This is a genomic window from Achromobacter insuavis (assembly GCF_902859645.1).
GTDB lineage: Bacteria > Pseudomonadota > Gammaproteobacteria > Burkholderiales > Burkholderiaceae_B > Achromobacter > Achromobacter insuavis.
Genome location: NZ_CADIJR010000053.1, coordinates 1 through 45,162, shown reverse-complemented (window position 1 = coordinate 45,162; position 45,162 = coordinate 1). Strand labels below are relative to the sequence as shown.

Annotated in this window: 42 protein-coding genes and 1 pseudogene; 29 read left to right on the top strand and 14 right to left on the bottom strand. The window is 66.7% G+C overall.

Annotation, left to right across the window (positions count from 1 at the left end; genetic code table 11):
• Positions 1–963, top strand: a 963-nt coding sequence (locus tag H0523_RS22605) for an extracellular catalytic domain type 1 short-chain-length polyhydroxyalkanoate depolymerase (RefSeq protein ID WP_180180148.1), incomplete at its 5' end; no start/stop codon positions are given.
• 195 nt (positions 964–1,158) lie between these two features.
• Entirely contained in the window at positions 1,159–1,671 is a 513-nt protein-coding gene (locus H0523_RS22600) for a DUF1993 domain-containing protein (RefSeq protein WP_054431779.1), read from the top strand.
• Between the two features lie 81 nt (positions 1,672–1,752).
• On the opposite strand, the gene H0523_RS22595 is transcribed toward H0523_RS22600, so the two are convergent.
• Positions 1,753–2,256 carry a VOC family protein gene (locus H0523_RS22595; RefSeq protein ID WP_054431778.1) on the bottom strand — a complete coding sequence of 168 codons (504 nt, stop codon included), beginning with the start codon at positions 2,254–2,256 and terminating at the stop codon, positions 1,753–1,755.
• Positions 2,257–2,391: 135 nt separating this feature from the next.
• Complete coding sequence (locus H0523_RS22590) at positions 2,392–2,760, bottom strand: DUF1428 domain-containing protein (RefSeq protein WP_054431777.1); 369 nt, start codon at positions 2,758–2,760, stop codon at positions 2,392–2,394.
• 169 nt (positions 2,761–2,929) lie between these two features.
• Here H0523_RS22590 and H0523_RS22585 point away from each other — a divergent pair, with 169 nt between their 5' ends.
• Positions 2,930–3,904 carry a GlxA family transcriptional regulator gene (locus tag H0523_RS22585; RefSeq protein ID WP_054460529.1) on the top strand — a complete coding sequence of 325 codons (975 nt, stop codon included), beginning with the start codon at positions 2,930–2,932 and terminating at the stop codon, positions 3,902–3,904.
• Between the two features lie 10 nt (positions 3,905–3,914).
• On the opposite strand, the gene H0523_RS22580 is transcribed toward H0523_RS22585, so the two are convergent.
• Complete coding sequence (locus tag H0523_RS22580; protein ID WP_054460531.1) at positions 3,915–4,952, bottom strand: transporter; 1,038 nt, start codon at positions 4,950–4,952, stop codon at positions 3,915–3,917.
• Positions 4,953–5,284: 332 nt separating this feature from the next.
• Between H0523_RS22580 and hydA the strand changes: the two genes are divergently transcribed.
• Together hydA and H0523_RS22570 are read left to right on the top strand one after the other, a co-directional pair.
• Positions 5,285–6,754, top strand: a complete 1,470-nt coding sequence (gene hydA, locus H0523_RS22575) for a dihydropyrimidinase (protein ID WP_054431774.1) — start codon at positions 5,285–5,287, stop codon at positions 6,752–6,754.
• A gap of 75 nt (positions 6,755–6,829) precedes the next feature.
• The gene (locus H0523_RS22570) at positions 6,830–7,762 is read left to right on the top strand and encodes an N-carbamoyl-D-amino-acid hydrolase (protein ID WP_156333501.1); all 933 of its coding nucleotides are present in this window, start codon (positions 6,830–6,832) and stop codon (positions 7,760–7,762) included.
• On the opposite strand, the gene H0523_RS22565 is transcribed toward H0523_RS22570, so the two are convergent.
• A complete protein-coding gene (locus H0523_RS22565; RefSeq protein WP_054431772.1) occupies positions 7,759–8,721 on the bottom strand; it encodes a LysR family transcriptional regulator in 963 nt (320 codons plus the stop codon). The genes H0523_RS22570 and H0523_RS22565 overlap by 4 nt on opposite strands.
• A gap of 78 nt (positions 8,722–8,799) precedes the next feature.
• Here H0523_RS22565 and H0523_RS22560 point away from each other — a divergent pair, with 78 nt between their 5' ends.
• A complete protein-coding gene (locus tag H0523_RS22560) occupies positions 8,800–9,459 on the top strand; it encodes an aspartate/glutamate racemase family protein (RefSeq protein ID WP_054431771.1) in 660 nt (219 codons plus the stop codon).
• Between the two features lie 46 nt (positions 9,460–9,505).
• On the opposite strand, the gene H0523_RS22555 is transcribed toward H0523_RS22560, so the two are convergent.
• From H0523_RS22555 to H0523_RS22535, 5 genes are all read right to left on the bottom strand, one after another.
• Positions 9,506–11,266, bottom strand: a complete 1,761-nt coding sequence (locus H0523_RS22555) for an ABC transporter ATP-binding protein (RefSeq protein ID WP_054431770.1) — start codon at positions 11,264–11,266, stop codon at positions 9,506–9,508.
• 12 nt (positions 11,267–11,278) lie between these two features.
• A complete protein-coding gene (locus tag H0523_RS22550; RefSeq protein WP_054460532.1) occupies positions 11,279–12,733 on the bottom strand; it encodes an amidohydrolase family protein in 1,455 nt (484 codons plus the stop codon).
• A gap of 68 nt (positions 12,734–12,801) precedes the next feature.
• Positions 12,802–14,379, bottom strand: coding sequence for an ABC transporter substrate-binding protein (locus H0523_RS22545; RefSeq protein ID WP_054431768.1), 1,578 nt, complete (start codon positions 14,377–14,379; stop codon positions 12,802–12,804).
• A gap of 50 nt (positions 14,380–14,429) precedes the next feature.
• The gene (locus H0523_RS22540; protein ID WP_054431767.1) at positions 14,430–15,335 is read right to left on the bottom strand and encodes an ABC transporter permease; all 906 of its coding nucleotides are present in this window, start codon (positions 15,333–15,335) and stop codon (positions 14,430–14,432) included.
• Positions 15,332–16,270, bottom strand: coding sequence for an ABC transporter permease (locus tag H0523_RS22535; protein WP_054431766.1), 939 nt, complete (start codon positions 16,268–16,270; stop codon positions 15,332–15,334). Before H0523_RS22535 ends, H0523_RS22540 begins: the two co-directional genes overlap by 4 nt.
• A gap of 420 nt (positions 16,271–16,690) precedes the next feature.
• On the opposite strand from H0523_RS22535, the pseudogene H0523_RS22530 reads away from it, so the two are divergent.
• A pseudogene (locus tag H0523_RS22530) lies at positions 16,691–17,779 on the top strand (Bug family tripartite tricarboxylate transporter substrate binding protein).
• 27 nt (positions 17,780–17,806) lie between these two features.
• Positions 17,807–18,541 carry an alpha/beta fold hydrolase gene (locus H0523_RS22525; RefSeq protein WP_054431765.1) on the top strand — a complete coding sequence of 245 codons (735 nt, stop codon included), beginning with the start codon at positions 17,807–17,809 and terminating at the stop codon, positions 18,539–18,541.
• Positions 18,542–18,589: 48 nt separating this feature from the next.
• On the opposite strand, the gene H0523_RS22520 is transcribed toward H0523_RS22525, so the two are convergent.
• Complete coding sequence (locus H0523_RS22520) at positions 18,590–19,978, bottom strand: MFS transporter (protein ID WP_231689789.1); 1,389 nt, start codon at positions 19,976–19,978, stop codon at positions 18,590–18,592.
• 148 nt (positions 19,979–20,126) lie between these two features.
• Here H0523_RS22520 and H0523_RS22515 point away from each other — a divergent pair, with 148 nt between their 5' ends.
• Positions 20,127–21,029 (top strand): LysR family transcriptional regulator, encoded by a 903-nt coding sequence (locus tag H0523_RS22515; RefSeq protein WP_231689790.1) that lies wholly within the window; start codon positions 20,127–20,129, stop codon positions 21,027–21,029.
• Positions 21,030–21,065: 36 nt separating this feature from the next.
• On the opposite strand, the gene H0523_RS22510 is transcribed toward H0523_RS22515, so the two are convergent.
• Entirely contained in the window at positions 21,066–21,362 is a 297-nt protein-coding gene (locus H0523_RS22510; protein ID WP_054431762.1) for a hypothetical protein, read from the bottom strand.
• A gap of 230 nt (positions 21,363–21,592) precedes the next feature.
• On the opposite strand from H0523_RS22510, the gene H0523_RS22505 reads away from it, so the two are divergent.
• Positions 21,593–22,366, top strand: coding sequence for an AAA family ATPase (locus H0523_RS22505; RefSeq protein WP_180180147.1), 774 nt, complete (start codon positions 21,593–21,595; stop codon positions 22,364–22,366).
• On the top strand, positions 22,363–23,151 hold the full coding sequence (locus H0523_RS22500) for an SIR2 family NAD-dependent protein deacylase (RefSeq protein ID WP_231689791.1): 789 nt from the start codon (positions 22,363–22,365) through the stop codon (positions 23,149–23,151). Before H0523_RS22505 ends, H0523_RS22500 begins: the two co-directional genes overlap by 4 nt.
• Positions 23,152–23,166: 15 nt before the next feature.
• Here the strand turns inward: H0523_RS22500 and H0523_RS22495 are convergent, their stop codons facing one another.
• The gene (locus H0523_RS22495; RefSeq protein ID WP_054431760.1) at positions 23,167–24,213 is read right to left on the bottom strand and encodes a helix-turn-helix transcriptional regulator; all 1,047 of its coding nucleotides are present in this window, start codon (positions 24,211–24,213) and stop codon (positions 23,167–23,169) included.
• A gap of 399 nt (positions 24,214–24,612) precedes the next feature.
• Between H0523_RS22495 and H0523_RS22490 the strand changes: the two genes are divergently transcribed.
• From H0523_RS22490 to H0523_RS22405, 17 genes are all read left to right on the top strand, one after another.
• Positions 24,613–25,215, top strand: coding sequence for a hypothetical protein (locus H0523_RS22490; RefSeq protein ID WP_156333497.1), 603 nt, complete (start codon positions 24,613–24,615; stop codon positions 25,213–25,215).
• 101 nt (positions 25,216–25,316) lie between these two features.
• Positions 25,317–26,282: a dynamin family protein gene (locus H0523_RS22485; RefSeq protein WP_054431759.1), complete on the top strand. Its 966-nt coding sequence runs from the start codon at positions 25,317–25,319 to the stop codon at positions 26,280–26,282.
• On the top strand, positions 26,279–28,534 hold the full coding sequence (locus H0523_RS32140; protein WP_054431758.1) for a dynamin family protein: 2,256 nt from the start codon (positions 26,279–26,281) through the stop codon (positions 28,532–28,534). The genes H0523_RS22485 and H0523_RS32140 overlap by 4 nt, the downstream gene beginning before the upstream one ends.
• Before the next feature lie 16 nt (positions 28,535–28,550).
• Positions 28,551–29,048, top strand: a complete 498-nt coding sequence (locus H0523_RS22470) for a hypothetical protein (RefSeq protein WP_156333499.1) — start codon at positions 28,551–28,553, stop codon at positions 29,046–29,048.
• 3 nt (positions 29,049–29,051) lie between these two features.
• Positions 29,052–32,330, top strand: coding sequence for an ATP-binding protein (locus H0523_RS22465; protein WP_054431756.1), 3,279 nt, complete (start codon positions 29,052–29,054; stop codon positions 32,328–32,330).
• Positions 32,327–32,929 (top strand): HNH/ENDO VII family nuclease, encoded by a 603-nt coding sequence (locus H0523_RS22460; protein WP_054460537.1) that lies wholly within the window; start codon positions 32,327–32,329, stop codon positions 32,927–32,929. The genes H0523_RS22465 and H0523_RS22460 overlap by 4 nt, the downstream gene beginning before the upstream one ends.
• Positions 32,926–33,333 carry an SMI1/KNR4 family protein gene (locus tag H0523_RS22455; RefSeq protein ID WP_054431754.1) on the top strand — a complete coding sequence of 136 codons (408 nt, stop codon included), beginning with the start codon at positions 32,926–32,928 and terminating at the stop codon, positions 33,331–33,333. The genes H0523_RS22460 and H0523_RS22455 overlap by 4 nt, the downstream gene beginning before the upstream one ends.
• A gap of 131 nt (positions 33,334–33,464) precedes the next feature.
• Positions 33,465–34,052, top strand: a complete 588-nt coding sequence (locus tag H0523_RS22450) for a TetR/AcrR family transcriptional regulator (protein ID WP_054431753.1) — start codon at positions 33,465–33,467, stop codon at positions 34,050–34,052.
• Between the two features lie 166 nt (positions 34,053–34,218).
• Positions 34,219–34,722, top strand: coding sequence for a hypothetical protein (locus H0523_RS22445; protein ID WP_054431752.1), 504 nt, complete (start codon positions 34,219–34,221; stop codon positions 34,720–34,722).
• Positions 34,723–34,766: 44 nt separating this feature from the next.
• Positions 34,767–35,438, top strand: coding sequence for a hypothetical protein (locus H0523_RS22440; RefSeq protein WP_054431751.1), 672 nt, complete (start codon positions 34,767–34,769; stop codon positions 35,436–35,438).
• A gap of 269 nt (positions 35,439–35,707) precedes the next feature.
• On the top strand, positions 35,708–36,493 hold the full coding sequence (locus tag H0523_RS22435; protein WP_054431750.1) for an IclR family transcriptional regulator: 786 nt from the start codon (positions 35,708–35,710) through the stop codon (positions 36,491–36,493).
• Positions 36,490–38,100, top strand: coding sequence for an OPT/YSL family transporter (locus tag H0523_RS22430; RefSeq protein WP_082385753.1), 1,611 nt, complete (start codon positions 36,490–36,492; stop codon positions 38,098–38,100). The genes H0523_RS22435 and H0523_RS22430 overlap by 4 nt, the downstream gene beginning before the upstream one ends.
• A gap of 40 nt (positions 38,101–38,140) precedes the next feature.
• Entirely contained in the window at positions 38,141–39,082 is a 942-nt protein-coding gene (locus H0523_RS22425) for a DUF1177 domain-containing protein (protein WP_054431749.1), read from the top strand.
• An 18-nt stretch (positions 39,083–39,100) separates the two neighbouring features.
• Positions 39,101–39,796: an AroM family protein gene (locus H0523_RS22420; RefSeq protein ID WP_054431748.1), complete on the top strand. Its 696-nt coding sequence runs from the start codon at positions 39,101–39,103 to the stop codon at positions 39,794–39,796.
• Between the two features lie 67 nt (positions 39,797–39,863).
• Positions 39,864–40,673, top strand: a complete 810-nt coding sequence (locus H0523_RS22415; protein ID WP_054431747.1) for a DinB family protein — start codon at positions 39,864–39,866, stop codon at positions 40,671–40,673.
• Positions 40,670–41,419, top strand: a complete 750-nt coding sequence (locus H0523_RS22410; protein ID WP_054460539.1) for an alpha/beta fold hydrolase — start codon at positions 40,670–40,672, stop codon at positions 41,417–41,419. The genes H0523_RS22415 and H0523_RS22410 overlap by 4 nt, the downstream gene beginning before the upstream one ends.
• Before the next feature lie 70 nt (positions 41,420–41,489).
• On the top strand, positions 41,490–42,437 hold the full coding sequence (locus tag H0523_RS22405; protein ID WP_054431746.1) for a Dyp-type peroxidase: 948 nt from the start codon (positions 41,490–41,492) through the stop codon (positions 42,435–42,437).
• A gap of 6 nt (positions 42,438–42,443) precedes the next feature.
• Here H0523_RS22405 and H0523_RS22400 read toward each other — a convergent pair whose 3' ends face one another.
• Positions 42,444–42,890, bottom strand: coding sequence for an SRPBCC family protein (locus tag H0523_RS22400; protein WP_054431745.1), 447 nt, complete (start codon positions 42,888–42,890; stop codon positions 42,444–42,446).
• An 88-nt stretch (positions 42,891–42,978) separates the two neighbouring features.
• Positions 42,979–44,706 carry an NAD(P)H dependent flavin oxidoreductase family protein gene (locus H0523_RS22395; protein ID WP_054431744.1) on the bottom strand — a complete coding sequence of 576 codons (1,728 nt, stop codon included), beginning with the start codon at positions 44,704–44,706 and terminating at the stop codon, positions 42,979–42,981.
• A 96-nt stretch (positions 44,707–44,802) separates the two neighbouring features.
• Here H0523_RS22395 and H0523_RS22390 point away from each other — a divergent pair.
• Positions 44,803–45,162, top strand: a 360-nt coding sequence (locus tag H0523_RS22390) for a GntR family transcriptional regulator (RefSeq protein WP_180180146.1), incomplete at its 3' end; no start/stop codon positions are given.

Here is a 45,162-nt window from a genome sequence, read left to right as displayed (position 1 = left end):
CCGGCGCGGCCGGCCCCCAGCGCCCGCCCGGCCACGCACAGCGCCACCGGCGCCGCGGCCCCCAGCCTGGGCAGCGGCCGCTGGGAAGCCTCGCGGCAATTCACCGACGCCCATGGCCGCAGCCTGTCTTTCGCCCGTTACACGCCGCTGGCCGCGCCGCGCCAGGGCATGCCGCTGGTGGTGATGCTGCATGGTTGCCGCCAGACCGCGCTGTCTTTCGCTCGCGGTTCGCGCATGAACCAGTGGGCCGACGCCGGCGGATTCATGGTGCTGTATCCGCAGCAATCGATGACGCGGCAGGTGCAGCGCTGCTGGCGCTGGTTCCAGCCCGACGCGCAGCACGGCGGCGCCGAGGCCGACCTGATCGCCGCCCTGATCCAGGCCGAGGTGGCGCGCCACGGGCTGGACCCCGAGCGCGTCTACATCGCCGGCCTGTCGGCCGGCGCCAGCATGGCCGCGCTGGTGGCGCTGCGCCATCCCGCCCTGATCGCCGCGCTGGCGATGCATTCCGGGCCGGTGCTGGGCGACGCCCATAACGCCGCGGCCGGCCTGAACACGATGCGCCGCGGCTCGGTCAAGCCGCTGCTGCCGCTGTTGCAGGGCGTCGCGGATCCGGCCGCGTTCACGCTCGGCATGCCGGCAATGATCCTGCAGGGGCAGATGGATCCGGCGGTGGCGCCGCGCAACGCCAGGCAGTTGTTCGAGCAGTTCCGCGCCCTGAACGGGCTCGCCGCGGACGAGCCGCCGGTCGAGCGGGTGCTGGGCCTGGGCACCGAGAAGGCCTATCGCCGCGTCGATCTGTTGCGCGGCCGCAAGACGGTGCTGCGCCTGTGCGAGATCACGCGGGTCGAGCACGGCTGGAGCGGCGGCGATGCGTCGGTGCGCTATCACGCGCGCAGCGGCCCCGACGCCTCGGCGCTGATCTGGCGGTTCTTCCAGGGCCAGCGGCGCGTGGCCGCCTAGGGCGACGCGGCCTCCCGGCAGCGCGCGGGGATGGCCGGATGCGGGCCGGCGCGTTATTGTTCAGAAAACGGAAACAGACATGTCGTCTCCGGCGCCGGCCGGCCGTCGCGGCGCGGCGCTAACATCGCGCCACGCCCGCGGATCGGGCGCCGTTCCCGGCGCCCGGCCGGGCAAGCCTATTCGGAACTCATCATCATGTCCCTGTCCATGTACCAGGCCTCGGTGCCTGTCTTCATCCGCGGTTTGAGCGTGCTGGCCACGCTGCTGGAAAAGGGCGCCGCCCACGCGGCCGCCAACGGCATCGATCCGGCCGAGCTGGTCAACGCCCGCCTGGCCCCCGACATGTATCCGCTGTCGGGCCAGGTGCAGCGCGCCAGCGACGCCTCCAAGTTCGCCGCGCAGCGCCTGTCGCAGGTCGAATCGCCCAAGTTTCCCGACGAGGAAACCACGTTCGAGCAGCTGCAGAAGCGCGTCGCCGACACCATCGCCTACCTGCGTTCGGTGCCGGCCGAGGCGCTGGAAGGCGCCGAGGGCCGCAAGGTCACGCTCAGCTTCGGCGAGTTCAAGCCCGAATTCCAGGGCGACGCCTACCTGCTGACGTTCGCGCTGCCGAATTTCTACTTCCACGTCACCACCGCCTACGACATCCTGCGCCACGCCGGCGTGCCGATCGGCAAGCTGGACTTCCTGGGGCCGTACACGGCCTGACGCGGCTCCGGGCGGCGCGTCCGCCCGCGCGCGTCCGGACGCATGTCCGACGCGCGCCGGACGGGCGCTTGCCGCGGCGCCTCAGCCCGGCTTCTTCGAGGGGTCGCCGCAGCCTTCCATCTCGCCCATCTGCGCCATGTTGCGCTGGATTTCCTCGGGCGTCAGGTCTTCCTTGTGGGTGGCGATCGACCAGCGGTGGCCGAACGGATCCACCACCTGGCCGTAGCGGTCGCCCCAGAACATGTCGGCCGCCGGCATGGTGACCTGCGCGCCCGCCGCCACGGCCTGCTTGATGGCGGCATCCACATCCTGCACGTACAGGTGCAGCGTCACCGGCGAGCCCTTGAGCGCCTTGGGCCCCAAGCTGCCCCATTCGGGGAAGTCATCCATCAGCATCACCACCGAATCGCCGATGCGGAGGGCGGCATGCATCACCTTGCCGCCGGGGGCCGGCAGGCGCGTCAGTTCCTTGGCGTCGAACGCCTTGCGGTAGAAGGCAATCGCATCCGAGGCGCCTTCGCACACGATGTGCGGGGTCAGGGTGTGCATGCCGTCGGGAATCGCTTGCTTTGCGGGGGTGCCCATGATGTGTCTCCGAAAACCGGGATTGAGGTTGGGGTACTTGGGGACGGGTCGGGGGGACGCCTGCGCGTTCCGGCCCGTCCTGTTGCCACGACGAATGGGCGGCGCCGGGATCGACAGGCCGCCTCGATTTTTTTTTCAAGCGCGAGCCGACTTGCTCACCAGGGTGCTGAAGCCGCCCCAGCACATGCGCTTGAAATCGAACACGCCCTCGCAGGACATGCCCGTCAGGCGCGGGTCGGCCATGACCTTGGCGTTGATGCGGTCGCGTTCGGCCTTGCTGGCGAACGCGATCCACGAAAACACCACCGTCTCGCCCTCGCGCGCGCTGGCGGCGGCGCTGAACGAGCCGAAGCCCTCGCCGTCGATGTCGTCCGCCACGCACTCGCGGAATTCCAGCGCGCCGTATTCCAGCCAGATCGAACCGGCCTGCTCGGCCAGCTTGCGATAGGCCTCGATGTTGGCCTTGGGCACGCTCAGCAGGTAACCGTCTATGTACTGTTCCATCAGATGCTCCTTGACTCCGTGTTGTTGTACGCGCCGCCCGCAAGCCCGCATCGTCGCGGCGGCCGCGCCGGCAGCGATGCCGGTAGTTGTCACTGTATCGGGATCGGCGGCGCTTTCAGATAGGCGATTGCGACATTCTTGAGGGTGGATTGCGACAGGTCTCCGGCGTATGCTGGTGGGCATGAAAAACATCGCCTTCCTGCTGCCGGCCGGCGCCAATATCGCGTCGCTGGAAACGGCCCGGCACGGCTTCCTGGTGGCCAATGAGTACCTGGCCGCGCAGGGGCGCGCGCCGCAATTCCAGGTGCGCACGCTGGCCGCCACGCGCCAGGTCAGCCTGGACGACGGCCGCATCACGGTGCAGGCCGACCTGGTGCTGGACGAGGCCCGCGATATCGACATCTGCATCGCGCCGCCGCTGCTGGGCGCGGTGTCGGACGTGGTGCTGTCCAACCGTGAACTGGTCGAATGGATCGCCCGCCACTACCGCGGCGGCGGCGAGGTCGCCAGCCTGTGCCTGGGCGCGGCGCTGCTGGCCGCCGGCGGCCTGCTCGACGGCCAGCAGGCGGTGGTGCACTGGGCGGCGCGCAACCTGTACGCCAGCCTGTTCCCGGCGGTGGATTGGAGCATCGACCGCGTGGTCCATTCCGGCAACGGCATCTACACCAGCGGCGGCGCGTTCTCGGCCGCGCACCTGGTGCTGCACCTGATCGAGAAATACACCGACCGCGACACCGCCATCTGGTGCGCCAAGTACTTCCAGCTCGACTGGAGCCGCCAGAGCCAGCTGCCGTTCTCGGTGTTCATGGGGCAGAAGGCGCACGCCGACCAGGTGGTGCGCGCGGTGCAGGACTTCATCGAAAGCCGCTACACCGAGAAGATCACCGTCGAGGACCTGGCCGACCGCCACGCGCTCGGCCGCCGCACGCTGGAACGGCGCTTTCGCCAGGCCACCGGCAACAGCATCGTCGAGTACGTGCAGCGCGTGCGCGTCGAGGCCGCCAAGCGGCGCCTGGAAAGCTCGCGCAAGAGCGTGTCGGAAGTGATGTACGAGGTCGGCTACAACGACACCAAGGCGTTCCGCGACATCTTCAACAAGTACTGCGGCATGTCGCCCGTGGGTTACCGCGAGCGCTACCAGTAGCCGGCCCGCGTCAGCCCGCGCGCCGGCGGCGGAACGCCAGCCACGCCACGAATCCCGTGAAGGCCGCGACCAGCACGCAGATGATCCAGAAGCCGTGGTGGTCGTCCGACAGCGGAATGCCGCCCACGTTCATGCCGAACAGGCCCGCCATGATGTTGATCGGCAGCGCCAGCACCGTCACCAGCGTCAGCGTGAACAGGGTGCGGTTGTTCTGCTCGTCCAGCCGCGCCGTCATTTCTTCCTGCAGCAGCTTGATGCGTTCGACCAGGCCGGCCATGTCGCCCAGCACCACCGAGAATTCCTCGGTCGATTCGCGCAGTTCCTGCACGTCGCGCGGCCGCAGCCAGGCCGGCGGGCGCGCGAGAAGGCGGAACACCGAGCCGGGCTCCGGCGCCAGCGTGCGCTGCAGCCGCACCAGCACCCGGCGGGTGGCGGCCAAGTCCAGGCGTCCGGGGCCGCCGCGCGCGGCCAGGAAATGATCCTCGATGCCGTCGACGTCGACGCTGGCCTTGCGCACGATCTCCATCATCAGGTCGGCCTGGTCGCGCATCAGGTGCGCCAGCAGTTCGGCCGGCGAGCCGAACGGTTCGCCGCGCCGCACGTGTTCGCGCAGGCGGTCGAGCGAGCGCAGCGGCTTGCGCCGCAAGGTCACCAGCAGCTTGCGATGGGCGCAGACCCACAGCGTCGAGACCTGCGCCGGGGTGCGGTCGAAATCGAAGATGACGTCATTGAACACCGCCACCAGCGCGCCTTCCTGCTGCTCGATGCGGGTCGAATGGGCTTCCCCGCCCAGCATCGCGATGAAGGTGTCGGGCAGGTCCAGGTGGGCCTGCAGCCAGCGCACGCAGCCGGCCTGCGACAGATTCAGGTGCAGCCACAGGAAGTGGCCGTCGTCGGGCGCCGCGCCGTCGGCCGCGAGGCGCGCCAGCAGGTCGGCGACCGCCGGCGAGGCGATTTCGGCCGCGGGGCCGCCGCCCGCGAACCGGAACGCGCAGATCAGGCCGGAAATGTCGGTTTGGTAGTCGGCCGCTGCCGCTGGGGTCGTCATGATGCGCGATGGTGACGCCGCAATGTGACAGTCCCGCGACAGCGGGCCGCGCGGCCGCGATCCCCGGCGCGCCGCGCGGCCGCGCCACGGGGAAACCCGATATAAAACTTTGCACAGCCTCCATGATCCAGCGTTATGCGTGGTGGCCGGCCGTTCGCTGTGCTGTAAGGAAATAGTCCATGGAATCAGGGCGTTAGCGTTTCGGTTCGGCGCCCGTCCGCGGCCTGGCGCGGCGGCTTCCCGTCATTTCCGAATCGCACGGACCCATGCATGATGGTGCCTCCTGCCAGGCCCGCCACGGCGCGCCGGGCTATGCGTTGGGACTATTCTTGATGACAGACTTCGATCTGACCTTGCACAACGGCCGCATCGTCACGGCCGACGCCGACTTCGTCGGCGACATCGGCATCGTGGACGGCGCCATCGCCGCGATCGCGTCCTCGCTGCCGGCAGGCCGCCGCGCCATCGACGCGGCCGGCCGGCTGGTCATGCCCGGCGGCATCGACAGCCACTGCCACGTGGAGCAGCTGTCCAGCATGGGCGTGCTGTGCGCCGACGACTGGCACACCGCCTCGATCTCGGCGGCCCACGGCGGCAACACCACCATCGTGCCGTTCGCCGCCCAGCATCGCGGCCAGTCGTTGCGCCAGGTCGCCGACGCCTACGCCGCCTCGGCCGCCGAGAAGTCGGTGATCGACTACAGCTACCACCTGATCATCTCGGACCCCACGCCCGAGACCCTGAACCGCGACCTGCCCGAGCTGATCCGCGCCGGCATCACCTCGTTCAAGGTCTTCATGACCTACGACAAGCTCAAGCTGGACGACCGCCAGCTGCTGGACGTGTTCGCCATCGCCGCGCGCGAGGGCGCGCTGCCGATGGTGCACGCCGAGAACAACGACGTCATCAGCTGGATCGCGCGCCACCTGCTGGCGGCCGGCCACACCGCGCCCAAGTACCACGCCGTCAGCCACGACCCGATCGCGGAAAACGAGGCCACGCAACGCGCCATCAGCCTGGCCGCGGTGCTGGAAGTGCCGGTGCTGATCGTGCACGTCTCGACCCAGGGCGGCGCGCAGGCGATCCACGCCGCGCAGACGCTGGGCGCGCCGGTGTACGGCGAGACCTGCCCGCACTACCTGCTGCTGACCGCCGAGGACATCGACATCCCCGGCGTCGAGGGCGCCAAGTTCTGCTGCAGCCCGCCGCCGCGCGACCCGGTGTCGCAACAGGCGCTGTGGCAAAGCCTGGACAGCGGCACGCTGGCGCTGCTGTCGTCCGACCACGCGCCGTACCGTTACGACGAATCCGGCAAGCTGCCGGCCGGCGACGCGACCACCTTCAAGCAGATCGCCAACGGCCTGCCCGGCCTGGAAGTGCGCATGCCGCTGCTGTTTTCCGAAGGCGTGCGCAGCGGCCGCCTGACGCTGCAGCAGTTTGTGGCGCTGACCTCGACCAACCACGCCCGCATGTACGGCCTGTACCCGAAGAAGGGCACGCTGGCGGTGGGCGCGGACGCCGACATCGCGATCTGGGATCCGGAAAAGAGCGTGACCCTGCGCGCCGCCGACCTGCACGACGCGGTCGGCTACACGCCCTATGAAGGCCGCCAGGTCACCGGCTGGCCCACCACGGTGATCAGCCGCGGCGAAGTGATCGTGGACGACGGCGTGCTGCGCGCCGAGCGCGGCCGCGGCCAGTTCATCGCCCGCGGCCTGCCCGCCCCGCTGCAGAAGGCGCGCGAGATCAGCCCGCGCGCCGCCTTGCTGCGCAAGATTTTCCCGGCCGTGATCGAGTCCTGAGCGACACGGCCCTCAACGCATAGCGATAGAACCCCGGAGACTGACATCGTGAGCAACGCAACCCATGCGCGCAAAATGGACCTCGCGGTCGCCCAGATGGGCGCCGTCAACCTGGCCGACACCCGCGCGGTGGTGGTCCGCCGCCTCGTCGAGATGATGCGCGAGGCCGCGGCCCGCAAGGCCGAGTTCGTGGTCTTTCCCGAATTGGCGCTGACCACTTTCTTCCCGCGCTACTGGATGGAAGACGCCGAGGCGGTCGATCGCTTCTTCGAAAAGAGCATGCCCAACGCCGACGTGCAGCCGCTGTTCGACACCGCGCGCGAGCTCGGCATCGGCTTTTACCTGGGCTATGCCGAACTGACCCCGGAAGGCCGCCAGTTCAACACCGCCATCCTGGTCGACCGCCAGGCCAAGATCATCGGCAAGTACCGCAAGATCCACCTGCCGGGCCATTCCGACCACAAGCCGGAGGCGCCGTTCCAGCATCTGGAGAAGAAGTTCTTCGAGGTCGGCGACCTGGGCTTCGGCGTCTGGGAGACCAACGACGTCAAGATCGGCATGTGCCTGTGCAACGACCGCCGCTGGCCCGAGACCTACCGCGTGATGTCGCTGCAAAGCGCCGAGCTGATCGTGCTGGGCTACAACACGCCGTCGCTGAACATCCACTGGAACGAGCCGGCGCACCTGCGCACCACCACCCATGAGATCGTGCTGCAGGCCAGCGCCTACCAGAACGCGGTGTGGGTCGCCGCCGCGGCCAAGTGCGGCCACGAGGATGGCCACCACATGATCGGCAGCTCCATGATCGTGGCGCCGTCGGGCGAGATCGTGGCCCGCTCCAGCGGCGAGGAAGACGAAGTCATCACCGCCCGCATCGACCTGGGCATGGGCCAGACCTTCCGCGACCACGTCTTCAACTTCGCCAAGCACCGCAGCCCGCAGCACTACAAGCTGATCATCGAGCGCACCGGCGCCGGCGAACCGCTGCCGGTGGCGGAAATCGACTAGGCCCGCTTGAGGATTGCCTGCGTCATCGCGGGCAATTCCTTTTTGACGATCTGGGAAAACTGCGTCAGGAAGGCCTTGGCGATGGACGGGGGCGGTTCGATCCGGGAATGAGACACGTACACGAACAGCGGGATCGCCGGCTCGACGCGGCGCACCACCAGCCCGTGCATCAGGGCATCGGTCAGGCCATACGAGTCCACCAGCGCCACGCCGACGCCCTGGCGCACGAACGAGCACGCGGTCTGCGACGAGCGCACCTCGATCGCCGGGGCCAGGGTGTTGTGGCCCTGCGGGTCCAGATGCGCGTACAGCGTCTCGCCCAGCGGCGTGTCGCGGCTGTAGCCCACCAGCATCTCGCCGGCCAGCATGCCCGGCTGGATCACGCTTTCGCGCGCCAGGCGGTGGCCCGCCGGCAGCACGCAGACGATTTCGCCCTGCGCCAGCTCGGTGGTGATCAGGTTGGGATGTTCCGGCTTGAAGATGGAGATGGCGATGTCGGCGTAGCCCAGCAGCAGCTGCGGCAGCAGCGCGTCCATGCCCAGCGGCCGGTAGCGGATGCGCACGCCGGGGTTGCGGGCGCAGAACTTCGCGGTCGCCGCCGGGATCAGCCATTCGCCGAAGCTGGGGCTGGACACCACGCTGACCAGGCCGCCGCCGTGGCCGGCCAGGCCCGCGGCCATGTCGTTCAGGCGGTTGACGCCGGCCTGGATCGATTCCACTTCCTGGAACAGCTTGCGCGCTTCCTTGGTGGGATGCAGGCGGCCCTTGAAACGCTCGAACAGCGCATAGCCCAGGCGCAGTTCGATCGATGCCAGCACCCGGCTGATGGCCGGCTGGGTCACGTGCAGCAGCCGCCCGGCCGCGCTCAACGAGCCCGTGATCATGATGGCGTGGAATACCTCGATCTGGCGCAGATTCAACGGCGCGGAAGACCGGACCTTTCCGGGTAATTCAGACATGCTGCGTGCTTTCCTCTTGACCTGGGCGGTGCGCCGGCGCTTGCCGGCCCGCCTCTATTGCAAGGATTCTACTCAATCGTGCCCAACGCCCGCATTCTCCTCGTAAACCCGAATTCCCTGGACAAGGTGACCGAGGCCATCGGCCGCGCGGTCGAGCCGTTCCGCCACCTGCCGCTGGATTTCCGCTGCCTGACGTCCACCGGCGGGCCGGCCGGCATCCAGAACCAGGCCGAGGCCGACGCCAGCATCGCGCCCATGGCCGAGCTGGTGCGGCGCGAAGCGGCCGCGGCCGACGCCGTCATCGTGGCCTGCTTCAGCGATCCGGGGCTGCATGGCCTGCGCGACCTGGTGCCGGCGCCGGTGCTGGGCATCGGCGAATGCTCGGTGCTGACGGCCATGAGCATCGGCGCCCGCGTCGGCGTCATCGCCATCGCCGGCGCCGCCATCCCGCGCCACCTGCGCTACTTCCGCGCCATGGGCGTGGCCGACCGCATCTGCGGCGAACTGGCGCTGGACCTGCGCGTGAGCGACCTGGCCGACGCCGAACTGGCGTTCCAGCGCATGGTGACGGTGGGCAAGACCCTGCGCGACGCCCATGGCGCCGACGTGCTGATCATGGGATGCGCCGGCATGGCGGACCTGCGCGCGCGGCTGGAAGCGGCCTGCGGCCTGCCGGTGGTGGAACCGACCCAGGCCGCCGTGGCCATGGCGGTCGGCCGGATCTTCGGCCGCGCGTAGGCGGCCCGGCGGCGCCCGTCGCTGACGGGGCCGCCGCGCGGCGGCGTCAGGCCGCCTGTTGCACGTAGTGGCCGGCGGCCACCTGCACCAGTTGCGTCACCACCGGATCGTCGCCGATCTTGCGGATCGGGCTGGGGATCTCGCGCGCCGCGCGCACGCTGCGCTGGTGGCGCCGCGCCGGATCGGGCACCGGCACCGCCGACAGCAGGCGTTGCGTATAGGGATGGCGCGGCCGGTGCAGCACTTCCTGGGTCGGGCCGATCTCGACGATCTGGCCCATGTACATCACCGCCACGCGGTGGCTGACCTTTTCCACCACCGCGATGTCGTGCGAGATGAACAGGTACGACAGGCCCATCTCGGCCTGCAGCTCCTTCATCAGCTCGATCACGCGTGCCTGCACCGACACGTCCAGCGCCGACACCGGCTCGTCGGCCACGATGATCTTGGGATTCACGCTCAGCGCGCGGGCGATGCAAAGGCGCTGGCGCTGGCCGCCCGAGAACTGGTGGGCGTAGCGGTCCAGGAATTCGCGCGGCAGGCTGACCCGTTCCAGCAACTGGGCGGCGCGCTCGCGGCGCTGCTCGCGGCTGTGGCCGCCATGCACCTTGAGCGGCTCGCTGACCAGGTCCCAGGCGTGCAGGCGCGGGTTGAGCGATGCGTACGGATCCTGGAAGATCATCTGGATGTGGCGCCGCATCGCGCGCATCTGCTCGGGCGTCATGTGGGTGACGTCCTGGCCGGCCAGGCGGATCGAGCCGGCGCTCGGCTGCACCAGCTTCATCAGCAGGCGCCCGGTGGTCGACTTGCCCGAGCCGGACTCGCCCACCAGCGCCAGCGTCTCGCCGGCGCGCAAATCGAACGACACGCCCTCGACCGCGTGCACGTTGGCCACCACCTTGCCGAAGGCGCCGGCCTTGACCGGAAAGCGCTTGGCCAGGCCCGCCACTTCCAGCACGGCCGGGCGCTCCCGCACCGCGGCCTCGTCGGGGGAGCCATCGCCCAGCCGCGGCACCGCGGCCAGCAGGTCGCGCGTGTAGGGTTGGGCGGGCGCCTCGAACAGCGTCGCCGTGGCGCTTTCCTCGATCTTGTCGCCGTGCCGCATCACCACCACGCGGTCGGCGATCTCGGCCACCACGCCCATGTCGTGCGTGATGAACAGCACGGCCATGCCGACCTCGCGCTGCAGGTCGCGGATCAGGTCGATGATCTCGGCCTGCACCGTGACGTCGAGCGCGGTGGTCGGTTCGTCGGCGATCAGGAGCTGCGGCCGGCAGGCCAGCGCCATCGCGATCATCACGCGCTGGCGCATGCCGCCGGACAGGTCGCCCGGATACTGCGTCATGCGGCGCTCGGGCTCGGACATCTTCACCGCCGCCAGCATCTCCTGGGCGCGCCGCCAGGCTTGCTGGCGCGAGATGTCCTGGTGCAGCAGATAGACCTCGGCCAGCTGGTCGCCGACCGTCATCACCGGGTTGAGCGAGGTCATCGGCTCCTGGAAGATCATCGAGATCTCGTTGCCGCGGATGCGCCGCAGGGCCGATTCCTCCAGCCCGAACAGGTCTACCTCGCCGCCGTCGCGCGGCACGAAGCGGGCGCTGCCGCCGGCGATGCGGCCGCCGGCGCGTTCGATCAGGCGCAGGATCGACAGCGCGGTCACCGATTTGCCGGAGCCGGACTCGCCCACCAGCGCCACCGTTTCGCCGCGGCCGATGGTGAAGTCCAGCGACTTCACCGCCCGGTAGGGCTGGGCGCGGGCGCCGAATTCCACGCGCAGGCCCTGCACCGCCAGTAAGGTCTCGGTCATGGGGAGTCTCCGTCAGGCGCGGCTGGGAAAGACGCGCGGCGACATGGCGTCGATGTCGCGGCCGGCGTAGTCGCGCTGCGCCACGGTCGCGATGGTCTGCGCCTGGGCGCGTTCCACTTCCTGCATGGCGCGCTCGATGTCGATGGTCAGCAGCTTGCCGTCCTTGACCACCTGGGCGCCGTCCACATAGACGTCGCGGATGGCGCGGTCGCCGGCCGAATAGATCAGGCTGCGCAGCGGCTCGCGGCCGGGCCGCATGTACGGATGCGACAGGTCGACCAGCGAGAAGTCGGCCTTGCCGCCGACCGCGATGCGGCCGATGTCGTCGCGGCCCAGCATGCGGGCGCCGTTGATCGTGGCGGCGTTGAACACTTCCTCGGTGGAGGCGGCGCGGAAGTGGCCGGCCTGCAGGCGGGCCACGTAGCAGGCCAGCCGCATCTCATCGAGCATGTTGTGCGGGAAGGTGTCGGTGCCGATGCCGACGTTGATGCCGGCGCGCAGGTAGCGGCCCAGGAAGCTCAGCGCGATGCCGCGCCGCACGAACACCGTCGGACAGTGCGCCACGTGCGCGCCCGAGCGTTGCAGCAGGCCGAAGTCGTCGGCATGCGGCCAGTACAGCGCGCGGTGGTCGTTCAGGAAGATGCCGTGGCCGATGATGAGGTCGCCATCCAGCAGGCCCTGGTCGTCGAGCCATTCGATCGGCGTGCGGCCGTGGCGGCGCGTCATCTCCGAGAACTCGACCACGCTCTGCGCGGCGTGGATCTGCATCGGGATGCCCAGGCGGCGCGCGGCGGCCTGCGCCGCCTTGAGCAGTTCGGGCGAGCAGGTGTCGACCTGCGAGGGGCACAGCATGGCGCCCAGGCGGCCGCTGGGGTGGTTGATGGCGCTGTCGGCCACCGCCAGGGCGGCCTCGAACGACTTCTGCGCCGCCGCCTCGTCCCAGGTGTATTCGACTGAATGGCCGTCGTTGGTGCGCCAGGCGGCCGAGCGGAACATCGGGCCCAGCACCCCGCGGATGCCGGCCGCCGCCACCACGTCGGCCCAGCCGGGGCGCGGCAGCGACATGTCCACGAAGGTGGTCACGCCGCTCAGCAGCATCTCGGCCATCGCCACCTGGTTGGAATACTGCGCCGTCTCGATGCCGGTGCGGAACACCGGCATGTATTCGTACAGCGAGCTCTGGCCCAGCTTGTCGCTGCCCAGTTCCTCCAGCAGGCCGCGGTTGCCCGGCTCGGAAGAGGGGTGGCTGTGGACGTTCACCAGGCCCGGCATCGCCATCAGGCCGTTGCCGGCCACGACCCGGTCGGCCGGGCCGGCATAGTCCTTGCCGGCATGGATGACGGTGTTGCCGCGCATCACCAGGTCGGCGTTCTCGATATAGACGTGCGAGCCCAGGGCCTCGTCCCAGGCCACCAGGGTGGCGAGCTGCTTGAAATGGGTGATGCTGGCTTGATTGGTGTCGCTCACGGGAGACTCTCTGTGCTGCGGAATCAGGGGAAGGGCGGCGCGGCGGGGGCCGCGCCGCCCGATGCGGCTTACTTCAACTCGATGTCCAGGCCCTTGTAGGCGGCGGCGCCGAAGATGCCGTGCGCGCGCATCGGCTTCAGGCGCGGCCCGCCCACCAGGTAGAGCGAGTCGTGGTACAGCGGAATCCACGCCGCGCCGTCGGAGATCTTGGTCAGCGCCTTGGACAGGATGGCGTCGCCGCTCTTGGCGTCCAGCGCCTCGCTGCCCTCGGCCAGCCAGCGGTCGGTGTCGGCGTCCTTCCAGTTCATGCGGTTCGGGGTCGGGATGCTGTTGGACAGGAAGTAGCTGTTGAGCGCCTCGCCGGTGCTCATGTAGCCGAAGCTCATGCTGAACTCGTCGAACTCCTGCGTGGCCAGCTTGCCCCAGGCCGAGGTCGAGTCGAACAGCTGCACGCGCAGGTCGGCGCCGACCTTCTTCATGTCGCCCTGCACCGCTTCCATGATGTCCTTCCAGTAGCCGGTGATGCCGTAGTGCAGCAGCGACAGCTTCTGGCCGTCCTTGTAGCGGTAGCCGTCCTTGCCCATCTTCCAGCCGGCCTCGTCCAGCAGCTTGTTGGCGGCGGCGGGGTCGTAGCGGTAGGCGTCGTTGGAACCGGCCGGGGTGCTGGTGGCCAGCATGCTGGTGGCGGGCACCGCCTCGCCGAAGGTGATGGCCTCGGTCAGCGCCTTGCGGTTGATCGCCAGGTTGAGGGCGCGACGCACGTTCACGTCCGTCAGCATCGGCTTGTCGATCTTGAAGCCCAGGAAGAAGGTCCAGTAGAACGGGTCGGCCTTGCTGACGAACAGGCGCTTGTCGGCCTTCAGGTCCTTGATCGACCATTGCGGCAGGTAGCGCGACAGATCGGCCTGGCCGCTTTGCAGCGCGGTCAGGCGGGTGCTTTCCTCGGGCACGATCTTCCAGACGATCTTGTCGACCTTGGGCGTCGGGTCCTTGTAGATCGCCGGGCCCCACTTGTAGCCGGCGTGGCGGGTCAGCACCACTTCGTTGCGCGGCGACCAGCTCTGGAAGCAGTACGGGCCGGTGCCGTCGAAGGCCTTGACGCCGTAGTCCTGGCCCAGCGCCTTGACCTGGTCGATGTTGATGACCGAGTGCATGTAGTGCGCCATCTGCTGCAGCAGCTCGTTGTAGGGCTTCTTCAGCTTGTAGACCACGGTGACGTCGTCCGGCGCGGTGATGCTGTCGACCGGACCGGCGCGCCAGCGCTCCAGGCCCTTGGTTTCCGGGTCCAGCCAGCGGGTGTAGCTGGCGACCACATCCTTGGCCGTCATCTTGCGGCCGCTGCAGAACGTCACGTCGTCGCGCAGGTTGAAGGTGTAGGTCAGGCCGTCGGGCGAGATGGTCCAGCTCTTGGCCAACGCCGGCACCGGCGTCTTCATGTCGTAGTCCAGGCCCACCATGGTGTCGGCGGCCATGAACAGCACCTCGGCCGCGCCGCGCGCGGTGGTGCGGTGCGGGTCGTACTTGTCGGTGTCCAGCTCGCGCAGGATCAGGACGGTCTTTTCGGCCTGCGCCAGCGCCGGCGCGGGCGCGGCCAGCAGGCAGGTCAAGGCCAGCGGCGCGAGGGCCAGTCCCTGGATGATCTTCATGTTGCGGTTCCCCTGTGTGGTTTGTGGTGTGTGGCCGGGCGGGCCGCGGTTCAGAACCGCAGCTTGGGATCGAGCGCGTCGCGCAGGCTGTCGCCCAGCAGGTTGAAGGCGAGCACGATGAAGAAGATGGTCATCGTGGGAATGGTCGAGATGTGCGGGAAGATCTGCAGGAACTTGCGGCCGTCGGCGGCCATGCTGCCCAGCTCCGCGAATGGCGGTTGCGGCCCCAGCCCCAGGAACGACAGCACCGAGCCCAGCAGGATGGTGTGGCCCAGTTGCAGGGTGGCGTAGATCATCAGCATCGACGAGCAGTTCGGCAGCAGATAGCGCGTGATCAGGTAGAAGTTGCCGAAGCCCATGGCGTGGCCGGCTTCCATGTATTCCTGCTTCATCACCACCATGGCCGAGCCGCGCGCGATGCGCGCCATGCCGGGAATCGCCGAGATCCCCAGCGCCAGCACCATGCTGGTGGTGCCCGGGCCCATCAGCGCCGACAGGCTCAGGCCGAACAGGATCGCCGGGAACGACAGCAGCACGTCGACCACGCGCATGATGACGCCTTCCAGCGGACGGTAGTAGGCGGCCAGGATGCCGAGCAGGGCGCCCAGGCCCGAGCCGCCGATCACCGCCAGCACGCTCAGCATCAGCGTGGCGCGGATGCCGTAGATCACGCGCGACAGGATGTCGCGGCCCTGCACGTCGGTGCCCAGCAGATAGCGGATGCCGTCGGCCGAGGTCCAGCCCGGCGCCTTGCGGGCGATGGCCATGTTGGTCGAATACGGATCGTGCGGCGCCAGCCAGGGCGCCAGCAGCGCCACCAGCACGATGGCGATCACCGCCAGCAGCGACAGCAGCAGGATCGGGTCGCGGCGCAGGCGCGACGCGATGCGCGCCAGCGGCGTGGCCATGGCCTGGGGCGGCAGCCCGCCCAATGAGGAAGTGGTGCCTGCGCTCATGATTTGTTGCCTCGCGGATCCAGGTAGCCGTAGAGCAGATCCACGATCAGGTTGATGAGGATGAAGCCCAGCGCCGTCACCAGGATCGCGCCCTGGGCCAGCGGGAAATCGCCGGCGAAGATGGCGCCGACGGCCATGCGGCCCACGCCCGGCCAGGAATAGATCTGCTCGGTGACCACCGCGCCGCCCAGCAGGTTGCCCACCTGCAGGCCCACCAGCGTCACGATCGGCAGCAGCGCGTTGCGCAGGGCGTGGCGCAGCAGCACGCGGCGTTCGCCGGCGCCCTTGGCGCGCGCGGTGCGCACGTAGTCACCGCTGAGCGTCTCGATCACCGCGGTGCGGGTGATGCGCGCCACCGGTCCGATCAGCACCGATCCCAGCGTCAGCGCGGGCAGCGCCAGCGATTGCAGGCCGGCCAGGGTCCAGATCGGGCCGTTGCGGCCGATGTACGGCAGGATGCCGGCACCGCCGATGTGCTGCACCAGCAGCAGGCCGACCCAGAACACCGGCAGCGACACGCCCACCACCGACAGCGTCATGACGAAGCGGTCGGTCAGCTTGCCGCGGCGGTAGGCGGCCAGCGTGCCCAGCAGGATCGCCAGCGGGATCGACCAGACCACGCTGGCCAGCATCAGCTCGGCGGTCGCGCCGATGGTGGCGCCGATCTCGTCGATGACGGGCACGTTGGAGATCATCGAGCGGCCCAGGTCCAGGTGCAGCAGGCGCCACACGTACAGGGACAGCTGCTGGACGATCGACTTGTCCAGGCCCAGTTCCTGGCGCACCTGCGCCAGTTCCTCGGCGGTGGCGGTGGGGCCGGCGATCACGGCGGCCGGATCGGCCGGCGCGACCTGCAGGAGCACGAAGCACACCACCACCACGCCCAGCAGGACGGGCAGCGAGATCGTGAAGCGGTTGAGGATCTGGCGGATCATGCGAGGCCCGCGCAAGTCATACGGGTTGGCTTGGGGGTGGGCTCGATGCGCGGCCCGCCTGCGGTGGGCCGTGGGGGGGAAAGGTGAACTGGTCTCGGCATGACACGACCTCGTCTCTGTGTGCGTCCAGGTGCTGCGGTGGCCAAAGAATGCCAGCGCGCCCAGGCGCCGGGGACCCAGGGAAATCCACTATGGGAAGGCTGCGGCGGGTTTTCGCATTCCGTTCTCAAGCAATTGAAATGAAAGGGTTTTTTTCGGGTTTTCGGCGGACGGCGCGACGCCTGCGATAACGCGGTGTTATGAAGCCTGCCTAAAGATTGATAGACAGCGGATCGATAGGCGGCGGGATCGGGACGCCCGGGCGGCGGATGGGGCGGCGACGCCCGCATATCCATAGTTGGAATCCTTCGTTGGCGCCGAATGGCGCGCCTCTTAGCCTGTTTGCTGTGTAAAGCGGGCGTTCGACACCGAAGGGGTGGCCGAGGCCGGCGCCGCGCGGCGCCGGACGCCCGCGGGCTTTGTGGAGCGTGCGGTGTGAAGTTCTCTCGTTTCTGGACCCGGGTGCAAGGCCTGGCGGTGGCATTCCTGTTGGGCGCGATGGTTCCGGCCAGCGCCGCCTATCCCGACAAACCCGTGCGCCTGGTGCTGCCGCTGGCCCCCGGCGGCGCCATGGACGTGCTCGGGCGTGGCCTGGCCGAGCGGCTCGGGGCGCTGTGGAAGGTGCCTGTCATCGTCGAGAACCGCGCCGGCGCCGGCGGCAACATCGCCGCCGACCAGGTGGCGCGCGCCGCGCCCGACGGCTACACCCTGCTGCTGACCGGCGACATGCTGGTGGCCAACCAGACCCTGTTCCAGGGCACCATCAACTATGACCCGGTCAAGAGCTTCGCGCCCATCAGCATCGTGGCGGCCACGCCGCCGGTGATCGTGGTGCGCGCCGATTCGCCGGTCCGCGACATCGCCGGCCTGCGCGACGCGGCCAGCCGGCATGTCGTCAATATCGGCACCCCGGGCTACGGCAACAGCAACCATCGCGCGCTCACCCGCCTGCAGCAGCAAGTGCAGGGCACCGTGCAGCACGTGCCGTACAAGGGGGCGGGGCCGGCGGTGGTGGCGCTGCTGGGCGGCGAGATCGACGCCGCCATCGTGGCGCTGCCCGCCGTCTCCAGCCTGATCGCCAACGGCTAGGTGCGCGCGCTCGCCGTGCTGCAGGACAACCGCAGCGACACCGTGCCGCAGGTGCCGACGGCGGCGCAGGTCGGGCTGAAGATGGAGGGCGACACCGGCTGGTTCGGCCTGCTGGCGCCGGCCGGCACCGCGCCGGAAGTCGTCGACGACGTCTGGCGCGCGGTGCGCCAGGCCGTCACCGAACCGGACTTCCGCGCGCGCCTGCTGGCCATCGGTTTCGAGCCGATCGCCGACCAGCCGCGGGCCTTCGCCGACCGCATCGTCAGCGACGCCCTCAAATTCCCGGCGCTGCTGCGTGACAGCGGCGTGGCGCTGCAATAACGCTTCACCGACGCCCAAGAGGCCGCCATGCCCATCCTGAACATCGGCAACGCCGAACTGCATTTCGACATCCAGGGCCAGGGCGACGCCGTGCTGGCGCTGGCCCCCGGCGGCATGCTGTCGCACCGCGAACTGTGGCGCGTGACGCGCGACGGCCGGCCGCGCGAGTATCCGGATCCGGTGGCCGCGCTCGCCAGCCGTTACCGCGTGATCGCCCCGGACCAGCGCAACGCCGGCCGCTCGCGCGCGCCGGTGCTGGCCAGCGACGGCTGGACCACCTATGCGCTGGATCACCTGGGCCTGCTGGACGCGCTGGGCGTGCAGCGCTTCCACGTGATCGGCTCCTGCATCGGCTCGTCGTTCGCGCTCAAGCTGTGCGAACTGGCGCCGGAACGCGTGGCGTCGGCGATCCTGCAACAGCCCATCGGCATCGCCGGGCCGGAGGGCAAGCGCGGCGAGTCCTTCGACCAATGGGCCGACACCGTGCGCCAGCGCGACCCCGCCATCGACGAACGGGCCCTGGAAGGCCTGCGGCACAACCTGTTCGGCGGCGATTTCGTCTTCAGCGTCAGCCGCGACTTCGTGCGGCGCAACCCGATTCCGCTGCTGATCCTGGGCGGCAACGACCCGCTGCATCCGCGCGCCGTCTCGCTGGAACTGGCGCAACTGGCGCCCGCGGCCACCCTGGTCGAAGCGTGGAAGACGCAGCCGCGGCGCTACCTTGACGCCATCCAGGACTTCCTGGCGCGGCACCCGGCCTGAGCGCTGCGGGACGGTACGCGACGCCGGGCGGTGAGCGCCGCCGGGCCGCTACGAGGCCGCCAGCGCCTGCCGCGAGCGCCGCGCAAGGCGTTCGAGCAGGGCGCTGGCCAGGCTTCCCGCCAGCGCGAACCCGACCGCCACCCACAAGGCCCAGGTGGCGCCGGCGCGGGCGTTGAACACAAAGCACGCCGCCACGAAGGCCGCGCCCATCGTCTGGCCCAGCAGCCGCGCCAGGCCGGACAGGCCGCTGGCCACGCTGGCGCGGTGCGCCGGCACGCTGAACATGATGAAGCGCTGGTTGGGCGACAGGAACAGCCCGAACCCCGTGCCGCACAACGCCATCGGCAGCATCACCGCCCACATCGGCGCGCCGGCCGGCAGCGCGCTCACCGCCAGCAGGCCGGCGGCCAGCAGCGCCAGACCGACCATGCCCAGCAGGCTGGCGGACATCCGGTCCGACCACTTGCCCGAGAACGGCGCCAGGCAGGCCCCCATCACCGGCCAGGGCGCGATCAGCATCCCGACCTCGGCGATGTCGCGCCCCAGCGTCTGGTTCAGCAGGAAAGGCAGCGCCACCATGGCCGCGCCCTGCGCCGCGAAAGCCAGCACGCACACCAGCACGGCCAGCGAGAAGGGCGCCAGGCGCAGCAGGTCCAGCGGCACGATGGCGTGCGCGCTCAGGCGTTCGCGGCGCAGCAGCAGCGCCCAGCTCAGCGCGCCGCAGCCCCAGATCAGGGCGGTGGCCCAGTCCGGCTGCGCCGCGCGCTCCAGGCCCAGCACCGCCAGCCCGAACGCCAGCGCGCACAGCAGCGCCGCGCCGGCATCGAGCGCCTTGCCGTCGCCCGGCAACCTGGGCAGGTGCCGGCCGGCCAGCGCCAGCGCCACCAGACAGAAGGGCACGTTCACATAGAACAGCCAGTGCCAGCTCAGCACCGTCAGCATCGCCGACGCCAGCACCGGCCCGCCCGCCAGCGAGGCGGCCGCGATCATGGCGTTCAGGCCCATGCCCCGGCCCAGTTCCTCCTTGCGGTAGATGGCGCTCACCAGCGCCATGTTGCAGCCCATCAGCGCCGCGGCGGCCAGGCCCTGCGCGGCCCGGGCCGCCTCCAGCGACCACAGCGACTGCGCCGCGCCGCACCAGACGGAGGCGGCCAGGAACAGCCACAGCGCCGGCAGGAACACCCGCCGGTGGCCGATCTTTCCGGCCAGCGCGGCCAGCGGCAGCATCGTCGCCACCATGACCAGCTGATAGATCGTGACCACGCCGATCACGTCGGCGGCGCCGACGCCGAGCTGCGCGGCCATCGACGGCAGCGCCGTGTTGGTCATGGAGGTATCGAGCGTCGCCATCGAGATCGACAGGGACACGGCCAGCATCGCGTAACGGCGCGCGGCGGGTGTCAGGGGCGTGGGGGAAAAAGCGGCGGGTGAAGACATTGCGGCATACGGGTGTCGGGAAAACGGGCCCCAGTATGGAAGTGGCGATCCTTGCAGTGAATAGCAAAATCCGTAAAGCAGCCTTGCAGATATGAAATACTGGAGCCGCATGACATCCCGGCGGCAAGGGCCGCAAAGCGAGGGCAGGGTGAACCGATCGGAAGGCATGGCGCTGCTGGTGGCGGCGGTGGACCAGGGCAGTCTCAGCGGCGCGTCGCGCGTCAGCGGGGTGTCACTGGCCTCGGTCAGCCGCCACATCAGCGCGCTGGAGGAACGTCTCGGCACCCGGCTGCTGGTGCGCTCGACCCGGGCGCTGCGCCTGACCGAGGCGGGCCAGCGCTATTACGCCGAGGCCAAGCGGCTCCTGGCCGACATGGACGAACTGGAAAGCAGCATGCGGATCGACGCCGCCGATCCCTCCGGCCGGCTGCGCGTCACGGCGCCGACGCTGTACGGGCGCGTGCATTTGCAGCCGCTGCTGGCGAAGTTCCTGGTGCTGCATCCGAAGGTCACGCTCGACCTGCATCTGCTGGACCGCCCCGTCAACCTGCTGGAAGAGGGCATCGACCTCGCGGTGCTGGTGGGCGAGCAGCCCAGCTCCAGCCTCGTCGCGCGGCGCCTGGGGTCCATCCGCTGGGTGCTGAGCGCCTCGCCCGATTACCTGGCGCGGCGCGGCACGCCCCGCAGCCTGCAGGACCTGGCGCAACACGACGGCCTGGTGTACAGCCACCTGGCGACCGAGGACATGTGGACGCTGATGGACAAGGGCAAGCCCACCGTCGTGCGGGTGCCGACCCGCATGCGCTCGAACACCGTGGATGGCGTGGTCACCGCCGCCGCGGCCGGCGCCGGCATCGTCTACGCGCCGGCCTGGGCCATCGCCGACCACGTCGCGGCGGGCCGCCTGCGGCCCTTGATGGTGGCTTCGGAAACGCCGCCCCGGCCGGTGTTCGCCCTGATGACGCACCAGCGGCTGATGGCCGGCAAGGTCCGCTCGCTGGTGGAGTTCCTGGTGGAAAAACTGCGGGAAAAATCGCTCAACGAGCTATGACCCGCCAGCGCGTGGCGCGTGCTCGCGAGCCGGCGTTCAGAGGCCGTCCAGCAGCGCCTTGCCGGTCTCGTTCGCCGACTTGCCCTGGTTGACGGCATCGGTCAGCGTCGTCACGAACCACGGCAGCACCAGCTTGGTGTCGGGGTCGGACAGGCCGACGCGCAGGCGTTCCTGGGGGGCGGCGGGGGCCGTCTGGGATTGGTGTTCGCCTTGAGTTGCGGCAGGAAGCCGTGGAGCGGTGGGGGGAGGGGCCGATTCGGCCAAGGCTGTGGCGATTGCCAAACTGAATAGCAGTGTGGTGGTGAGAAAGCGGATGCGATGGCGGACCTGCATGGGATTTCACTCCAGTAGCCAAGGGCGGATCCAAGGCGTTCCACAGCCTTTGTGGATACCTTAGGAAACGATGGCTTCCATTGTCTTGTGGGGTCAGGCAAAGGGATATTGGGGAATTGTGATCGTCTGTGAAGAACTGTCCGCGCGGAAAAGCTCGAATGCCGATTCAGCCATGTTTTGTCCGAATGACGTCACAGAATTAGCTCCTGTTGAAATCCTCGGAGCAATTTGTGAACTCACCGGAATTCTTGACACCGGAAGCGGTATTTCAGGACCCAGTACTGGAACAGCATCAGATCGAGCTGCTCAATACCAGCATTCCTTCCACGGAAGCCAGGCATGCGCTGGCCCGGTTGAACTGTACGCGGGTCGCCTTGCATGGCCCATCAGGCACGGGAAAGACAGCATTGGCTCGCTGGTTGGCGGCCCAGCTTGGGCGGCCATTGTCGGTTGTGCGCACAGCGGATCTGCTGCCGACCTCCTGCGCAGGCTCTTCGCGGGTTGAGGCCATGACGTCCCAGGCGCGCCATCGAGGCGCGATTCTGTTGTTGGAGGACGCAGACTTTCTGTTGCACCGTGGGCGTGCGGGCAGAGAGGCCTGGGAGGTGGCGCTCGCGCATGAGGTCGAGTCTGCGCTGGGCAAGCATGACGGCATCGTCATCGCATCGAGCAGCCTTTGCGAAGTGCCGGATCCGGGCTCATTGCGGCAGTTCGAGATGAACGTCCGCGTCGATTACCTGAGGGAGGAGGATGCCTGGACCCTGTTCATGGAAGCCGCCGCCAGCTTGAATATTGAAGACCTGCTGACGGTAGCGCCGCGCGAGCTTGCCCGGCTGTATCAGCTTGCACCCGCGGATTTCGTTACGGTTGTGCGGCAGGCGAGATTTCGACCTGTGAAAAGCCTGCGCGAACTCTATGTCCGCTTGTATGCGGAATTCAGCCTGAAGCTCCTGCCTCGGGGGCGGCAAGGGGCCTTGCCTTTGCAAAAGCAGGCCATCGCATGAAATATCGCAAGTTTCATCTGTCGTTTGGGTTGCTGAATACTCTGCGCGAAGCCCGAGAGGTCGTTGTCATCACGGGGTCGGGATTGGGGGTCGCCAGTGGCCTGCCCGCCAGCCGCGACGGCATTGATGGCCTTTGGAGCCAGCATGACCCGGGGGATCTGGCCACGGCCGAGGGGTTCAGGCGTGATCCCGCGTCGGTATGGGCATGGAATTCGGTCCGTCGGGTGCGTGCCAGCAGGGCGATGCCAAATGCGGCGCATTGGGCGATAGGGGAATTGGCGAAAGTCATCCCGTTGATGACGGTCATCACCCAGAACGGCGACAATTTGCACGAGCGTGCGGGAACACCGCGCGCGATATATCTACATGGCAGATTGGATGATGCCTGGTGTCCTGCCTGCGGTGTTCCCCACGTTTCTCAACCCTACGGCGGCAACTTTGCCACTCGACCGCTTGAGCACACCCATTCGGCGCCTCCCGCATGCCGGCTCTGCGGGGCATTTGTGCGCCCTGGCCGGCTCTGGCACGGAGAAAGGCCGCAGGCAGCATTGTGGAGGACCTGCCACATCCTGGCTACGTCCGCCAACCTTGTGCTGACGGTCGGCACGTCTTGCCAATCCCCGGCTGCGGCTGAGCTTTGTTATGCGGCGCTGGCGGCGGGAGCGAAATTGGTGCAGATCAATCCAAATTCGACCTCAATGGACCGGTTGGCCTCGCATAATTTGCGCGGCAAGGCCGAAATTCTCCTGCCTTTGCTTCTCGCGTACGCGTGGCCCCGCACCTGACTGCATCTTCAAAGGTCAGGTATAGCGTTCGGCCAGTCGTCGCGCATTGTCGGCAAAGCTCGTCCGGATGGAGTCGGGTTGCAGGATCTCGATGGAGCAGCCGTAACCATGCAGCAGTTGCCATAACATGGTCGAGGGCTTCACTGTTGCCCGCAATTCAAACCCGCCCTCGCATTCCTGCATCCGCTGATCCTGCGCCAGCCAGAATTCGCGCAGCGGATGGCGACGAGGGCGGCCGTCTTCCATCAGGGGCTCATCGACTTTGAGTACGATTTCAATGTCCTCGCTGCTGTGAAAATTGAGGGCATCCTCGCGCCGTACGTAGTCCTCCAGGTCGAAAGAGGGATCCACATCAGCAGCTTCATCAAGTACTTGTACGTGGGACAAGCGGTCCATCCGGAAGAGAAATCGCCGCCCTGGGCGTTGCGTGCCCCAGGCCACCATATACAAGACACCGGCCCGGTCGACCATGGCCAGCGGCGTCATGATGTAGATTCGTTCAGCGGGCGTTTTCTCGCCGAATTGGGTGTTGCGAAACGATAGCTTTCGTCCGTAATACAGGGCTTCCGTGACGGGTCGATATACGTCCGCGCTGAAACGGGGCAGCACGACCGGGTGCGTGCCGTCGATGCGCAAGGTCTTGCGCGCCCAATTGTGTGCTCGGCCAGCGCCCGGATGCCCTTGATGGGCGGCAAGAAAGCGCGTGGCATCCGCGAAAGTGTCCGCCAGATCCTCCAGTACGACCGTTGGCAGATGACGGTCTGCCACTTGCTTTAGCGCACACATGGCCATCGCCATGTTGACATTCATGTTCTGGATATTGAATTCGCTGCGCCGAATCGTGCGGTACCAGCGGGTTGCCCGGGTTGCGCCGCGGAAACCCACGCTGTCGAGCTTGAGCAGAGTGCGGCGGATCTGGCGGGAATCCGGAACCGGCTGATGCATGCTGGCTAGTCGTTCGCGAATTTCCGACATCGAGATGCCGCCGTCTTCGGATTCTTCGTCTTCGATATAGGGAAGAATTCTCAATAGGCTGGCCAATAGAAGTTGTTGTCTATCCATTTAAAGCGGTCATGAAGCGGGAGGCTGCGCGATTCTATTCCTGAAGCGGCCGAATATCCGTTGGCCGCGCGATCGAAAAAATTACCGAGGTGTTCGAGCTGTTTTCCCTGCGACACAACTTGTCGCAGCGGTTTTCCTTGAGGAACGGATGGGTTGCCATGGTTGATCACGCCTTGAAGTTAAAGGCATGGTCATGATGATGAACAGAGGGGCGTATCTCGCTGGGGAAGTCATGAATAATGCAGGTATCATTATCTGACGCATTAAGTTACCTCCAGAAAACACTATGCCTGAGTTACAGATTGGCTTCGTGGCACAACTTCCTGGTTCTGTCGGACATACGGTGCTGCCGTATTCCGTCCGATGACCACGCGCCCCCGGAATCTGGCCACGTTGCGCATGGCCCTGGATTTGATTCAGCGCATTCCCCAACACCGAAAAATTACCGCGGTCGAGTTGCATCGGCAATTGCTGGCCGCGGGCCATATCCGAGATCTGCGCACGGTTCAACGGCAGCTGGAAATGTTGAGTGTGCATTTCGACGTCGAACGGGACGATCGAAATAAGCCGTTTGGATATCGCCGAAGATCTCCATATCCAAACGCAATGGAGGTGGATACCGGACCGTCGTCGTCATTGACGCACGCGGCGACCAATCCTCGCAGAAAAAACGTGTTGCATGCTGTCAGCGACGCCCTTGGTGCCGGGCGATGGCTGGAATTGAGTTACGGCGATCTCGGTGACCCCACTTTACCTGACAAGGTGGGGCCGCTAGGGCTGACGCAGCAAGGTGATGATGTTTTGCTGGTGTACAGCGTGCTGGCTCCTGCGCGCGTGGGTTGCCTGGCGCTGGATCGCGTTGTCGCGGCACGTGTCACGAACATTCCCTTTGAGCGCCCGGAGGGGTTCAGGCTGCAACGCTTGGATGCGGAGGCAGTTGCCGATGTGGACGGTATGGAAACGATTAACGAGTGGACTCAACCGGGTGTTTGTCATCAATGAGTAGCAGGGGAGCAAGAAGCGGCGCTCGCGCCGCGAAAAGAGGAGCAGGGGCCGCCGGCAGTCCGCGCGCAAGGAAAAAGACGGCGCTTCAGGTTGCTCCGTTGAAGGAGAAGAAAGCGACGCCCCTTTTTAATGTACTGGTGCTTGCGACGGTCAGCGCGGGCAAGAGCTCGCTGATCAATGCCCTGATCGGTCGTGAGTTACTGCATTCGGCGAACGAGGCGACCACGGCGTGTGTGGCTTCCATTGAGCATCGGCCTCATCAGGTCAGGTTTCATGGGAGGTGCCTGTCGAGTACGGGACGCGAGCTGATTCGTCATGATGATGTTTCCGCTGATCAGATCCGCAGTTGGAATAGCGACGCTCAAGTACGGCAGATTGATCTGAGCGGCCCTTTCCGCAGTTCCCAAAGCCTGGCCAACCGGTTGGTCTTGCACGACACTCCAGGCCCAAACAACAGTATGGATGCTGACCACGAAAAACGCGTGTTCGACGCTTGGCGCAAGATCCCGGCCCAGTTCGTGCTCTACGTGTTGGATATCGGTCAGCTCACGACTGCGGACAACAAGGAGTTGCTGGTCAAACTGCATCGGCGGATCAAGGCCCGTTCCGGCCTGCGTATCGCGTTCGTTCTCAATAAGGTTGACCTGCTTGATCGGGAGCGTGGCGAAGACCTGGAAGCCTATGTGGCCCAGGCTCGCGCTTTTCTGGAAGAGGCAGGTTTTATTGACCCGATGATCGTTCCCACCATGGCCGCCGCCGCCCTTTACGCCACCATGGCCCGGCATGAGGAGCCGCTGACCCGGGGGCAGCGCGCCAGGCTGCGGCAGGCGCTGCAGGCGATGGAAGACCACGAGCAGAGACTGGTATCAGCCGCGATCGTCCCGGCAGCGGTGCGGCGGCGCGTATTCAAGGATCTGTCCGATCTCGAGCCGATCAGCCCGGCCCCGCCTGGCGACGATCTGGCTCTTGCCACCGAAGACTGGCATAGGTTGGTTTGCATGAGCGGCATCAGAACCGTCGAACACCTGATCAAACATCAACGCAGTGCATACGAAAATTTATGAACTACATCGACATTACCCATAACCCCTTTACCGTCGAGACAACCTTCCTGATCAATGGCGAAGTGCCGGCCGAAGGTTGCAAACTGTCAAGTTATCGCGAAAGCCGTCTTCAGACCTGGATAGAGCGGCTGTTTGACGAGTTGAGCCAACTCTTCAATGGCGATGACCGGTTCAAGGTCAGCTTCAAGGGTGTGGAATCGGATTATCTGGACGTCGCGGAGGCTGCACAGGCAGCCAGGAACCGGGGAATGCTGGTGGAGCTGGATTGGGTTCGCACTGAGCATACCGAAGTGCGGTTGGACAAGATCCGCGAGCTCGTGGATGAAGCGCGATCGCACCCGAAGCTGCGAACCTACTTCAACGACAACGCCGAAGCCAAAACGGCACTCGACGAAGCGCTCGGCAATGACTTCGATGTTTGTGTCGTAGCCACGATGTCTGCGGGGAAATCGACGTTGATCAACGCGATGCTGGGCCGCGATTTGCTGCCCGCCGCCAACGAGGCGACGACGGCCACAATTGCCAGGATCGTTCATAACGGCGAACTCAGGGACCGCTTCAATGCCGCCCGCATTACCCGTGATGGAGAACGGGCTGAGACTGTCCAGGATGCTGAGCTTGAGTTGATTCAGCAATGGAACCGAATGGAGGATACGGCCACGATCGAGCTCGAGGGGGCGATTTCGGCAGTTCGGGATCGCGACAATGTGCGTCTGGTGCTGACCGATACTCCCGGGCCGAACAACAGCCAGGATGAGAATCATGAGCGCGTCACCATGGGTTTCATTCAGGACTCGCTGCGCAATCCGTTGATCCTGTATGTCTTGAACGCCAGCCAGCTGAGCATTGACGATGACCGCAATCTGCTTGAATTGGTCGGCCAGGCAATGCGCAAGGGCGGCAAACAAAGCAAGGATCGTTTCATCTTCGTGGTCAACAAGATGGACGTGTTTGATCCGGAGAAGGGCGAGGATCCGAAAGAAATCCTGGAACGCGTGAAGAAGTACCTGATGAGCAACGGTATCCAGAATCCCTTGGTTTACCCGGTATCCGCGAATCTGACGCGCCTGATTCGCAAGCCTGGCGATCTGCATTCACGCAAGGAACGAGGCGATTACAGCACCATGGCGGAGCTGTTTGAACAGGAGCCGTGCATGAATATGCTCCAGTACATGCCATTGACTTCCCGGGTCAGCATGGCGTTGGCCGACAAACAGTATTCGCGTCTGCTGCTCAGCAGCGGTCTGCCGGCGGTGGAGACAATGATCGACGAATACATCGACAAATACAGCTTGCCTCATCGAGCCAAACGCGCCAGCGAGGCGCTGAGTCGGGTCATTGAAATGGGTCTGAACGAGGCGGACCTGACCGACCAGTTGAATACGGACGAGCGTGCGCTGAAAAAGCTCAATAGGGAGCTGGAAGGATTGCAGCAGCGGCGCACGCGTGGATTCGATGTGGACGCATATGTCGAGGAATTGCGGTCGAACGAGAAGAGTCTGCCGTCGCGCACGATCGACACCCTCGTCGAATTGGAAACCGAGATGAATGCGTCGATCCGCAAGGTGTCGAATGGCTTCTCCGGAAAGAGTGAATTGTCCAAGGCGAAAGCCAGGGTGGAACAGGCGTCCTCGCAGCTTCGTTTCGAGTACAACAGGCTCGCCAATCTGTACCAGAGCGCATTCGAGGCCAGTCAGAAATACGTGGCCAAAGACCTGCAGAAAACGTACCAGGAATACGTTCTCGAGATTTTCGAAGACTATGAGGAGCTTGAGTTTCCAGCCATGGAGAACATTCGGAAAAGCGTTGCCGGTATCTCCTTGAATCTGGACATTCGCAAGGTCGAGGTCGAGCGAGAGCAAGTGGTTGTCGGGCACCGGAAAGTCAGCACGAGCCGGTGGTACAACCCGTTTTCATGGGGCGACGAAAAGTCCGTGCCTGTCTTCGGTGAAGAAGAATTCGTCGATCTCGCGAAGGTGTGGAAGAGCAGAAAAACCCAGGTGGACGCGGAGTTCACCAACCTGAGCCGGGCCGAGGTCGCGCGGATAAAAGAGGGTAGGGACCAGTTGGTCGACCAGTTCCTGGCATTCATGGCGGAAGAGTTCGACCAACGGTTCAACGAATTGGTTGAATCCGTGAGAGACAAGGCGCGTGACCGCGATGCTCGCGAGCGGGCCGTGGAAGAAGGCAGGGCGTTGCGCGAGTGGATTGCCACATTCAAAAACAGGCTCGAAGCCACCCTGGCGGTCTGAAACGGAGCATATGAGCATGACGACGAATTTCATTCCATCTGACAATCTCAAGCACTACGTCGATGCTGGCGAATTGAGCACGGCGCGTTCGGCGCTGTTCATGGAACTCGATGACTCCGAACTTGACGCAGCCGACCTGCGCGCCGCGCAATCCTGGGCGGCCAGCCGTGTGGCCGGTCTGTACGAGGGATACGCCGAATCCGCCTTCGCGCGGGCTGTTGACCGTGAAGAAGCGCATTGGAATGTCGAATACTTTGATACGCAGATGGTGTATTTGAAGATGAACTTTTGCGAGGCGCGCTTTTTGCATCTGATCGCTGTTCGCCAGAAGTTGCGGGATGCCAGCACTGGACGATTTCATGCCAAGGCCACGCCCGCTGGCGTTACGCGCGGCAGCCATCACCCTGCGGCGTCACCCCCGAAATCGGCATTGCCTCCGGCGGTGCGCGCGCTCTTGATTGTCGGCGGCGCTGCCGCTGCTCTGGCGTTGTTCCTGACCGTGCTGGGGAAATAGGCCGTGAACGCAGTCATTCCGAATGCCGCCGCATTGCAACGCGTCCGTGAGAATGCGGCCCAGACGCTGGATGCCGCGCGCGTGTTGATCAACCGCAGCTATCTGTCCGAACTTCAGCATTACGGCGTTCGGCCGTATTCAAGTGCGACGCCTGCGTTCAAGGCCGCTACCGACCTGCGGATATTCCGCATCGATCGTATCGTTCAGAATAATAAGCAGTCCGTCCTGGAAAGCACTACCGCCGCCTATACTGCGTTAGGCGCGGCGGGCCATGCCGTGTTCCTGCTGTTGCGGTCGGACGGCGTCGAGACCGAGGTCTATATCGGTAGCCGAGGGAAACCCGGCAAGATGCTGGGGCACAACGCTGGCGAGTTGCTGCGCGAAACGTTCAGAGGGCATTTCAGCGGCAGCGCGCTGCAAGCGCTGAACCAACCGGCGGTGGACGGCCTGCTTGACGGCGTTGCGTCGAGCAAGGACGACCCTTCTTCCAGCATTACCGCAGTCACGGGGGTCCCCGCCTTGTCCAGCGCGGATCGGGAGCAGTTTGCCCAGGGGTTGGAGCGGTTTATCGATGCAGCCGAGCAACGGGTGTATCACGCGATCATTCTGGCGGAACCCATTGCCTCGCAGGATCTGGACCTGATCCGGACCGGCTACGAGCAGGTCGCCACGCAGCTGTCGCCGTTGCTTACGCAACAACTCGCTTTTGGTGTCCAGGAAAGCGACAGCATCGGCTTCAGCATCAGCCAGGGGTTGAGCGAATCGCTCGGTCACAGTCTTGGCTTGACCAGCACGACAGGTCAATCGCAGACGCGCGGTACGTCGACCACGGAGACCACGGGAAGCTCCAGGACTTCCAGTTCACACACCGCAGCCTCGAAGGCCGGCAGCATCGTTGGTGCCTCGGCAGGCGTGCTGGCCGGTTCATTCTTCGGTCCGATGGGGGCGATGGTTGGCGGTCAGGTGGGCGCGGCAATCGGGACTGCCTTCAGCGAGCAGGTGTCGACAGGTACGAGTCAATCCCATGCGGAAGGCCGCAGCGAGAGTCACACCGATTCCTGGGGGGAGTCGAGGGCGAAGACGGAATCCGTCACCCACTCGACCAACCGTACGGATTCGCGTTCGGCGAACCGCACGAGCGGCGCCAATCGTCAGGTTTCGATCGACTTGATCGACAAGAGTATCGAGCAGTTGCTGGGGCGGATAGACCATCATTTGATGCGTATCGACGAGGCCAAGACATACGGCGGTTGGAACTCGGCCGCCTATTTCATTGGCGACAGCACCGCCTCTTCCGAGGCGTTGGCCAGCCTGTTCCTGGGGCTGGTCCGTGGCAGTAAATCCAGTCACGAGGACTTTGCCCTGACCACCTGGAATTCGGCGCGAAAGTCGGCGGCACTGGATTGGTTGGCCGCGCTCAGCCATCCGCAGCTCGATCATCATTTCTCGAAGCGTATTCCGATCCCATACGTTACCCCGGCGACCCTGGTTTCGGGACGGGAATTGGCGATTCAACTGAGTCTGCCACGCCGATCCACGTCTACCGTGGCGGTAGTGGAAACACAGGCTTTCGGCCGCAAGGTCCAGTATGTGGATGGCCGGCGAGCCGCTCCTGCTGGCAAGGGCACGCGCACGTTGAAGCTGGGGCAAATGCGCCACCTATGGGAGAATCTTCCGCAGAGCATCACCCTTGCGTTGGACCAGTTGACGAGCCACGTCTTTGTCAGCGGATCAACGGGCGCAGGCAAGAGCAACACGATGTACCAGATCCTCAGCCAGATCGAGGCCAACGGAATTCCGTTCCTGGTCATCGAGCCGGCCAAGGGCGAGTACAAACATGTATTCGGCCACCATCCCCGCGTCAGGGTGTATGGCACGAATCCGGCGCACGCTGAACTGTTGCGCATCAATCCCTTCCGCTTTCCTGAAGCCATTCATGTGCTCGAGCACGTGGACCGCCTGATCGAGATTTTCAGTGTCTGCTGGCCTATGTACGCAGCAATGCCGGCGGTATTGAAAGAGGCTTTGCTACTTGCTTACGAGCAGTGTGGCTGGGATCTGGACCTGTCCGTCAATCGGAGACACGCGGATCTATATCCGAGTTTCGGTGATCTTCTGGCCACGTTGCGCAGCGTGATCGATGCGTCGGTCTATTCACAGGAAGTGAAGGGAAACTATATCGGCTCGTTGACAACCCGGGTTCAGTCTCTGACCAATGGCCTGAATGGCCGGATCTTTGCCGCCAACGAGATTGATGCCGACGATCTGTTCGAACGTTCCGCCATTGTCGATCTGAGCCGTGTCGGTTCCGCGGAGACCAAGGCTTTGATCATGGGCATTCTGGTCATGCGCTTGAACGAACACCGGATGGCGAAGGGAGGCATGAACCAACCTCTGCGTCACGTCACGGTGCTTGAGGAGGCGCATCATCTTCTGAAGCGCGACCCCGTCGGCGCGGGTGCCGAGGGCGCGGGTGTGGCAGGGAAGTCGGTCGAGATGCTGACCAACGCCATCGCCGAAATGCGCACTTACGGGGAAGGATTCATCATTGTCGATCAGTCTCCCAACGCCGTCGATGCGGCGGCGATCCGTAATACGAACACCAAGATCATCATGCGTTTGCCCGATGAAGCGGACAGGCGTTTGATCGGCAAGTCGGCCGGGCTGCGCGATGAACAGCTGGAAGAGATTGCTCGCCTGCCCAAGGGCGTGGCCGTCGTGCACCAGAACGACTGGCTGGAGCCCGTGCTTTGCCAGGTGACGAAGTTCGAGGGCGAGACACTTCCCTATGTCTATGAGGCGCCGCAGCAAGAGGCAAGTTTCGCGCACGAGATGTTCAATCACCAGGTGCTGCGTTTGTTGTTGGCAAAACGGGTTCATGCGCCATATCCGGTGGATCTGGATGTGGTGGAGCGGGGCTTGCGTGAATTGCCCCTGCTGGCGCCGAACAAGATCGCGGTGCATGACTTCTTGCGTATGTTCCGTGAGGGTGGAGCCATTACCCTGTGGCAGCCGCAGGCGTTTGAAAGCCTGGCCCGGTTGGTCGTCGATGTGCTTGGATGCCGACTTGAGGTACGCAAACTGATCGAAACAGCAGCGGACTATGAACAGCTGCAGGCGGGCTTGGACACCATCGTTGCTACGCTTGTCCGGCATGTGGAGGATGACCTTGCCTTGGCGATACAACAGTGCATGATGAAGGACTATAGTCTGCAACGCGACAGCCATCTGGAGATCTACGCCGCCTGGCGCACAAGCATCGAAAACAGGGAATCAGCATGAATTTCGAACACCTGCGGGCCGTTGGAGGCGATGTCCCGTGCCGGCTGGCGCAGTTGGCCCGGGATATGCCAGGGAAATACGTACTGATCGCGGAACTGGATCGGCCGATGCTGGTGACGCAAGACATGCGCCAGGATCTACCGCCCCTGAGCGATGAGCGACGGGAGCGGCTCGAGAACAGTGGCTACTCGGCCACTATTCTGGAAGCCATCGGCAGCGACGCCGAAGCCAGCATTTATGAAAATGCGGATTTGAAACCGGAGACGGTCAACGGAAAGGACGTGTTGATCCGCGATGATATCGATTATGACCGGGAGGACGTGTTCGGCAAGACCAACCTGGAAAGAATGCGGGATGGCCGTGCGCCGCTCGACGATAGCGGGAAGCCCATAGAACTTCACCATATAGGCCAGTCGCAGGATTCGCCACTTGCCGAACTGACGGGCTCGGAACATCGTGGCAACGGCAATGACAATATCCTGCACAATAAATTGAAGGAGTCGGAGATCGATCGGGGAAATTTTGGCGACGAACGTGGCGACCATTGGAAGGCGCGTGCCTCGCAGATTGATAGTCAACGTGACCAGGAAACGTCATGAATCAACTCACCGCGCTGGTCGAGCGCAACCATGCCACCATTCGTCCCGCCCGGGATGAGGATATTCAGCAGTTGGGAGAAAGCCTGGGCTTTGTTCTGGCCGATGAATACGTCGATTATCTGTCCGAGTTTGGCGTCATAGTGTTTGGCGCTACTGAAACCTACGGGTTGGGAGTTCCGCAGGACTATTACTTGAATGTGCGGAACATGTACGCCGATCTGAGCCGCGACGCTACTTATCCCCGGCTCGCGGTGCCGTTGGTCGATGCGGGTGACGGGCGCTACTACCTGTATGACAATGGCAGCCGACAAGTTCTGTTGTGGGCGACGCCCAATGGGGGCATCGTCGAGACCCTGAGCGAAGGACTTGAAGCGTTTTTGGTCAAGCAGATCTTTCGTCCTTGATATGACGCGCGCCATGGTGCGGCACCACAAATCGTGTCTCAGCCGGCGTCGGGATTCGTCAAGCAGTTGTCCGTGCGGGTAAAAGGCCTTGCTTCTTGACAGCCAACCAACCAACTAGTAGATTGGCTGCCATGAACCTGGAACTTTCCCCCCGCGCCCTGGAAATCGTCGATCAGACCCGGCTGCTGCTGGCCACCGGCGGCTATCACGGCTTCAGCTATGCCGACATCTCCGAGCGGGTGCGCATCGGCAAGGCCAGCATTCATCACCATTTCCCGACCAAGGCCGACCTGGTGCTGACCGTGGTCACGCGGCATCGCGACCAGGCCCGCTCGGGGCTGGCGGCGCTGGACCAGCATGTGACGGATCCGCAGGCGCGCCTGATGGCGTATGCGGACTACTGGGCCAAGTGCATCCGCGATGGTTCCATGCCGATGTGCATCTGCGCGATGCTGGCGGCCGAATTGCCGATGATCCCGCAGGCGGTGGCGGACGAGGTGCGCGCCTATTTCGGCGAGCTGACCGCGTGGATCGGGTCGGTGCTCGGCGCCGGCGTCGCGACGGGGCAATTCGTGTTGCGCAACGGCGTGCTGGTCGAGGCGCAGGCCTTCATGTCCACAATCCATGGCGCGATGCTGACGGCCAGGGCGCTGGGCGCGCCGGAGGCGTTCACGTCGATCTCGCACGCGGCCATCAGGCAGTTGTCGACGCCGGCGTGATGGCCGGCCTGCGCGTGCCTTCGGGTGCGCGTTTTTTTGAATGGCTATACCAACCAACTAGTTGGTTGTTTTTTTGAATTTCCCGGGCGTCATGGCCCATGTCTGTCCACGTTGTCGGCGCTGTCGCCATTCCTGGCCGCGCCGGCGCTTTCAAGGAGCCCTGCTCATGCCGCATCCCATTTCGCCTCTCGGGGCCGCACACACGCTCATCAGTCTGGTCCCCGCCTTCGCGGGCCTGTACAGCTTCGTCCGCTACCGAGGCATCGACAGCACGACGCCGGTCGGCAAGGTCTATCTGGGCGGCCTGCTGGTGGCGGTGCTGACGTCGTTCGGCCTGTCCAGCACGGGCGGGTTCAATCCCGGCCATGCGCTGGGCATCCTGGCGTTGCTGTCGGTCGCGGGGGCGCTGTTCCTGTCGCGCCAGTCGCCGCAATCGGCGGCGCGGGCCCATCTGTCGCAGCTCGGGTTCGCGTTCAGCTTCTTCCTGATGTGGGTGCCCGGGATCGCGGAAACGCTGACCCGGCTGCCGGTGTCGCATCCCCTGGCCGACGGACCGCAGTCGCCGCTGGTGCGCGGCGCGCTGGCGACGTGGTTCGCGGTCTTCGTGCTGGGTGCCATCACGCAGCAATGGTGGATCCGTTCGCAGCGCCGCCGCGCGCCGTCCCGCTAGCCAGGTGACGCCGCGCGCGCCGGCGCGCGGCCAGGGGAATTGCCATGAGCGCCAACGCCATTGACCCGATCGATCCGCTGCGCATCGACGCGGTGCGCGACCCGTACCGTCTCGAACGCCTGCACGCGCAACTGCGGACCGACCGCGCGATGCGCGCGCGGGCGGCGGAGTTCTCGCGCATCCACGCCGCGCAGGCGCAGGCGGTGTCGGCGACGGCAGCGGCAGCGGCAGCGGCAGCGACGTCTCAACCAACGCCGCCGGCCGCGCCAGCCTCCACAGCGTCATCCGCGCCGCCCGCCGCGGCCCCGAAAATGGACCCACCCGGCATCGCGCTCGAACCCTTGCGCGACCAATACACGGCGCATTGCCTGAAGCTCGCGATCCAGGCGTTCCGTGATGAACAGGCTCGGCTGCAGGCGCGCACCGTCGCGATCAACCGGGCCGAACGCGATGCCCAGGCGGCGTTGCAGGCGCGCGCCGAGGCCGCCAATGACCTGGGCACGATTCAGGGCCTGCTGCCGCAACTGCCATATCGCTTCGTGGCGGGGCTGCCGGCGATCCTGCCATCGCAGACCGTGGCCGCGCCCGGCCCCGCGCCCATCACGGTGGGGCCGGTGGCGCAGGCCGCGGCCTTGCGCAATGCCACCGACGATGCGCTGGCCGGCGATCCCGCCCAGCGCGCTCGCAACCGCCGCCCGCGCCCGAGCGAGGAATGACGGGCGGCCGGCGCAACGCCGGCGGTACGCGCCCAGCGCAGCCGTAATGGGCGCGGCCACAGCGGTCCGCGTCGCGGGCACATCGCAGACACGCACAAGCGCGGCCGCCAGGGCATGCCGGCCAGCGCGCGCCCCGGCTTCGCATTCAGCGTGCCGTAAATCACCTTTCAAACCCCCTCCAAACCTAGGGTTAGTTCGCGTATCCGGCCGTTTTCGGAAGGACTACATTGACTCATTCCTTGGAATCAAGTCTCATTTTTTGGAACTTTATGGCCTCACTCGAAAACGCAGCCATCATTCTTCGCCTGATCAACAAGCTCAATCGCAAGGTCACGGTGACGGACCTGGTTGACCACCTGGGGATGCCGAAAAGCTCGGCGTCGCGCCTGTTGGCGCAGATGAAGGAACTGGGGCTGCTGGACCGTGAGGAGAGTACCCGCGCCTATGGCCCGGGGGTGATGATCCTGGAGCTGTCGCGGATGGTGCGCGAGACCACCTCGCTGTCCGCGCAGATGCAGGACGCGCTCAAGCGGCTCAGCGCCCAGAGCGGCCACACCGGCTACATCTCGGTGCTCGAAGGGCGCGACGTGATGGTGCTGCACGTGCAGCAGGGCTCGCATCCGCTGCGCGTCACGACCTATCCCGGACACCGTTCGCCCAGCTGGGCCACCTCGACCGGCCGCGTGCTGCTGGCGCGCGACGGTGACGACAAGGTGGCCAAGCGGCTGGGCAAGCAACTGCCGTTCATTTCCGACGAAGCGCCGCGGACCGTGCCGGACGTGCTGGCGCGGCTGCGCGACGTGCGCGAGTCCGGCTTCGCCGTGGCGATCAACGAGGCCATCCCGGGGGTGGCCTCGGTCAGCTGCGCCGTGAGCGATCCGGTGTCCATGGAGCGCTTCGCCATGTGCCTTTCCTTTCCGGCGGCCCAGGCCGATGCCGCCAGCGTGCAAGCGCTGGCCGCGGACCTGCTGACGGAAGCCAGAAGCCTCGGCCGGATCGTCTGCGATCCGGCCTGGGGATCCCCCGTTCATGCCCTCCACGAGTCAGCACCATGATTGATTCCACCCCCCGCCACGCCGCCCAAGGCGGCGCCTCCGTGCAGGAAGACCCGCACCCGAGAGCGCTCTCGCTGTCCAACCTGGTCCTGTTGGCCGCACTGAGCGTGTTTGGCGCAGTGATCGGCATCCAGCTGATCGTGACCCTGGGCGTGACGCCCAACACTTCCATCATCGGCGCGCTGGTGGCGATGATCCTGGCCCGTGTGCCGATGCGCCTGCTGCGCTCCTACCGCTCGGTCCACACGCAGAACCTGGCGCAGACCGCCATCTCCTCGGCCACCTTCGGCGCGGCCAACAGCCTGCTGCTGCCGCTGGCCATTCCCTATCTGCTGGGCCGCCCCGACATGGTGCTGCCGATGTTCCTGGGCGTGGGGCTGGCGATGCTGCTGGACGCCTACATGCTGTACCGCCTGTTCGGCAGCTCGGTGTTTCCGGCCACCGGCGCCTGGCCGCCCGGCGTGGCCGCGGCCGAAGCCATCAAGGCCGGCGACCAGGGCGGCACGCAGGCCAAGCTGCTGGGCCTGGGCATCGTGGTGGGCGCGGTGGGCTCGTGGTTCAAGATCCCGATGTCGGCGTTCGGCGTGGCCTTCATCGGCAACATCTGGGCGCTGGGCATGTTCGGCCTGGGCCTGCTGCTGCGCGGCTATTCCGAGCCGCTGTTCGGCATGGACATCAACAAGCAGTACATCCCGCACGGCATGATGATCGGCGCCGGCCTGGTGGCGCTGATCCAGGTGGCGATGGTCATGCGCAGCAAGGCCGGCCCCAAGGCCAGCGGCCCGGCCGGTCCCAGCGTCGGCAGCAGCCTGCGCCTGGGCGGGGTGGGGTACATCCTGCTGTCCGCCGGCATCTCGCTGCTGGCCGGGCTGTATGCCGACATGTCGCTGCCGATGCTGCTGGGCTTCATCCTCTATGCCGCCTTCGCCGCGCTGGTGCACGAGCTCATCGTCGGCATCGCCGCCATGCACTCGGGCTGGTTCCCGGCGTTCGCGGTGGCGCTCATCACCTTGCTGCTGGGCCTGTTGATCGGCTTTCCGCCGCATGCGCTGGCGATCCTGTGCGGCTTCTCGGTGGCGACCGGCCCGGCTTTCGCGGACATGGGCTACGACCTCAAGGCCGGCTTCATGCTGCGCGGCAACGGCGCCGACATGGCGCTTGAACTGGAAGGCCGCAAGCAGCAGCTGATCGCCGCCATGCTGGCGTTCCTGATCGCGATCCCGGTGGTGTATGTCAGCTATGGCGCGCTGTTCGCGGGCGGCCAGCTGCCGCCGGTGGCCAAGGTCTACGTGGCGACCATCAACGCCGGCGCCACCCCCGGCATCGCGCAGATGCTGCTGGTGTGGGCCATTCCCGGCGCCATCATCCAGCTGATCGGCGGTCCCAAGCGCCAGCTCGGCGTGCTGCTGGCCACCGGCCTGCTGATCGCCAACCCGCTGGCCGGCTGGGCCGTGGTGGCGGGCATCGCGCTGCGCCTGCTGGTCGAGAAGGTCGGTGGCGAAAAGCACCGCAACCACATGGAAGTGTTCGCCGGCGGCATCATCGCGGGCGATGCCATCTTCAGCTTCTTCAACGCCGCCATCACCGCTCATTTTGGCAAGAAGTGATTCCCCCTTCTTGCCGTTTTTGCCCGAAAGGAAATCCATCATGAGTCTTTCCCAGACATTGCAGGCCTTCGAAGCGCTGGACAGCGCGCATGCGTCGGGCCACACCGTGGCCACGCTGCTCGAAGGCTATCCCGGCGTCAGCGTCACCGTCACCAAGATCACCGGCGCCAACGGCTCGACCGATTTCGTGCGCATCGTCATTCCCGGCGCCCAGGGCAAGCGTGCCGGCGGGCCGGCGCCCACGCTCGGCATCGTCGGCCGCCTGGGCGGCATCGGCGCGCGGCCGGGCCGCATCGGCCTGGTGTCCGACGGCGACGGCGCGGTCGCGGCCGTCGCCGCCGCGCTCAAGCTGGCGCACATGCAGGCGCAGGGCGACGTGCTGGCCGGCGATGTGATCATCGGCACGCACATCTGCCCCGATGCGCCGACGCGTCCGCACGAACCGGTGGATTTCATGGATTCGCCGGTCGACATGAAGGCCATGAACGAGCAGGAACTCAGCGCCGAGATGGACGCGGTGCTGTCGATCGACACCACCAAGGGCAACCGCATCATCAACCACAAGGGCTTCGCGCTGTCGCCCACGGTCAAGCAGGGCTACATCCTGCGCATGTCGGAAGACCTGCTGCGCATCATGGAGACGACCACCGGCCGTCCCGCCGCCACCTTCCCGATCTCGCTGCAGGACATCACGCCCTACGACAACGGCGTGTACCACGTGAACAGCATCATGCAGCCGTCGGTCGCCACCGCGGCGCCGGTGGTCGGCGTGGCCATCACCACCGAGAGCGTGGTGCCGGGCTGCGGCACGGGCGCCAGCCACGAGGTCGACATCGCGTCCGCCGCCAAGTTCGCGGTCGAAGTGGCCAAGGAATTCACCCAGGGCAAGTGCCAGTTCTTCGACCGCGACGAATACGCGCTGCTGCTCAAGCTCTACGGTTCGCTGGCCCATCTGCAGGGCGAGCAGGTCGCCCAACACTGAACGCACGGGAGCGCCACCATGTCCGCCACGGCCAAGCTCGGCACCATCACCATCGGTCAGGCCCCGCGGCCCGACATCACGCCGATTCTCGAACGGCACCTGCCGCCCGGCACCGCCTGCCTGCACGCGGGCCTGCTCGACGGCCTGGCGCGCGACGAGATCGAACGGCGCTATGCGCCGCGGGCCGGCCAGGCCACGCTCATCACGCGGCTGCTGGACGGCTCGTCGGTGGTGGTGGACAAGGCCGCCATGCTGGCGCTGCTCACGCAGAAGATCGCGGCGCTGGAGGCCCAGGGCTGCGCCTTCGTGCTGGTGCTGTGCACCGGCGCGTTCGACGACCTGCGCGCCGCCAGCGCGTGGCTGATCGAGCCGGACCTGATCGTCTCGCCCACCGTCGCCGCCCTGGCGGGCGCGCGGCAGGTGGGCGTGATCGTGCCGCTGGCGTCGCAAGTGGCGTCCGAGGCGCACAAGTGGCGCGCGCTGCAACACGCGCCGCTGTGCGCCGTGGCCTCGCCCTATGCCGATGACAGCGAGTCCCTGGCCGAGGCGGCCCGAGAACTCAAGCGGCAGGGCGCCGACCTGCTGGTGCTCGACTGCATGGGGTTCGTCGAACGCCATCGGGCGGCGGCCGCGGCGGCGTCCGGCCTGCCCGTGATGCTGTCCAACGCGGTGATTGCGCGGCTGACGGCGGAGCTGCTGACACAGGCGGACTGATGCGCGCGTGTTGACGGCGGCCGGCTAGTAACGTATCGTTTTGCGCAGTTACTAGCCGAGCGTCGCCATGCACTCCCGTTTCGACCGTTTCCGCGCCACCCCCCTCGGGCAGCAGCTCGAGGCCCTGATCGATGAGCCCGGCCGCTACCTCGAGTACGCGGCGCTGTCGCGGGTCGGCGTCGCCGCCGTCGCCGCCATCAGCGACGACATCGAGACCGTTTTCCCCGAAGTCGCGGCGGATACCACCGCGCGGCAGTTCTGCGGCGCGCTGGTGGCCGACCTGATGCGGCGCCACGGGCACGACGTGGTGCAGGCGCGCGGCCGCGTGGCGGGTCCGGTCTTCAGCTATGGCGCGGTGTTCAGCCCGCGGCCCGTGGCGCTGCCGTTCGCCGGCGTCATCGACGGGCTGGCGCGCATGCCGGACGCGCTGGCCGGCCTGATGGCGCGGGTGCCCGCCGCGTGGCGCACCCGCCGGCCCGAAGGCACCGGGTTTTCGGCCACCGAACATGTCTGCCACCTGCGCGACCTGGACGCCGTGTTCACCCAGCGCATCGCGGCCATCCTGGCCGCGCCGCTGCCGCGCATCGATTCCGTCGACGGCACGGCCATGGCGGCCGAGCGCGACTACCAGGAACAGGACCCGGACGCCGCGCTGGCGTCGTTCCGCCGCGGCCGGGCGCAACTGTGCGCCTCGCTGCGCAAGCTGGACGCGGCGGCGCTGGCGCGCTGCGGCCTGCGCGACGGCCTGCACCGCATGACGCTGGAGCAGATCGTGCGCGAGCTGCTCGACCACGACCGCACCCATTGCCAGGAATTGGAGGAACTGCTCGCCGAGCTGGCGCCGCCGGCCGCCCGCGGCAAAGGCGGCGCCGCATGAGCCGCGCGTCCGCCGCGCCGCCGATGCTGCTGATCCACGGCCTCATCGGCGCTTTCGATGTCGACGCGGGCCTGCCACGGCACGCCGCGCCGCCGCTGCTGGGCTACGGCGAACACCAGGCGACGCCGCCGGCGCGCATCTCGCTGCCGGCGCAGGTCGAGCACCTGCGCGCGTTCATCGACACGCATTTCGATGGCGTCGCGGTCGACCTGGTGGGGCATTCGGTCGGCGGCGCGGTGGCGATGCTGCTGGCGCAGGCCTATCCGCAGCGGGTGCGCCGCATCGTCAATGTCGAGGGCAATTTCACGCTGGCCGACGCGTTCTGGTCGGCGTCCGTGGCGCGCATGAGCGCGGGCGAGGCCGAGGCCATGCTGGACGGCTTTCGCGCCGATCCGCTCGGCTGGCTGGGCGGCGCGGTGGCCGAGCCCCGGCCGCATTGGCGCGACACCGCCGCCCGCTGGCTCGCCTGGCAGCCGGCCTCGACGCTGCGCGCCATGGCGGCGTCGGTGGTGGCGGCGACGGGCGCGGCCGGGTACCAGGACACCTTGCGGCAGGTGTTCGCGCGCCATCCTGTGTATCTGCTGTCGGGCGCGCGTTCGCACGCCGGCTGGACCGTGCCCGACTGGGCCTGGCGCGCCTGCGCGGGGCGGCAGGCGCTGGACGGCTGCGGCCACCTGATGATGCTGGAGCGGCCCGAGGTATTCGTGGCGGCGCTGCGCCACTGCCTGGGGCATGACGGCAACTGAGGCGGGCGCATCGGCTATATTGCCAGCGCCCCTTTTTTCTCGCGGGCCGTTGCCGGCCCCACTGAATCCCATGTCCGAAAAACCCGTCGAACCGCAAGCCGTCCTCAGCCCCAACGCCCGCTACGCGATCTTCATCGTCGCCACGCTGAACCCCGGCGCCGACAACGCCGCCGCCGTGCGCGCCTGGTGTGAAGACGTCGGCAACCTGGTGCGCACCGTCGGCACACGCGCGGTGGCGGCCGACCTGTCCTGTGTCTGCGGGTTCGGCTCGGCCGCCTGGGACACGCTGTTCGGCGCGCCGCGCCCCGCGGCCCTGCATCCGTTCCGCGAGATCGGCGCGGGCGAGCGCGTCGCCGTGTCGACGCCCGGCGACATCCTGCTGCACATCCGCGCCGAAGCCATGGACGCCTGTTTCGAGCTGGCCACCTTGCTGGTGGCCGCGCTGGGCTCGGCGGCCACGGTGGTCGATGAAGTGCACGGTTTCCGCTATTTCGACCGGCGCGCCATCATCGGCTTCGTCGACGGCACCGAGAACCCGCAGGGCTTCGAGCTGCCCGGCTACACCCTGATCGGCGACGAGGACGAAGCCTTCGCCGGCGGCAGCTACGTGCTGGTGCAGAAGTACCTGCATGACATGACCGCCTGGGAAAAGCTGTCGACCGAACAGCAGGAACTCATCATCGGCCGCCGCAAGCTCACCAACGTCGAGCTGGCCGACGACGTCAAGCCGTCGTATTCGCACAGCGCCCTGACCACCCTGGAAGAGGATGGCCAGGAGATCAAGATCCTGCGCGACAACATGCCGTTCGGCCGCGCCGGCGCCGGTGAATTCGGCACCTACTTCATCGGCTACGCGCGCTCGCCCAGGCCGATCGAGCAGATGCTCGAAAACATGTTCGTCGGCCGTCCGGCCGGCAACTACGACCGCTTGCTCGACTACAGCCGCGCCGTCACCGGCAGCCTGTTCTTCGTGCCGTCGGCCGAACTGCTGGACGAGCTGGCCGAACGCGAAGGCTGATCGGTCTCAGTCGGGAATCTGCGGCTCCACCAGCCGCATCAGCTGCGCCAGCGATTCCTGCCAGCCCAGGTAGCACATCTCCGGCGGAATCACCGCCGGGATGTTCTCCTGCACCACGGTCATCTCGGTGCCGCAGGAGACCTTGCGCAGGGTGATGGTGGTCTGCATCTGCCCCGGCAGGTTCGGATCGTCGAACTGGTCCGTGTAGCGGATCTTCTCGCCCGGCACCAGTTCCAGGTACTCGCCGCCGAAATCGTGGGCGTGGCCGGTGCCGAAATTGCGGAACGACATGCGGTGTCGGCCGCCCACCCGCGCCTCCAGTTCATGGACGGTGCAGGTGAAGCCGTAGGGCGGCAGCCAGCGCACGACCGCGTCGGGTTCGAGGAAGGCGCGGTAGACGCGTTCGGGGGTGGTGCGCAGGACGCGATGCAGGGTCACGGTGCCAGTCGTCATGATGAATCCGCCTTTGAAGGGAAGTTGAGCGTACTGGGTCGACGTTCGAGCATCCCGCGGATCGACATGGCTGGCATGAGGACAAACCCTAGGTCGTCAGCCGGTCCGCCTCCGCCAGCGTATCCCGCAGCAACACATCCTCATAGAACGCGCCGATCGGCAGCGCGCGGTCGCGCACCTGGATCTCCAGCACCCAGATGCCGTCGGCGGGCACGAAATCCGCCTGCGCCAGCTGGTGCTTGCCGTACAACGCGTGCGGAAAATCCGCCACCCGGTGCCCCGGGATCTCGCGCACCAGTTCGCAGCCATGCTGGCGGGCGTGCGCCTCGGCGCGGTCGTACAGGGCGGCGCCGGTCAGGCCCTGGAGCCAGTCCTCGCGGGTGCGCTCGAACACCTGGCGCGCGGCCTCGGCGCAGCGTTCGCGGTCGGCGTCGGCGCCCAGCACGAAGGTGTCGCCGTAGTCGCCCTCGTAGCCGTCCCAGACCGGGCCGATGTCGACCACGAACACGTCCTCTTCCCGCAAGCGGCGCTGGAAGTCGGTGGGCTGCACCGCGGGCGACTGCGAGTCGGGGCCGAAGCGGATGTAGGTGGGGTGCCAGTTGTGCGACGAACCCATCTGGCGCAGGTGCGCGTCGGCCGCGTTGACCGCCTCGCGCGTGGTCATGCCGGGCCGCATCAGCGCGGCGATCTCGCGCACCGCGTCGCGCGAGCGGCGGCGCGCCTCGAGGATGCCGTCCAGGGTGAAGTGGCTGCCGACCCGTTCCCAGGGATGGGCGGGGGCGGCCGGCGCGCCGGCGGCGGCCGCGTCCTGCGAGGGCAGGAACGCTTCCGCGTGGAAGCGGTCGCGCGCCAGTCCGGCCGCGCCCAGCCGCTCGCGCGCCGCCCGCACCATCGCCGGGTTGCCGCAGGCGTAGACCACGGTGCGGGCCCAGTCATGGTCGGCGGCGAGGGCGGCGTCCTGCACATGCCCGGGGGCGGCGGCCTGCGCGGCGGGGGTCTCCGACAGCACGGCGTGCCAGGCGAAGCCGGCGCCCTTGCCCTGCAGCGCATTGAGCAGCGGCCCCGCGTAGCAATCGTCCTCCGTCCGGCCGCCCCAGTAGAGCGTGACGCGCTTGAAGCGCGGGTCCCGCAGCGCTTCCATCAGGATCGGATGGATGCCGGCGTAGCCGGTGCCGGTGGCCAGCAGCACCAGGTGCTCGATGTCCGCGGGCCAACCGTCGGCCGGCCAGACGCAGGCGCCCTGCGGACCTTCGAGGGCCAGCGTGTCGCCGGGCATCAGGCGCGGCAGGATGCGTTCGGTGAAGCCGCCGCCGGGCATGCGGCGGATGTGGAATTCGAGTTGCGCGGGGCCGGCGGCGGCGGGCACGTTGGCGATCGAGAAGGGGCGGTGGCTGCCGTCTTCCAGCAGGAAGCGCACGTGCTGGCCGGCCTGCCAGGTGAAGGCGGCGTCGCCGCGCACTTCGATGACCAGCCGGGTGACCTCGGCCGTCAGCGGCGCGCGCGACAGCACGGTGGCCTCGCGCCGCTGCATCGGCTGGGGCGGGGCCTGCCAATGCGGGAACCGCAGCGTCAGGTCGCTGGCGGCGCGGCATTGGCATATCAACAGTTCATCGTCGGCGGTGACGTAGGAACGCTCGTTGGGCGGCGTGATGCGTTCGTGCCGGCCGGCGGTGACCACCGCCCGGCAGGCGCCGCATTCGCCGCGCTGACAGGAGAAGGGCACGGCCGCGCCCTGGGCCAGCGCGGCGTCCAGGATCGAGGTGGCGCCATCGCAGGTGAATTGGCCGCTGGCGAGCGTGATGGTGTAGGTGGACATGGCACGGTTCCGAAAGACGGGTCGATGGGCGTAATGTAGGGATAGAATGGCTGGGTGAAATAGGGCCATTTCCATGAATATGAGCAAGCCACTTATATGAGCAAGCCACTGGTGCGCGATGCCCGGCTGGAATCCAGCCTCGACCTGCCGGTCGACCCGCCGCGCGCGGGAGAATCCAAGCAGGCCTGGGTCTACCGGCAGATCCGGGAGCGGATCCTGCGCGGCGTGCTGCCCTCGGGCGGGCGGCTGCCGTCCACCCGCGACCTGGCGGCGCGCTGGCACGTGGCCCGCTCCACGGTCGAGGCCGCCTACGACCAGTTGCGCGGCGAGGGCTATACCGCCGGCACGGTCGGCTCCGGCACCTACGTGGCGGCGGTCATCCCGGACAATTTCTTCCGGCGCGGCCTGCCCGGCGACGGCGGCGCGGCCAGCGGACCGGGCGCGGCCGCGGCGCCT

Bases quoted from the DNA above. Each gene is read 5' to 3' on its own strand.
- H0523_RS22600 (WP_054431779.1), top strand. From the start codon at position 1,159: ATGTCCCTGTCCATGTACCAGGCCTCGGTGCCTGTCTTCATCCGCGGT.
- H0523_RS22595 (WP_054431778.1), bottom strand. From the start codon at position 2,256: ATGGGCACCCCCGCAAAGCAAGCGATTCCCGACGGCATGCACACCCTG.
- H0523_RS22590 (WP_054431777.1), bottom strand. From the start codon at position 2,760: ATGGAACAGTACATAGACGGTTACCTGCTGAGCGTGCCCAAGGCCAAC.
- H0523_RS22585 (WP_054460529.1), top strand. From the start codon at position 2,930: ATGCTGGTGGGCATGAAAAACATCGCCTTCCTGCTGCCGGCCGGCGCC.
- H0523_RS22580 (WP_054460531.1), bottom strand. From the start codon at position 4,952: ATGACGACCCCAGCGGCAGCGGCCGACTACCAAACCGACATTTCCGGC.
- hydA (WP_054431774.1), top strand. From the start codon at position 5,285: ATGACAGACTTCGATCTGACCTTGCACAACGGCCGCATCGTCACGGCC.
- H0523_RS22570 (WP_156333501.1), top strand. From the start codon at position 6,830: ATGGACCTCGCGGTCGCCCAGATGGGCGCCGTCAACCTGGCCGACACC.
- H0523_RS22565 (WP_054431772.1), bottom strand. From the start codon at position 8,721: ATGTCTGAATTACCCGGAAAGGTCCGGTCTTCCGCGCCGTTGAATCTG.
- H0523_RS22555 (WP_054431770.1), bottom strand. From the start codon at position 11,266: ATGACCGAGACCTTACTGGCGGTGCAGGGCCTGCGCGTGGAATTCGGC.
- H0523_RS22545 (WP_054431768.1), bottom strand. From the start codon at position 14,379: ATGAAGATCATCCAGGGACTGGCCCTCGCGCCGCTGGCCTTGACCTGC.
- H0523_RS22540 (WP_054431767.1), bottom strand. From the start codon at position 15,335: ATGAGCGCAGGCACCACTTCCTCATTGGGCGGGCTGCCGCCCCAGGCC.
- H0523_RS22535 (WP_054431766.1), bottom strand. From the start codon at position 16,270: ATGATCCGCCAGATCCTCAACCGCTTCACGATCTCGCTGCCCGTCCTG.
- H0523_RS22525 (WP_054431765.1), top strand. From the start codon at position 17,807: ATGCCCATCCTGAACATCGGCAACGCCGAACTGCATTTCGACATCCAG.
- H0523_RS22520 (WP_231689789.1), bottom strand. From the start codon at position 19,978: ATGTCTTCACCCGCCGCTTTTTCCCCCACGCCCCTGACACCCGCCGCG.
- H0523_RS22510 (WP_054431762.1), bottom strand. From the start codon at position 21,362: ATGCAGGTCCGCCATCGCATCCGCTTTCTCACCACCACACTGCTATTC.
- H0523_RS22500 (WP_231689791.1), top strand. From the start codon at position 22,363: ATGAAATATCGCAAGTTTCATCTGTCGTTTGGGTTGCTGAATACTCTG.
- H0523_RS22495 (WP_054431760.1), bottom strand. From the start codon at position 24,213: ATGGATAGACAACAACTTCTATTGGCCAGCCTATTGAGAATTCTTCCC.
- H0523_RS22490 (WP_156333497.1), top strand. From the start codon at position 24,613: ATGGCCCTGGATTTGATTCAGCGCATTCCCCAACACCGAAAAATTACC.
- H0523_RS32140 (WP_054431758.1), top strand. From the start codon at position 26,279: ATGAACTACATCGACATTACCCATAACCCCTTTACCGTCGAGACAACC.
- H0523_RS22470 (WP_156333499.1), top strand. From the start codon at position 28,551: ATGACGACGAATTTCATTCCATCTGACAATCTCAAGCACTACGTCGAT.
- H0523_RS22460 (WP_054460537.1), top strand. From the start codon at position 32,327: ATGAATTTCGAACACCTGCGGGCCGTTGGAGGCGATGTCCCGTGCCGG.
- H0523_RS22455 (WP_054431754.1), top strand. From the start codon at position 32,926: ATGAATCAACTCACCGCGCTGGTCGAGCGCAACCATGCCACCATTCGT.
- H0523_RS22450 (WP_054431753.1), top strand. From the start codon at position 33,465: ATGAACCTGGAACTTTCCCCCCGCGCCCTGGAAATCGTCGATCAGACC.
- H0523_RS22445 (WP_054431752.1), top strand. From the start codon at position 34,219: ATGCCGCATCCCATTTCGCCTCTCGGGGCCGCACACACGCTCATCAGT.
- H0523_RS22440 (WP_054431751.1), top strand. From the start codon at position 34,767: ATGAGCGCCAACGCCATTGACCCGATCGATCCGCTGCGCATCGACGCG.
- H0523_RS22435 (WP_054431750.1), top strand. From the start codon at position 35,708: ATGGCCTCACTCGAAAACGCAGCCATCATTCTTCGCCTGATCAACAAG.
- H0523_RS22430 (WP_082385753.1), top strand. From the start codon at position 36,490: ATGATTGATTCCACCCCCCGCCACGCCGCCCAAGGCGGCGCCTCCGTG.
- H0523_RS22425 (WP_054431749.1), top strand. From the start codon at position 38,141: ATGAGTCTTTCCCAGACATTGCAGGCCTTCGAAGCGCTGGACAGCGCG.
- H0523_RS22420 (WP_054431748.1), top strand. From the start codon at position 39,101: ATGTCCGCCACGGCCAAGCTCGGCACCATCACCATCGGTCAGGCCCCG.
- H0523_RS22415 (WP_054431747.1), top strand. From the start codon at position 39,864: ATGCACTCCCGTTTCGACCGTTTCCGCGCCACCCCCCTCGGGCAGCAG.
- H0523_RS22410 (WP_054460539.1), top strand. From the start codon at position 40,670: ATGAGCCGCGCGTCCGCCGCGCCGCCGATGCTGCTGATCCACGGCCTC.
- H0523_RS22405 (WP_054431746.1), top strand. From the start codon at position 41,490: ATGTCCGAAAAACCCGTCGAACCGCAAGCCGTCCTCAGCCCCAACGCC.
- H0523_RS22400 (WP_054431745.1), bottom strand. From the start codon at position 42,890: ATGACGACTGGCACCGTGACCCTGCATCGCGTCCTGCGCACCACCCCC.
- H0523_RS22395 (WP_054431744.1), bottom strand. From the start codon at position 44,706: ATGTCCACCTACACCATCACGCTCGCCAGCGGCCAATTCACCTGCGAT.